The sequence below is a fragment of the Nodosilinea sp. LEGE 06152 genome, from assembly GCF_015207525.1.
In the GTDB taxonomy this organism is placed as follows: domain Bacteria; phylum Cyanobacteriota; class Cyanobacteriia; order Phormidesmidales; family Phormidesmidaceae; genus Nodosilinea.
Map to the genome: position 1 here is coordinate 56,120 of NZ_JADEWR010000010.1, position 57,671 is coordinate 113,790.

A 57,671-nucleotide genomic window follows, 5' to 3' on the forward strand; every position below is an offset into this window, starting at 1 on the left:
TAGCGACAAATTCACCCAGGCCCCCCGCGTGTCGGGGTCGAGGTAGGGGCTGCGCTCGCCCGCCAGGTGGGGCAAAAACAGCACGCCTCGCGCCCCCGGTTCAGACTGTTCTGCCAGCGCCATCAGATCGGCAAAGTCGATACTGGGGGCAAAGGTGTCGCGGTACCAGCGCAGGGCACCCCCCGCCGCCAGGGTCACCCCCAGCAGGTGGTAGCCGCCGTCGGCATGGCAAAACAGGTGCACGCGCCCTTCGGGGTCGGGGGTGGGGCGATCGCAGGGGGCAAAAATCACCCCTGATGTGCCAATGCTGAGGCTGCCCCGACCCAGGTTGCGGTCTGAAATCCCTAAACCGATGGCCGCAGCGGCGTTGTCACCGCCCCCCGCCACCACGGGCAGTCCGGCGGGCAATCCAGTGCGCTCAGCCAGCTCAGGTTTCAACCGTCCAGCAACGGCGGTTGATTTGACCACCTCAGGGAATAGGTCAGGACTGATATCTAGAGCACTCAGAATCTCGCTATCCCACTGTCGACTAGCTAGGTTCAAACAGCCAATGCCTGAGGCATCGGAGGGTTCGCTCACCGCTGCCCCGGTCAGCACGTAGCCGAGGTAGTCTTTGGGCAGCAAGATCTGCCGCACCTGTTCGTAGGCCTGGGGTTCCTCATTGCGCAGCCACACCAGCTTCGGCAGCTGAAACCCCGTAATCGCCGGGTTGCCCGTCCGCTGAATCAGCTCTGCGCGAGGCACCGCCGCCTCAATTTCTACCACGGCGGCCCCCGTGCGCTGGTCGTTCCAAAGAATTGCCGGGCGAATCACCTGACCATCGCCATCCAGCGGCACCATGCCGTGCATTTGGCCCGACAGCCCCAGAGCGATGGCCTGCTGCCCCTCAATCTGCCCAGCCACCTCGCTCAGGGCCGTCAAGCTGGCCTTCACCCAGTCGGCGGGCTGCTGCTCCGTCCAGCCGGGGCGGGGGGTGAGCAGGGGGTAACTTTGGGTAGTTTGGGCCACTACCTGACCCTGCAGATTGACGGCGATCGCCCGCACTCCGCCAGTTCCCAAGTCTAAACCAATCACTACATCTGCCAACTCAGCCTCTCCAAATCTACGATTCTGCAACCAGTGGTGCCTCTCGCTCGGTCGAGCTACGCAGTGGATCAGAATCCGCTACGCCCTGATGGGGCTGCTCCCTAACCACCGGCTCATCCAGGCGGCTTTCTTCCCAGGTAATCAGTCGCGTGCCGCCCTTGCGGGTGAAATAGCTCCACAGCCACTGAATCATCACCAGCAGCTTGTTGTCGAACTCAATGAGAAAATAGATGTGAACGAAAATCCAGATCAGCCAGGCCGGGAGACCCGACAGCTTGAGCCGCCCCATATTCACCACCGCCTCGTGGTGGCCGATCACCGCCAGACTGCCTGCATCGTTGTAGTGAAAAGCGGGCAAATCGCTGCCCTGAAGCCGCTGCTGAATCAGCTTGGCCACATAGGCCCCCTGCTGCATGGCCACGGGCGCAACCCCCGGCAGGGGCTGCTTTTCCTCCGGGGAGGCTGCGCCATCGCTCTGGTGGGCAAAGTGGGCCMGATCGCCCACCACAAAAATGTTGGGCTGCCCCGGCWGACTCAGGTCTGGGTTCACCATCACCCGACCCACCCGGTCAAGTTGGGCACCGGCTCGGGCGGCCAGCACCTTGCCCATCGCCGAGGCCCGCACCCCAGCGGCCCAGAGAATGGTTTTGGCCCGAATCTGCTCGGTGCGATCGCCCTGGCGCACCGTCACCACGTCGTCGTTGATGTCGGTCACCAGCGATTGGGTGTGCACCGTTACGCCCAGGTCTTTTAGGGCCACGGCGGCTTTGGCCGACAATTTGGCGGGATAGGGCGGCAGCACGCGATCGAGCCCTTCTAGCAGCAGAATGCGGGTTTCGGTGGTGTCGATGTGGTGAAATTCGTCTTTGAGCGTGTGAGAGGCCAGCTCGGCTAAGGCCCCGGCCAGCTCCACCCCCGTTGGCCCGCCGCCCACCACCACAAAGGTCAGCCAGGCCCGACGCTGTTCTGGGTCCGACTCTTTTTCAGCCGCTTCAAAGGCTCCAAAAATTCGTTTCCGCATTTCTAGGGCATCTTCAAGGGTTTTTAGCCCCGGTGCGTCCTCGGCCCACTGGTCATGGCCGAAGTAGTGGTGGCTAACGCCCGTGGCCACAATCAGCGTATCGTAGGGCAGGGTGGTATGGTTTAGCGTTACCTGCTGCTGCTGGGGGTCGATATCGATCACGGTGTCCATTAAGACTCTGACGCGACGATAGCGGCTCAGAATCGCTCGCAGGGGCGACGAAATATCGCCGGGTGACAGCTTGCCAGTCGCAACTTGATAGAGCAGCGGCTGAAACAAGTGAAAGTTTCGCTTATCAATCAGGGTGACTTCAATTTGCTTCGATTTGCCTAAGGCCTTAGCGGCATAAAGCCCGCCAAAGCCGCCCCCAATAATGACAACCTGGTGAGGTTTGGTCTCAGTAGCGATGTCTTCCATGGACTTGCTCCATCTCAAAAAGTCTCTGCTGAAGCCCGTTGGAGAAGTACCACAGTTCAACGATGGCTCCATTACATGGCTTTATTGCAGAGTGCGATCGCTTTGTTGGACAGCTTTTTTTAGCTAATTTATGAATAAATATGGCTGACCCCATCGACCAAAAAACATAGCTAATCGCGGCTGGGTCAGAAAAGCGATGGCCTGAATTAAAGCTAACTAGCTTCAGTGTAAGTATTCAGACTTGGCTTGTGGGTTATCTAGACTTTTTGTGACGGTTTTGTGGGCGAAAACCGCTCTAGGCAATCTGGCGTGAACTTTGACCATTCGTAGGGTAGGTGACTCACCTAACGGTCAAGATGCCGATGGCACCGCTAGAGCTTAGGTCTCGGCCAGCACCGATTGATAGACCTGGTAAGCCTCATCCCCAAAGCAGATAAACCTCACCTGTTCGATCGCCTGGGCATTTTTTAGCGCGGTACTGACCTCGGCGATCGCAATGCGAGTCGCTCGCTCTAGCGGAAAGCCATAGACCCCGGTACTGATGGCCGGAAACGCCAGCGTGCGAATGCCATACTCCAGAGCCAGGGCCAGGCTGTGGCGGTAGCAGCTCGCCAGCAGGTCATCTTCGTTGTGCTGCCCGCCGCGCCACACCGGCCCCACGGTGTGAATCACCCACCGGGCGGGCAGGTTGTAGCCTGGGGTAATTTTGGCTTGCCCGGTGGGGCAGCCGCCCAGCTGTCGACAGGCCGCCAGTAGCTCTGGCCCAGCAGCGCGGTGAATGGCCCCATCGACACCGCCGCCGCCCAGCAGCGACTCATTGGCGGCATTGGCGATCGCATCGACGTTCTGACGAGTAATATCGTCTCGAAGTACGACTATGCGCTTTAGTGCCTCGGGTTTGGCCATGGGGTCAGCCTCTACAGGTGGGCAGTTTTATCATGCACCACCGTCCGGGGCACTGTGTCTCTAGCTGTCGGCTGACTCCTATTCGGTGGCTCCTAATTAAATAACCCCTAATGCACGGGGCACCAGGGGCGATTTCGATATATGGCGTTCGTTATAGGCGGGCGGGAGTGGCCAACGCCACCCTTCGCATGCCTAAGACCTGCTCTGGCGAGTTTAGTTCCCCGACCCGGCCTTGGGAAAGTGGAGGAGCAAATCATGCCTGCTACTCTTTGTAAAAAGGAACTTCAAAGGTGTATTCATCGCCATGCTCTAAAACCTGAATTTGAGTTTTTAACCGAGCTGCTTCTGCGGCCCTGACAAAATCACTCAGCGGTGATTTCATGATGGTGTAGTCGTTGAAGTGAATGGGAATTGCAACCCGTGGCGCAATTAGCTGAATGGCCTGAATTCCCTGTTCAGCATCCATAGTGAGCAAAACACCCAAAATTTTGGTGCCGCCAAGGTGAATCAACGCCAGATCAATATCAGGATATCGCTTGGGAATCTCTTCTAGGGGTTGATGCATCAGGGTGTCGCCACTGATGTAAAGGCGAAAAGGGGGGCGATCGTCCGGTAGCTGAAACTCCAATAAACTGCCGTTTACGCAGGGCAGTAACGAGGCTAGGAACGGTGGCCCGTGTCGCCCCGGCATGGCGGTCAACTGTAGATGAGCACTGCCTTTGACAAGGGTTCGCTTTTCCCAATGTTGTAGTCCATAGGCGGCCCTGAACCCTTTTTGAGCGAGTTTTCGGGCCGCCTCGTGGGTCGTTATAATGGGCAGTTCTTTGTCTAATTTTTGCTCTACTACCCGGTCAAAGTGGTCTTCATGCATGTGAGATAGCGCCACAAAATCAATCGGCGGCAGGTCTTCTAGCTCCACAGCCGGATTGGTTCTACGGGCCGATCGCAGACCATAGCCCAAGTGCACGTGCTCTCCCTGATGCAAAAAATTGGGATCGGTCAGAATAGTAAAGCCGCCGTAGCGAATGATCGTTGTGGCATTGCCGACAAAAAAGATCGACCCGGTTTGAAAATTTGGGGTTTGTCCACAGTCGGGCAAGACGAGTTGAATGGCAGCTCCATCGGTGGCAGGCTGGGAATGTATCATAAGTTCTGGTAAGCAGCGCTGTTCTCGACAATTTTGACTTAATCTAGAGCGTGCTTTGTTTTTTATTCTTGAAAACAAAAACAGTCAAATTCGCCCTGAAGATTCTTGTCATGGTGAGTCTACTATCTACTTTTCTTGCTCTGCCTATGGACGAATCTGTTAAAAAGATACGCCCTTCGGTAGAAATTGCAGTGGAACATTACAGCCGTTTTTCCGGAATTGGATGTAGCAGCGCTGATGGATGAGAATTTTGGCCAGAATTGCTGATACACCTATGTACAGCACCTAAATGACAGCCCCCACCCCGGTGCCCTAGCTAAACTTAGTCAGCAGCTTCAAAAGTGACTGCGTGCGCGGCGTGAGCAGGGTGCGTCGGTAGGCGTCGGCGGCTTTTTTAATTGCCTCCGCCTGGGTGGGGTAGGGGTGAATGACGCTGCTGATGGCACTTAGCCCCTGTCCGGTAGCGATCGCCAGGGTGATCTCGCTAATCATTTCCCCGGCGTGGCGGGCGACGAGGGTGGCCCCCAAAATTTTGTCGGAGCCTTTGGGGTGCAAAATTTTCAAAAAGCCCTCGCTCTCTCCATCGGCCAGCGCGCGATCGACCGACGAAAACGGAATTTCGATCGTGTCAACTTCAAGGCCCTGCTGCTTGGCCTCGCGGGCATACAGCCCCACATGGGCAATTTCGGGATCGGTGTAGGTAACCCAGGGCATGACCAGGCTGCTGAGCTTGCTGCGGCCCAGGCCAAAGGGGGCAAACAGGGCATTTTTGATTACAATCCGGGCGGCGGCATCGGCGGCGTGGGTAAATTTCCAGTCCATACAGATGTCGCCAGCGGCAAAAATACGGGGGTTGGTGGTTTGTAAGTGGTCGTTGACCACAACGCCCCGGCGGCGATCGTACTCGACTCCGACGGCCTCTAGGTTGAGGCCATCGACGTTGGGCACTCGACCAGCGCCGACCAAAATGTCGTCTACCTCTACGGTCTGAGCTGCTTGGACGGCATCGGTTTGACTGTAGTGAAGCACTTTGCCCGTGGCGGTCGTTTCTACGCGCTCCAGCCTGGCCTCTAGCAGCAGATTGAGCCCTTCTTTGCGCAGCCGCTGCTGCACGATCGCGGCGGCATCGGTATCTTCGCGGTTGAGCAGGTGACTGTGGTTGTGCAGCATCGTGACCTCGCTACCCAGACGCTGAAAGGCCTGGGCCAGCTCGCAACCGATTGGGCCACCGCCAATTACCGCCAGACGACGGGGACGCTGGGTGAGCGAGAATACCGTTTCGTTAGTGAGAAACCCGGCCTCAGCTAAACCCGGCACGTCGGGACGGTGGGCGCGGGCTCCGGTAGCAATCACGGCTTTTTTAAAGGGCAGGCGGCAATCGCCTACCTGCACCGTTTTGCGATCGACAAAGCGAGCTTCACCCAAAAACACGTCGATGCCCAGACTGCTAAAGCGCTCTACCGAGTCGTGGTGGCTAATATCGGCCCGAATTTGGCGCATGCGGTCCATGACGGCAGCAAAGTTGACCTCGATCTGCTCGGGCGGCCGAATACCGAAGGGGGCTGCCTCGCGCATGTCGGCCACCACCCGCGACGAGCGGATCATGCATTTGGAGGGTACGCAGCCTACGTTCAGACAGTCGCCCCCCATTAGGCTTTTTTCGATCAGGGCCACTTTGAGCCCCAGGCCCAGGCCCGCCGCTCCAGCGGCCACCACCAGCCCAGCGGTACCGGCCCCAATTACAACCAGGTCGTAGCGCTGGGCCGGGGTGGGGTTAACCCAGTCGGGCGGATGCACGTAGGATTGCAGGGTTTGGTTGTGGCGGTTGAGCGGCTTGAGGGCGGGTTCGAGGTCGGAGAAATCGGCAATCATGGGTGGGAGAAGAAGTGGCTGGCAGTGCGGTTTCTGGCAGTGTCGCACACCTTAACCCTAAGACTCCCACCTGAGAATGCCCTGAGTCTCGACCGATACCTTCTGGCTAAACTCTAGCCCCTGGCGCGATCGCCGCAATCGGCTCAATCGCTGCCCCTCAGCCCGCAGCAATGGCAGACAAATCTGCAGAATCTAGAAGCCGACTACCAGGACGGCAGCCTGGTCAGCGCCCGCAAAAAAGCTTTTTCTCAATCGTTTAATATGCCGCGCACGGGCAAATCTACCCTCCGCCGCTCTATGGATACCCAATAGAAGTAACGGGTTCCCCTACCAGGTCTCTCTAGTTTTGCCGGGTTCCATCTGCTCAAGTAGTTCTGGTAGCGGTACACCCTGATCCTGGGCCAGCTCTTGGGGCGGCTTCTGGCGAAACTCATCCCGCAGGTAGCTGCCCTGGTGCACTTCAGGAATGCGATTCATCTTGTGCTGAACCGTGTAGAAACGATTGCTCTGCTGCTGCATGCCCCGGTCCTGCAAAGACTCTTGGGCAATCTTTTTGCGCAGCTTGATAATGCCGTCGATAATCGCCTCGGGCCGGGGGGGACAACCGGGAATGTAGACATCAATGGGCATAATTTTGTCGGCACCCCGCACCGCTGTGGGTGAATCGGCGCTAAACATGCCGCCTGAAATCATGCAGGCCCCCATCGCAATCACGTATTTAGGTTCGGGCATTTGGTCGTACAGCCGTCGAGTCGCCGCCGACATTTTCATATTTAGGGTGCCAGCTAAAATAATTAAATCGGCCTGGCGAGGACTGGCTCGGGGCAAGAGCCCGTAGCGATCGAAATCAAATCGCGAACCAATCAGGGCTGCAAACTCGATAAAGCAGCAGGCCGTGCCGTACAGCAAGGGGAAAAGGCTCGATAGCCGCACCCAGTTGTACAGATCATCTACGGTGGTTAAAATGACATTTTCGGAAAGCTCTTGGGTAACTGTGGGGCGATCGCTGGGGAAAGCCACCCGCTCACTATCCTTCAAATAACTGAGCTGATTCGGGTTGCTGGTAGAATCCATTATCCTGTCCTTTATACTGGCTTTGATCGCAAAATAGTCCACTCCCGAGGACTTTGCGGCGGCTCTCAATCGGGCCGATTCATAATTTTAGTTATGTGACCTACTGTCAAAAATCTTGCTGCCGTATCTATGCAGGGTCTGCGTGAACTGCCGGGCGAATTGCTTAATGAATTGCCAAGGGAATTGATTGAAAACCAAACGTGAAGCTTTACCTGGAGCAAAACAACAGGTCCCGATCCAAATTTGGCTTCGCCAGAGAATAATCGCTAATTGTCTAAAAGTCTAAGCGCTGCAAAAACGAACCTCGTCTTTCTAAGGGCATAGATAAAGTCCATCTATCGCTCATTGCCCAAAGAACCACTGGCCTACGACCTATCGCTCATTGCCCAAAGAACCACTGGCCTACGACAGCAAAGGGATTTTGCTCCCGAATAAAGACGCGGGCACAGTTGCGGCCCGGCAGGCCCGAAATTGAACCACCGGGATGAGTTCCTGCCCCCGTCAAAAAGAGGTTTTGAATCGGCGTTTGGTAGTCAGAAATCTCCGGTAGCGGTCGAAAGGGCAGCATCATGTCCATCGTCATGTCGAAGTGGTAGTAGTTGCCTTTTTCTACCCCCAGCCGTTCGCTAATTTCGGCTGGGCTTTCTACTCGCCGGGCAATAATGGCCGATTTGAGATTGGGCGCGTAGGTCGCCAGTTTGTCTAGCACGCGATCGGCGACCTGGTTTTTACGCTCCTCCGTCCAGCCGGTGCCCTGGAGGCCTGTACCTTCTGCTCCGGCGATCGCGTAGGGGGAAAAGAACTCAATCCAAAGGGTGTGCTGACCCGGTGGGGCCAGGGAAGGGTCGAGCAAGGAGGGGATGACCGCATACATCGATGGGTTTTCGTCGGGAATGCGACCAATGTGCGGATCGCTGTGGGCTAGCTCGACGTGATCTACCGAGTCGGCAATTAAAACGGCCCCCGTCCAGTACTCATCGCGGTGCTCATGGTGCTCAAATCGGGGCAGTTCAGAGAGGGCACAGTCAATTTTTAGAATGGCATCGTTGTGGCTGGTGACCCGCCGCCCGATGCGATGGCGCAGCTGCGGGTCGGCCCCATCGACATCGCCAGCGTCGAGCAGTTGAAGAAATACCCGCTTGGCATCGAGGCTAGAAATCACCCCCTTGCTAGCGCGATACTCCTGGCCACCCGCTACCCGCACGCCCTCAGCCCGATTGTGATCAACCAAAATTTTAGTGACGGCCTGGTCAGTTAAAATTTTGCCCCCGAGGCTTGTGACTAAACGGACCAGAGCAGCGGTCAAAGCTCCGGTTCCGCCCCTGGGGCGGGCTACTCCAGGGTGGTGGCGCATGGCCATCATCATGCCCCCAATGGCGCTGGTTTTTTGAGAGGGGGGCACGCTCAGCTCGGAGGCCATTCGGGCCAAGGGTGCTTTCAGAAATTCGGCGTCAAACCACTCTTCGAGAATGTCTTCGGCGCTGGTAAACAGCGTACGAATTAAGTCTAGCGTGGCTCGATCTGACCCCATCAGCGAGAACAGATCTTTTACATTCGACGGATTGTAGCTCGTTAGAATGTCAATGACTGACTTGGGCGGGGCATTGAAGACGGGGGTAATAGCCGATATTAAGCGCTGCCAAGAGTCAAGGTATTCTCCATATTTTTGGGCATCGGTGGGGCTAAACCGGGCAATTTCTTGACAGGTTTTCTCCACCGATTTGTGGGCAAAAAAGTACTTGCCGTCAGGGTGAGGGCAAAAAACCAGCGGATCGCAAAACAGGTACTCTAACCCATGCTTGTGGAGTTCTAGTTCCTGCACAACCGGCCCCAGGTGAATAAAGGCATGGTCGATGGCGCAAAGGTTAAAGTGGAAACCGGGGGCGCGATCGGGCATGATTTCTTCGGTGGTCGCTGCGCCCCCTGGAATCGAGTTTTTCTCCAGCAGCAAAACCGAGTAACCAGCCTTGAGCAAGTAGGCGGCGCAGATGAGAGCATTGTGACCTGCGCCAATCAAAATAATGTCGTGGGTTTGCATAGAAGTGCTGCCTTAAAAGTAATGCCTTAAACAAACACCTTGGCTTCGTATTCGGGCAGATCGATGGTTAAAACCCCGTCGTTAACCTCAACGTCGTAGTTGTTTACCCATTCGTGCCAGGAGCCGCTGCGGGGAAAGCTGGGAATGTTGTAGTCGGCTAGATACTGGTCTGAAAAATTGACGACGACGACAACCGCAGAGCCTTCATCGTTCCAGCGAACGTAGGCCAGTACCTTAGAATCTGGGTCTTCAAAGAAAAACTCGACGTTTTCGGTGCGTAGGGCGTAGTTCTCCTTCCGCAGATTGATCAACCCTTTGTAGTGCTCAAACAGGTCGCGGTTGCGATCATTCTCCAGCAGATTCCAGTCAATTTTGTTTGATTCTAGGGACTTGGGTTTATAGGAACCAAATTCTTCACCCATCCAAATTAAGGGCACGCCCATCGACGTTATGACTAAAGTTGCACCCAGCTTGGCTCGTTTAAAGGCCGCGTCATCAAAAATCTCGTGGTTGCCTAACTGCACCATCAAGTGGTCATGGTCGTGGTTGCTGAGGTAGGTAATGGCGTTGACTGCACCCAAATAACCCGATCGCTTAGCATCAACCAGCTCTTTGACGGTCTCTATATCGGTTTCTTCTCCGCACAGCATAGGTACAAGGTTGTGCAGAAAGCCATCACGCCAGCAGCCGTCGAGGGGGCCGTCGAGATTGGTGGCGTCGGGAGATTCTGGAATGAGTTCGCCAATGTTGTAAAACGGCTTGGGCTGAGCGTCTTGAGCGTTCTGACCGGCTATTTCCTTGAGAAAATCAAAGTGACCCATTTGGCTGACGGCGTCGAATCGGTAGCCATCGATGTGGTACTCCGAAATCCAGAAGCGGACAAGTTCTTTGACAAACTCCTGGGCTGGGCAAAGATTGAGATGCTCGTCATAGTGGTCGTAGTCAAACTCTGGTCCCCAGTTGTACTCGGCATCTTTGGGCTCGCGACGATACCAGTAGGTGTAATCAATTTTGGTTAGCGGAGCCTCGGAACCAGAGTGGTTTAGGATAATATCTAAAATGACCCGAATACCTCTAGCATGACACTCATCGACGAGATGCTTAAAGTCTTTGGAGGTGCCGTAGCTGGACTCAACAGAAAAATAGTGATGGGTGTTGTAGCCCCAACCCTGATCGCCTGGAAACTCTTGAATAGGCATTAGCTCAATGGCGTTGACACCCAATTCGCAGAGGTAGTCTAGCTTCTCGGTAATGTGCTGAAACTTTCCTCGAGGATAGGGGTCGTCTTCGCCGCCCGAAAAGTCGCTAACTAAAATTTCGTAAATAACCAGCTCTTCGTTTTGAGGCAAATTCTTGTCGTCATGATTCCACACGTAATCATCGACAATAGGCTCGCCATCTTTAATATAAATAATTGAGTTTTGGTGACTTCCTTCTACATGTTTAGCTTTAGGATCAATAATCTCAACCCACTCGTCGGGTTCTAGAAAAAAGCTTTTGGACTGCACCTTAAATTTGTACTCGTAGCGCCCATCCTTTAGCTCTACAGAGGTACGAAAGTGGCCATCCTCTCCCTTTTCCATAGCAATATCTTGCCAGTCAGAAAAAGAGCCAAATAAAATAGCGCCTTCGTTGTAGGGCGCAAATAGCTTGAACTCGACTGAGCTGGCCATAGATCGTACCTTTTCATTTTTACTCAATTTTTCTTAATATGATGTTGAAGAAAAATTTTCTCACCTACCTTTAGGCAGAAAAAAAGGTCCAAGACTCCTTGTGATGGCTGATTGACTGACAAACTTAAGGAAAAAATCCCCCCTCCCCCCATCGTTGAGAGGCAATTGACCCAAACCTGTAGCAAAGAGAGATGCAGAGTTCTGGTCTATGGCAAACGCTTGCTAGATGAGGACAGATTCAACGTAGGGGCATTGCACTGCAATGCCCCTACCAGAGGATTCCGCCTGTCAAGACGTCCTAACTAAATCAATTGCCTAGCGAGCTGCGGTAGATTGGCCGGTTAGCGTTTGCCAGTTAGCGTTTGGAGGGCCGTGGTTATTTCTGGCATAGCGATCGCAAGGGACGCAAATGACGCCAGCGTGGCCACCTGGCAGTACTCACAAAAAGCTTTATTCTCGGCCCACTCTTCTCGCGCTAGTTCGGTGGTCAAAAAGGCGTCAAACAGCAGCTTGGCCCCCATCGCTAGCGGCACCAGGGGTTGGTCGTGGGCTCGGTTTTCGCCTCCCATTGAGGCTAACATGGCGGTAATGCCGTAGTTTACCGTCATCAGTGGCCCATCGGGGCCGTTGAACTTGTAGGCATAGTTGGAGGCGTCGACTTTGTTGGCGTCAAAGAACGAACCGGGCAGGCTGGGCAACTCGTCAATGACGCCGGTTTGGTAGAGGGTAATCAGCTCGCCAATAGCGGCACCTAACATTGACAAACCAATGATTTGGCGGCGTTTGTTCAGATCGGGAGTATTGCCTTTGCGGAGTTCGTAGCTGAGCTGTTGAGGATCCATAAGTTGAGTTAGAGAATTTGGGTTTGCAAGTTGAGCGGGAGGAGGGTGAGTGTTTGGCACAGCCCCCCTCACCCTGGCCAAATGGGCGAGTGACTTAGCTCATCCACCGGCTAAACACCTCTAGCCCCCTGGCGGCGAGGACGCCTGCGAGCGCAGCGGCCCCGACTGACGTTAGCGCTGTGCCGAACAGCCACCAGGCGGCGGTGGCGACGGTTTTGCGAACTTCTTTAGCCTGCTCCTTGGCCTCGTGCTTGAGCGCTTTAATCCGCTTTTCGGTTTCGTCCTGCAGCCGCTGGGCCTGGCTTAAGACGCTGTCACGGGCCGACTCGATCTGGTCGATAATCTGGTTGACCTGTTCCTCAGAAATATCGGTGCGGGTGCTGAGAATGGCGGTTAGCGTCTCGCGATCGAACTGGCCCAGGCGATCGCTGAGAGCAGCAAAGCCCGCTTCGGGGTCATCGAACAGGGTGCGCATGTCGCGCTTAATGGCGTCGTAGTTCAGCTCGGGCCGATCTATAGCGTTGAAGTAGTTGCGCAGGCGGCCAGAGACATCTCCCAGGGCAGACTGCATTGTGTCCTGCACCTGATCTTTGGCCTGCTGGGCCTGGCGCACAATGTCGTAGCGCACGGCCTCAACCTGGTCGATGATCTGGTTAGCGTCTTGCTCGGAGACATCTTCCCGTTGGGAGAGCAGCGAGACCAGCGTGCCGCGATCGATTTGGGCAAGGCGCTCTTGCCACTGGGCCACACCTTCACTGGGCCGGCTAAACAGCAGCCGCAGATCGCGCTGAATGGCCTCGGGGTTGAGCTCTTCGCGATCGGTGTTTTGGAGATACTCAGTCAAAGTACTCTGCACATCCTGCACCTGGTCACGGGCGCGGGTGGCGAGCCGCTGGGGCGCTTTGACCGCGCTGCGGGTGCTGTCGAGCACCAGATCGATCGCCTGGTTGACCTGGTACTCGCTCAGACCCTGCTGGCTGAGCAGGCGGGCCAGGGTATCGCGATCGACCTGGGCCAGCCGTCGCCGCAGAGCCGCACTGCCCGCCTGCGGCGATCGCAGCAGCGTTTGCAGGTCATGGCGAATGCCGTCGGGGTCGAGTTCCTCCATGTTGGTGTTGCGTAGGTACTCAGCAATTTGACCAACTAGCTGGTTGAACTGCTCCTGGGCCTGACCCGCCAGCTCCTGGGGCGCATGAACCAGGCTGTTGCGAGCCGACTCAACGCGATCGATCAGCTCATGCACCTGGTCGGGGTTGAGGTCTTGTCGCTGGGCCAGCATTTGCTCTAGGCTGTCGCGATCGATTTGGCCCAGACCAGCGCGGGCCACCAGCAGCCCGGACTCGGGCAGGTTGATCAGCCGCTCCAGGTTTTGCTGAATCTGTTCGGTAGACAGATCGCCGAGGCTGGTTTCTCGCAGGTAGCTTTCTACCCGGCCGCGAAACTCGCCCGCCTGGTTCTGCATCTGCTGCCACTGCTCCTGAGACTGGTTCAAAAAGCGATCGCGCGACTGCTCTAGGGCATCAAGCATGGGCTCAATGTCGTTCTCCAGCAGGTCTTGCCGCCCGCTCAGCAGCATCTGCCGCAGGGTGTCGCGATCGAACTGAATCAGCCGATTGCCCATGGCTTCGTAGCTGGCCTCAGGATCGGCCAGCAGGGCCGGAAAATCTTCGCCGATGCGCTCAGCGCTCAGGGATTCTTTAGGGACTGTGCTCAGGTAGGTTTCGACTCGCTGCCGCAGGTCTTGCCGGTTGTGCTCCTCCTCAGCGGCGCGCACCTGATCCAGCACCTCCCGCCGAATCACCTCTAGCTGGTCGGCCAGGTCGTTGATGCGGGTTTCGTCTAGCCCCTCGCGGCGCTGCAGCACCCCAACAAAATAGCGTCGGTTCAGCGGCTCAATCTGCTGCCGCATCAGGCCAGCATCGGCCTCGGGGTCGCGCAGTACGTTGCGAAAGCCGCTGTCGAGGTTTTCAGAGCGCAAATACCAGGAGGGCGAATTGAGCAGGTAGTTCTCAATGTCGGCCCGCAGCAGCGAGAACGTCCCCGGCGCATTCAGCCGATCGGTGACCTGGCTGGCCTGGCCCGCCGCCTGCTGCCCTAGTGAGCTGAGCTGCTGGCCAATCTGCTCCACATCTATATCAGAGAGATCGACTCGCTGGGCCACGGTAGAGACCAGGGCGGTAACCGCCTGCCCCAGCATTTCTTGGGGCAGCCCCTTGCCCCCAGACTGAGACTGCAGCGTCCGGTTAAGCTGCTCGACTACATCTTGCAGCTTGCCTGCTTTTAGTTCTTCGGGTGCTGCCGCCTGGGCAAGGCTGACTAAACCTGAGGTTAAACCGCCCGGTGCCGCCGCTTGAGCCGCAACTTTAGCCACATTGCCCAATCCTAATCCGCCCAAACCCGAGCTTTTGCCCTGGCCCGACGACTGGCCAACCTGCGCCAGCAAATCTGAAATTTGGTTGGTCAGGTTGCTGGCATCGGGGCTGGGCAACCGCAGTTTTTGCACGTAGTCGGCCACGCTCTCTCGCAAGCGATCGGGGGCTAGCCCAGAAGAAAGCTCTGACCGTAGCTCTTTGGTAACGGCCTCAACGGAGGCTTCTACGGTGTTCACAAGCTGGGCGTTGACGGCACTGCCGCTGAGAGCGGTGGCGACCGTACCCAAAACGCCCTGTGCGCCGCTGGCTGCTGTGCTGCCCACGGCGCTAAAGACTGAGCCTACCGTGCGCGATCCGCCCCACAGCAGCAGCAAAAAATACGTCGACCAAATCACCACGCCGACAATGGCCCCCAGCGCCACGCTCTGAATCAGCGTGAGCTTAACCGCCAAAAAGCAGGCGACAAATATAGCTGTATTGACCGTAAACAACGTCCAAAGGCCGACCTTGTACTCCACGTCACGAGCTTTACGACCCCAGCTTTTGGAGTCATCCTCATCCACCTCATCGGCAAAGGGGTCAGCACCGCTAGAGATGCCGGTGGCCAGAGTCAGGTTAGTGAGCAGAAACTGAAACGCAAAGGCCATTACTACCCCGGCAATCAGGGCAATAAAGAACTGTGGCCCCAACAAAAAATCTAGATTAGAAACAGCCGGTGTTGTAATGGCTTGGGCCAGGCTTAAAGGACTAGCTGCCAAAGCCAATGTGGTAGGCGAAATCATGGTTTTTCACTCTGGTTTCTATGGTTATTTGTCGGTTTTAGTCATGGATGAGAGTAGTTGGCTCGAAGCACAGCAGGTTGTGCTCCAAAACATTGCTAACCACTAGTAGCGATCGCGCCCTCCCACCGGGGTTCTTTCGTGCTCTTGGGCCACCGAGGAACGACCCTTGGCCATAAAGCCAAAATAGGCGGCAATTAAGGCAGTCAGAGCATGGAGCCAAATGTCGTGGCCAAAGATGGGAATGAGACCAAAGGTGGTTTGCAGAACTGGGAAGAATCCCATGATGGTTAGCAGGCCGTAAAAGATAGCCAAGCCCTTGCTGTAGTTCCGCGAACCCGAATAGCTGCGGTAAGACAGCACCCCCCAGAAACCAACGGCCAAATGCACAATATTGTGCAGAACATTGATGGGAAAGATGCCCAAAAGGTAGCCGTAGCCAGCCTCTACAGCCAGATCGGGAGCGGTAGTTGGCAAGGCAACCAAACCTGGAATAAAGCCAAGAATGCCAACTAGTAAATAGACAACGCCGCTGATTAACGCGAAAAGACGAACGCTCACAATTGTCCTTCTGATATGTTTGCAACTTGCCAGCTAGAATGCTCAGGCTAAAAATTAGTCGTCGTCTGCCTCTTCTTCACCTATCCCTTCTTCTTCGCCCAGGCCCTCTTCGCCCAAACCTCCACCTTCTTCTTGATAACGTTTTTGGTCTTCACCTAAACCTTCTTCTTGACCTACACCACAGGCCGGTAGCACCAGCGCACCGATGGCGAGAAGTACAGCACCAATACTTTTAGGGGAGGTCAAGCGATCGACGAGATCAGAATTGCGAATCATGGAAGAGTGCTCCTTAACGAGCTGCTTGGTAGTTGAGACAGAAAAAACTTATCTGACCGCTTGCTTTAACCTCGCTAGTTGAGTGCGGTCCTGGCTCAAAGTAGCGTGGTCGCGAGCGGTAAGAAACTACTGGTGCTGAAGCCAGTAATCGTACCGGGGGTGGGCTGTCGCAGGGGCCGCACTCCTCAGCACCAAACAGCGCCCGAAATATTGCCCCAATCAGACCGGGCAACACCAGAACATCTGTAGTCGGAAGATGATTAGGCATCAGCTTGGTTGCGGGTCAGCAAATATCCAGCGCCAATTAGCCCAAAGCCAATCAGAAAAAAGGCTATGTCGTAGACCAAAAAATTGGGTACCTGTCGAATGTGATGCAGCCCCAGCAGCCCGTGAAAAACGATGCTGTCGAAGAGATGAAATCCACCCCAGCCAATCAAAATCCAGCCGATAAATGCTGGTGTTGTAAGCGGAACAACTGGGGTTCGCTGCATGGCACGCCACAACACGCCCAAGCCAGTCACCGTAACTAGCCACATGCCGGCGCTAAAGACCCCATCGCCCACCACATTCTTCTGCAAACCCACAAAAGTATCCATCGACACTCGGCCTGAGATCATGTGGTGCCACTGCAGCAGCATGTGTAGAACAATGGCATCGATGAATCCACCCAGGCCGAAGCCGAGCAAAAAACCTGCCAGCTTGAATGCTTTTGTGGGTAAAGGGAAGGGTTTGGGGCTTTCCATAGGTCAGATTACTCAATGGTGAAGGCCAAGGCTGGCCGAGAGAAATTTCCTCGCTAAGCCCTTGGCAGCTATTTTTTCTGATCAATTCCCTGGGGAATCTGTACTCTGATCGATGGATTAAATTCGATGGACTAGATTCTGTCCTTGAGCTATCAACTAGCCGTCAATTTTTGGGTTGACAGAGGAGAAAGCGTGGGGACGCTGGCGATCGCTTCCCTCCAAGTTAAAGATGAGATTAAAAACGGATTAATCGAGATTAGTCGTTGTAATAAACTCCTACTCGATCTTGTCCTTAAAGCGTTGCCTTTAGACTAGAAATGAAGCCTTTAGTGCAGCCTCTCTAGAAAGGAATAGATCCACGCTTGGCCCCACTAAATGGAACCAAGCAAAGCGCGATGGCAGCCGCTGCAGCCGTCAATCCTTCTGTTGCTTAAGATTGAGGCATGGGATAGATATTCCAGGCTTGAATATCGTGATCGGTTAAAGCGGTTTCAACCTGGTTTATTTCGGCCTGGGAGCCCTCGATAATCACCATGAAGTCTTGGTTAATTAAGCGATCGCTGAAGCCTCCCACTTTCTCATCAGGTATACCCAGCGACTTCAACCCCTCCTTTAGATTTTGGGTCGCTAAGGCCCCGGCCCCCTGCCCGGCCACAACACCAGCAAACGCCGCACCCACAGAACCTACCGCCAGTACAGCCCCCAAACCGCCAGGAATGGCAAACGCGCTGAGCCCTCCCAGTAAACCGCCCCAAAGGGCTCCAGTATTGGCCTGTTCGGGCAGTCGCCTAGAGGCATTGATGTCTTGTCCCTGGACCTGGTGCCCCGTTGTAGCGCCGCCTGCTACGGTATCTTTCTCTAGCTGCTTGGCTATAATCGACACCTGCTCCATTGGAAAACCAGAGGACTCCAACGCCCGAATCGCTTTTTCGGCCTGCTCTTCCTCAGGGAAAAACCCGATGCCTCTGTGGGTGTACTGCTCTGTCATTGGAACTTCCTCACGGTTAAATTATTGTTAAGTCTGGCTGGGCTCAGTACTGTTACGTCGATAGTTTTTGAACGATAAGCTAGCGTTCTTCTTCCATCCTTTTTGTTTTTAGGGCAATCCTCATCGCTCAACGGGTATAACCTTTTTTACTGGCTCAAAACTTGATCCCCTGGGGCCTTAGCTGTGGGGTCTTGATGCGATCGCCGCCGCGCCAATTATTTACTATTTCTAACCAAAGGCTGAGTTGCCGCTGGCGCTCATTTGCCTCGCTTGCCAGAGGGTGATCACGGTTCAGGTTCCTAGGCTGATGACATCAGTTCCCAAAAGACCTTAAAGAAGGGAATTGTCTACAGGTTTGATTCCTGACATCCGATGCCTCCTGTCTTTTCCTAAAAGTCAATGCTCCGACGGATTTTGGCCTATGAGGATGTCAAGGAACTGATTGCACTACTGCCCGCTTGGAGATCGCCATGACCTCGTCTCAACCCGCCGCCAACCGCCCCTCGAACCAAAGCCCCTCAGACCAGGACCAGCACCGTAAAATTCGCTACGCCATTGTGGGCTTGGGCTGGTTTGCCCAGGTGGCAGCCCTGCCCTCTTTCCCAACGGCTGAAAACTCTGAGGTTGTGGCGCTGGTGTCTGACGACCCCACCAAGCAAAAGGAGCTGAGCCAGAAATACGGCATTCAGCACACCTACAGCTACGACCAGTACGAAGACTGCCTGACCAGCGGCGAAGTCGATGCGGTCTACATTGCCCTACCCAACCATTTGCACTGCGAGTACACGGTGCGAGCCGCCAACCAGGGCATTCATGTGCTGTGTGAAAAGCCAATGGCAACCACCATTGCCGAAGGCGAGCAGATGATTGAGGCCTGCCGCCGCAACGGCGTCAAGCTAATGATTGCCTACCGTCTGCACCTCGACCCGGCCAACATGCACGCGGTCGAGGTGGCGCAGTCGGGGCAAATTGGTGAGCCCCGCTTCTTCAACTCGGTTTTTGCTCAGCAGGTGACGGGTGACAACAGCCGCCTGCAGCGAGAGACCGGCGGCGGCACCCTCGAAGACATCGGCATCTACTGCATCAATGCGGCCCGGTACCTGTTTCAGGCTGAGCCAACCGAGGTATTCGCCGTGGCCGCCAACAACGGCGAAGAGCGCTTCCGCGAAGTCGACGAAATGACCAGCGTTATTCTGCGCTTTCCGCAGCAGCGGCTGGCCAACTTTATCGTCAGCTTTGGGGCCAGCAAGGTTTCGACTTATCACATTGTCGGTACCCAGGGCGATTTGCGGCTCGACCCGGCCTACCCCTGGCAGGGCGAACTCACCCATTATTTGACGGTTGATGGCGAAACCCAGACCCAAACCTTTGAACCCCACAGTCAGCTAGCGGCTGAGTTTACCTATTTCTCAAACTGCATTCTGCAGGACGAAGACCTAGAACCCTCGGGAGCAGAAGGGCTAAACGATATTCGCATTATCGAGGCGCTGCACCAGTCGATTCAGGCGGGCAAACCTGTCGCCCTCGACCACATGGATCATGCCCGGCACCCCAACCCTGAGCTGATCACGGTTCGACCACCTAACCCAGAAACGCCGGAGCCCGTTCATGCCGCCAGTCCCGGTGACAGCTAGCGGGCCTCTATGGCAGAGCCGAACTTTAGAGCAGAACCATGACCAAACCTACCTTCCACGACGAGCAAAGCCTGGCCGATGCCGCCGAAGACCTCGGTAACCAGGCGCTACAGCAGGGCATCATCCACAGTTTTGTGGTGCGCCACTTTGCCGACAGCCGCCAGTTCTACATTCCCGACGAACACAGCGAACCTCTTACCCCAGAGGAGGCCTACATGCAGTTCAAAGCCTGGGTAGAACAGGCCGATTAAACCTCAGCGGGGTGTAATACCAATTGTCCAGGCTGTAAGCGCGGCACCCCAACGATAAAGACCCATAGCCGGTCCCTGAGCGGAGTCGATGGGCCTGAGCGGAGTCGATGGGCCTCAGCAAAGCGAGTGCTGGACACTCAGCCGCCTCAAAGTGGCTAGGGCCTGTTCTATAAAGAGCAAGCCCAAGTTCAAAAACCCAGACCTAAATAGGCATCCCGTAGGGACAAACGGTCGTTTGCCCTCAACCGGTTGAGGGCAGGCAATCAGGGTTTGGTATGATGCGCAATCCGATCTAGTGAACCCCGATTTTTAAGCGGAAACCCGGTAGGGGCGTAGCATGCTACGCCCCTACGCCCCTACGAAATAGAAAAGCGCAGTTAGTCCCTACCTAACTGCGCTGTTTCTCACGAATAAGTTTTACGATTCATGGCAACTGACGTGAGAAGGCTTTAAATCTGCTGGCTCATGGTCAGCCAAAGCGCCCTGCTGTCGTGGCAATCAGGAAGGCGGCGAAGGTGAGAATATAGCCAACGGTGAAGTGGGCCACACCGACCAACCAACCCTGAACGATGGACATGGCAACGGGCTTGTCCTTCCAGCGCACCAGGTTGGCTAAAGGTGTGCGCTCGTGCGCCCAGACCAGAGTTTCAATTAGCTCCTGCCAGTAGCCTCGCCAGGCGATCAGGAACATAAACCCGGTGGCCCACACCAGGTGACCAAACAGGAACATCCAGCCCCAGACGGCTAAGTCGTTCATGCCATAAGGGTTATAGCCGTTGATAACCTGGGCAGAGTTAAGCCAGAGATAGTCTCGGAACCAGCCCATCAGGTAGGTCGAGTTTTCGTTGAACTGGGCTATATTCCCTGACCAGAGGGCTAGATGTTTCCAGTGCCAGTAGAAGGTCACCCAGCCCAGCGTATTCAACATCCAGAACAGCGCTAAGAAGAACGACTGTTGCCAGGAAGAGGTTTGGCAGGTACCGCCGCGTCCGGGGCCGTCGCAGGGGAAGGTATAGCCAAAGTCTTTCTTGTCGGGCATTAGCTTGGTGCCACGGGCATCTAGCGCACCTTTCACACAGATTAAGGTGGTGGTGTGCAGACCCAGGGCGATCGCATGGTGCACCAAAAAGTCACCGGGGCCAATGGTCAAGAACAGCGAATTGCTGGTGTTGTTGATGGCGTCTAGCCAGCCCGGCAGCCAAACGTTGCCGTGGTTGGGCCAGGCCGTCGTAGCCAAACTGTCGGGGTTAGACAGCAGCGTGTTCATGCCGTACAGCAGCTTGCCGTGGGAGGCTTGAATCCACTGGGCAAAGACTGGCTCTACTAGAATCTGCTTTTCGGGGGTGCCAAAGGCGGTCACCACATCGTTGTGCACGTACAACCCCAGGGTGTGAAAGCCCAAGAACAGTGATACCCAGCTCAGGTGAGAGATAATCGCTTCTTTGTGGGCCAAAACCCTGGCCAGCACGTTGTTTGCGTTGGCCGCTGGGTCGTAGTCTCGCACCCAGAAAATGCCGGCATGGGCGAAGGCCCCCACCATCAAAAAGCCTGCGATGTACTGGTGGTGGGTGTAAAGGGCCGCCTGAGTGGTGTAGTCCTGGGCCATGAAGGCATAGGGCGGCATCGAGTACATGTGCTGGGCCACCAGCGATGTCACCGTACCCAGAGCACCTAGCGCCAGAGAGAGCTGAAAGTGCAGGGAATTGTTGATGGTGTCATACAAACCCCTGTGCCCTTCACCCAGGCCACCGCCCGGGGGTTTGTGGGCATGCAAAATCTCTTTGATGCTGTGGCCAATGCCAAAGTTGGTGCGGTACATGTGCCCGGCGATGATGAAAATCACCGCGATCGCCAGGTGGTGGTGGGCCATATCCGTCAGCCAGAGCGAATCTGTTTGAGGGTGAAACCCGCCCAAAAAGGTCAAAATCGCTGTACCCGAACCCTGGGCCGTACCAAACATATGGTTCGCCGTGTCGGGGTTTTGAGCATAGGCCGCCCAATTGCCGCTAAAAAACGGCCCTAACCCAGCCGGGTGCGGCGGCGTGGTGAGAAAATTATTCCACCCTACGTGCTGCCCTCGCGACTCGGGAATAGCAACGTGAATCAGGTGCCCAGCCCAAGCCAAAGAACTGACCCCAAATAACCCAGCCAGGTGATGGTTTAGGCGAGACTCAGCATTTTTGAACCAGGACAGGCTGGGGCGAAACCTGGGTTGTAGGTGCAGCCAGCCAGCAAATAGAAATAGGGCAGACAGCAGCAGTAAAAACACCGCTCCCATGTAGAGATCGTTGTTTGTTCGCATGCCGATGGTGTACCACCAGTGATACACCCCTGAATAGGCAATGTTGACGGGGTTGGTGGCCCCCCCTCGGGTGAACGCATCAACCGCAGGTTGACCAAAGTGGGGGTCCCAAATGGCGTGGGCAATCGGGCTAGTATTGAGCGGATCTTTGATCCACTGTTCAAAGTTGCCTTGCCAGGCGACGTGGAACAGGTTGCCTGATGTCCACAGAAAAATGATTGCCACATGGCCGAAGTGGGAGGCGAAGATCTTTTGATGCAGCGCCTCTTCGGTCATGCCATCGTGGCTTTCAAAATCGTGGGCCGTGGCAATCCCATACCAGAGCCGACGCGTAGTCGGATCGGCCGCCAGGTCTTGGCTAAATTTTGGGAATTTAGTGGCCATGGTCTTTCCTAATCATTGGGTTAGGCTTATCCGCTTAGAAGACTCAATGAGAGCAACAGCGGTTGAGTGGACCGTCACCGCGTCTTAGCAGAAGCTTGATTTAAGAACATTAACTTTTCCTAAAGCTTGCCACCAAGCCAGCCTTTTTCATTCAATGCCCTGTTAGCAAATGACCTATATTGCCAGGGACATTGTCCATTCGGCCCGGTACAGTAGTGGGCTTGGGTTTCTGATACAAACGCGGTCTCAATAGGTGAAAACGGAAAACCTATTAAGCGATCACAATATGGGGCCAATTACGCCACTCCATCTACCGAAAGTTAGAGAGCAGGAAAAGCCTTAAGGGTAAGCAGGAAAAGATTGTGAACAGACCTGAAAAAAGAGGCTTTTTCGCATTGCCTGTAAAGGCAATATTTTCTCCCTATAGAATAATTTGGTCTTAAGTTTTGTAATAAACTCTCTGTGCAGAATGACTGTGTGGAAAGACCCCATCAAAGTTCAGGTCGCGAGCCGAACTTCGACGGGGTTTGTGTGTGGTTCAGGCAATGGCAAAACTGTTCGGTTAAACCTCCCCCAAAGCCCGATAAAACTGCTATGCATTTGCTTGGGAAATAATCAGCGATCGCAGCCAACCGACGACCTGTCGTCCAGGTTCCGAAAACTGCCAAAATCAGAGATTTTGAAGTCTGAAAACCTATCTACAGCATCCTGCTTTGCAAAAACAAAGCCAAAGCGCCAAGATTAAGGAGCAGCGCCAGACGCAAACGGCCAGTACCTTCAGCCCTCTCAGCATGACTTCATCCCCCGGCATCATTGTGATTGGCAGCGGCATTGGCGGCCTGTGCTGTGGGGCGCTGCTGGCCCGCTACGGCTACCGCGTCACCGTCTGCGAAAGCCACACCATTGCAGGCGGAGCCGCCCACGGCTTTGAGCGCGGCGGCTACACCTTTGACTCCGGCCCATCCCTTTACTCGGGCATGTCTTACCGAGATTCTACCAACCCGCTGCGTCACGTGTTGGATGCCGTGGGGGAAGGTGACAGCATCACCTGGGCCAACTACGACACTTGGGGCGTGCGCATTCCCGAGGGCGATTTTGATACCACCGTGGGCAATGACCAGTTTGCCGAGGTGCTGCAAACCCTGCGAGGCGATGCCGCCGTGCAGGACTGGCGGCGGCTGCAAAGGGCCATGGAGCCCCTGGGCAAAGCCGCCACCGCCCTACCCCCCGCCGCTCTGCGGCTGGATTTAGGTGCCCTGCAAACCGTCGCCCCCTACGGCTGGAACCTGCTGCGCAACGCCCCTGCCCTCACCCAGTCGAGCAATCCCTTCAGCACCGTGCTCGACCGCACTACCCGCGACCCCTTCATTCGCCACTGGATGAATCTGCTCTGCTTCTTGCTGTCGGGCCTGCCCGCCGAGGGCACCAGCACCGCCGAAATGGCCTTTATGTTTGCCGAGTGGTACCGCCCCGGCGTCACCCTCGACTACCCCATCGGCGGCAGCGCGGCCCTGATTGCGGCCCTGGTGCGCGGCCTGGAAAAATTTGGCGGCACCCTGCGGCTGGGGGCGCACGTAGAGCAAATTTTGGTAGAGGGTGGGCGGGTTACTGGGGTGGCGCTGCGATCGGGCGACATTCTCCAGGCCGACACGGTCATCTCCAACGCCTCCATTTGGGATACGCTGAAGCTGGTGCCCGATGGCGCATTGCCCAAAGCATTCGTAGAAGAACGTCAGGCCACCCCCGAGTGCCCCAGCTTTTTGCACCTGCACCTGGGCATCGACGGCACAGGACTGCCCGAAGATTTGGCCTGTCACTATATCACTGTCGAGGATTGGGCGCTGGGCATTGACGCGCCGCAAAACCTGATTGTGATGTCGATTCCTTCGGTGCTCGACCCGTCGCTGGCTCCGTCGGGCAAGCATGCCATCCACGTCTATACCCCCGCCACCGAACCCTACGAGCTGTGGCAGGGGTTAGATCGCCGCAGCCCCGAGTACGCGGCGCTAAAGCAAACGCGGGCAGAACCACTCTGGCGCGCCCTAGAGCGCATCATTCCCGACGTGCGCCAGCGGGTTGAGGTGGAGCTAGTCGGTACGCCCCTCACCCACGAGCGCTTTTTGCGCTGCCACCGGGGTAGCTACGGCCCGGCCATTTCGGCTCAGGACGGCCTGTTCCCTGGCCCTAAAACACCGCTGGAGGGGCTGCTCTGCGTGGGCGGCTCGACTTTCCCCGGCATTGGCCTGCCCGCCGTCGCCGCCTGCGGACTGATTACCGCCAACACGCTGGCCTCAGTCAGCCAGCACCGCCAAATGCTGCGAGAGGTACTGGGGTAGGCGATCGCTACATTGGATCGCGCCAGAAGGTGAGTTCGTCGCTGATGGGCTGCAGCGTGGTGCCGGGGTAGTAAAACTGCAGAATGCGCTGGTAGTTCCAGCCCAGATTGCCCAGCCGGTACGACCCCGTCTGGCTCATGCCGACCCCGTGGCCCCAGCCGCCACCCACAAAGCGGTAGCCCACAATTTGGGAGCTGGCGGCTGGGGGCGACCCCTCGGTCACCGGGGGAGCCGTGCCAATGGCGGCTGGAGTTTGGTACATCGGCTCGACGTAGAACAGCAGGCTGCGGGGAGCGGTCAGCACCCGCACGATTTCGTCTTTCTTGAGCTGCACCACCCCAACGTCGGTTTCGATATCGATCGCCTGCACCCGGCCCGAGTCTGCCCGTTCCGAAACCCGCACCGAGTTGACCTGGGTAAGCCCTGCCATCGGGTGCTGTCGCCGCCCCAAATAGCCCTTAAGATCCTGGGTGATTTCGGCCAGGGTGCTTTCGTTGCGCCAGCGAAACAGCTGCCAGGTGTCTTCGTTAAAACCTTTGTCGATCGCCATGAACCGCCGAATGCTTTCCTCGGTGTTGAGCGGGTACTGGCTGATATTCCACAGGCCGTAGACTGAGTCGACCACGGGGCGCAGGTAGGGGCGATCGGGGCCATCCCACACGTCGCTAAAGGCGGCGGTAACCCCACCCGTGGTGGAGGAGTAGAGGGCATCGACCAGCTCGTTTTCGTAGGTGAGCACCTGGCCCTGGGTGGCTTGAATGGCCTGGTCGGCCACGGGTGCTGTGCCGGTGAGGCCCCGATACACCTGGCACTGGGTGTCGGCACAGAGTTCGTAGTCGTCGATCGCAAACCGACGTAAATTTCTCAGGGCATAGGTGCGAGCCAGCACCGTCTGGGCTTGAATGGCGGGCACCGGGGCGCTGGGGCCAATTTCGTGGGGCACCACGCCGCGCAGGTAGGTTTCAATCGGCACGCTGTTGACCAGGGTGTAGGTGCCGTAGGTGTTGGGCTGTACCCGCAGGGTGCCGCCGTAGACGCGGGTTACGGGTGGGTCACCGGGCTGGGTAACGCGCACCTGGCCACCGCTGGCGCGAATAGCGAGGGCATCGCGCTGGTAGCGGTAGCCGTTGGCCTCAAAGTAGGCCTTGGGAATTTGGCCCAGCACCTGACTGTCGAGAAAGACTTCGGTAAAGCCCTGGGCCTGGAGGTTTTGCACCAGCAGACGGCGCACCAGGGGGCTGTTGTAGGTCTCGCGGTTGGCCCACACTTCCCAGCTGCCGGGCTGGGCGATTTCGGGCTCAATGCCGCGCTGTCGCCACTGCTCGGCGCTGTACTCGGCGGTTTCAAAGCTGCGGTGGTTGCTGAGCACCACGCGTTCGCCCAGGGTGGCCTCGGGCAGCGGCTCCGGGGCCAGACCGATCACAACCCGGCTGGTGGTAACGGTTTGGGGCTGGCCGTTGGTTTCAAAGCTGAGGGTGAGCTGCTCGCCGGGCAGAGCTTCGAGGGTGATGCGGTCTTGCAGGTTTTCGCCAAAGCGCTGCACAATGCCGACCTGAATTACCGGGTTTTGGGCGGCAGGGGCGGGGGCGGCTATGGCCGTGGTAAGGGCGATCGCAACTCCCCCCACGGCTCCTAACAACCGCTGCGATCGCCGATTGCCCAGGGGCCGAAACTGAAATCGGGGCAGGGAAAGCGTAGCCATAGTGCTCTAACGACGTAGGGTGCTGCCCGCCGGTTGTGCAGTCGGGCCAAAGAAATTCTAGCGGCTTCAGACCATTAGGGTGGGAATCTTTTTGGGGTCTATTCTCAATGGGCAATTTCTATGCAATACCGTCATGCTAAAACGGCTGGTGCCACTTATTCCTTGACTGTCGTTACGTGCAATTGTCAGCACCTCACCTATTCAAGACGCAGTGAGGTGGGAATAAAATCGCGCTGAGATTGTTGGGTTTCCTTCGTCAAGCCAACCTGCAGGAGATCTGCGATCGCTCTCTTGTCCGTTGCAGCGAGGTGTTAGCCTACTATAAACTTGGGTATACATAAGCCACCTGACTATATTATGAGCTATCGCGACATCATCACAATTGAACCCGATAAGCGCGGTGGCAAGCCCTGCATCCGTCGAATGCGGATTACGGTCTACGATGTTTTGGGCTGGCTAGCGGCTGGCATGTCTACGGATGAAATTATTGACGACTTTCCAGAATTAACAGAAACCGACATTAGGGCTTGTTTGGAGTTCGCAGCTGATCGTGAGCATCAGTGAGTGCTGCGTGAAGCTGCTGTTCGACCAAAACCTTAGCCGTAAGTTGGTTAATCGGTTGGCTGATATTTTTCCTGAGTCTAGCCACGTTCAATTCTATAATCTAGCCAAGAAAACAGATACTGAGATTTGGGAATTTGCTAAGCTCAATGACTTTTGCATAGTAACGCAAGATGCGGATTTTCCTGAAAGAAGTCGGCTTTATGGCTCTCCACCCAAAGTAATTTGGCTGCGGTGTGGCAATGCACCAACTAGAGAAGTTGAAAATTTGATTCGATCTGGTACTGAGGCAATTGAAGAACTTTTGTCAAATACTAACCTGCACTGCTTAGAATTGCACTAATTCAAACCAAGCCATTAACCCTATTTGTTGGGATAGAGTAGGGGTTATCGATCGCAGGTGACAACGGTAAAGAAGTAGGTAACCCCTGGGGTTTGGGCACGGCGATCGCATATGGGTGGATGAAGAAATTTGTGCGCTTAGGGTAGGTTATTGGGTAAGAAAACTATCAGGAGAGTTGTGTTGTGTTGGCACTTCATTCAACCTACAGTAGCTGGAGTTGTTTGGTTTCTTTCGTCAACCCAACCTATAAGAGAACTGCGATCGCACCTACAAGAGATTTGCGATCGCTCTTAATAATCAGAGTCATTTATATAAGCAATTTGGCTTGTTGGAGAATAAAACAATATGACGTAGTCGTTATCCTTCCAGTAGCATTGTCCCCCGACTAAGTCTAACGGTTTCCACCAATCTGCTGGAGGGAACCAACTGTCTTCAGATAACTGATGTCTACGTTCAGCTAATCGCTGGATACAATGGTTATTCGTAGTAGAGACTAGTTCCATTCGCTGAACAAACTGCTCAACATTCGATGAGTTCGCATTAAAGCGGCAGGAGTAGGAATGACTCGAAACTACTCCATTAGTGCGGCAGCGGAGATCATGTACAGCTCCGATAAGATGCGGATATGGATAATTAATGTGAAACCCAACATAGGTTGGAATCGTACGACCTGAATTTAGCAGATATGGAACAGCGAAGTAGAAGAGAAGCAGAAAATCAACGAAGCAGAAAACAGGTAAAGTAACCACAAAAGCAATGAGTAATCCACGTCGAATGAAACCTGGATGTCTCAGTAATCGTGCCATTGCAACTTCCTCTTTAGAATTTAGAGAACTGGCATTTGGTTGTAAAAGTTAGTAGGTTGGGTTGAGCTAGCGTTCGCGCAGCGTCTCCCTTAGGAGAAAACCCAATAGCCACCGTTAATTTAGCATTATGCAACACCACGGTGAATTGAGATGAGTTCTTTTGGGGTTTTTGGGTTTCCTTCGTCAACTCAACCTGTAGGGGATCTGCGATCGCTTCACAACTTTCTGCCAACAGCGTCGAAATCACTTCGTTATAATAAGAGCTATCCCCCTAAAAACCATGAGCTAGTAGGTCGATTTTGATTGCGTCCCTGAATATTTGCACAAATACAGAGTTGGTCACAAAACATTTTCGGTGGGGTCAGTCCTAGCGATCGAACTTTGACTATTACCTAGAATGCCTATGTTTCTACTTTCAGCACATCTCTTTTTTGTGATCAAAGTGTGTAGGTTTGGTCATGTAGCGTTTTGAGCTAACTGCTTTAATATTTTTTCAACTTCTCGCGGATTTCGAACTCCCAAAAATCCTATCTCTTCAGTTCTTGGATCTCCATCGTTATCTCTCCAATGCCGAATCACAATAACTACATCACCTGTTCCATCTGCTCTTTCCTTTCGGTATACATTTGTTAATTGCTCAGGCGGATAACTTCTAATAGTCGTAGACCAGCCACCCTGAATAGAGATAGCCCGCTGATCTGTAACCAAGTAAACTGTTTTTCGTACCGCTTTCCATGTCCATATAGGACCAGATATTATTCCAAAACCGATTAGTACGAAAGGTATACCGAAAAGAGCAAACAGATACTCCGGTTGTAAACCTGCTTGTAAATTAGGGAGTTTAAACCCCAATGCTCCCCAAATCCAAAATATGGCAAAGCTAGTCCAGGGAATACCAAACAAAGCACTTACAATGAAGGATGCTGTGATCAACTGCGGCACAGGCTGGTCAACCCATCTTATAACTTCTCCAGGTTGAAGCTCGTTATCTATTTGTTTGCGGACTTCTTTTGGTATACGCGAGTTGCTTAGCATAACGGGTTCTTGGCTTGATAGAAACCTTTACGAGAAAGGACATAGATAGCCTTTGAAACTAACGTTCCCCTTTACCCGATGCTAGTAACCTATTGAACTTAACTCACTGTCTCGATACAGCCTGTGTGCAATGGACTTGCGATGTAGAGATTTCGTACCTTGCTACCCCATCTATAGCCCCAAGGCCACTTAACCTTTACCCCAGCAGACAGATTTGACACATTATTCCAACCAAAAACCTAAGTAGCCCAACGTTCCCAATTACCTGCGTAGATCACCTTGAACTCTTGCCGATAACCTCTCGGCGGTCGGTGTGCACTGAGGTTGTTAGCTTGCTGTTAATGATGGTAACTAGCTAGCATTGATTTGACGCAGCATGGTTTCAAACGCCTTTAAATTGTGAACCTGCTTAAATCCCATTTCCTTGGTTTGCACATCTTCGTCATAGTCTTTCGACTGATGGGTATAAACAATGATGTCACTGTTTCCATCCTTATTCTCACGCCGCAAGATAACTCTAAGTTAGTAGGTTGGGTTGAGCTAGCTCAACCCAATCTACAGGAAATCTGCGATCGCTCTCCCTCCATGCATTTCTTGCACCCTACAGTTGACGGCGATCGCTTGCACCACTATCATCATCCATTAAGCCGTTCAGCAGAGCGGTGGTTACGCAGAACTCGAAAATCTTGGCGCTGTCTGAAGGTGGTGGCACACCAACAGACAGCTAACCCCGCAAATCTTGCACGCAGATTGCGAGGCTAAAGTCCATCGTACCCTAGCCCCCTCAGTTTGCAATTCAAGCGTGGGTGGCTGGGGTTTTCGCGTTCTGTCTTCCTAAACCACAACTGGAGACAGAACCGATGTTTGAATATCTCGAACCCGATGCCAGCGACGATCAAGGGACTGAGTCCTTACCGCTGCCGCCATCTGGAGCCATTAATAAAAGCACCCGATCCCCAAACCCCGAAAAAGTGCGCCATATGCTCTACGGCAGCTTGGCCGCCATCGTTCGCGAAGCGTCTCCGGAACGGAGAACCGCACCATCAAAATCCTCCACGCCCTTGGCTACACCGACCCCAACGACTGGAGCGACCCCATTCCTGTGCGGCCTGGCACAGCGGTGGATGACACAACCCGGTCGCTTCGACTCCGCTCAGCGACCGGAGCCGAAGCGACCGGAGTCGAGATGCCAGCAGTGAGCGGAGCCGAACTGTGGATGGCGATCGCCACCAAAACCGTGCTGATTGAGTAAAGCCCTCGCCCCCGATGGCCTACCCATTGCTGTCGGGGGCTGCGATCGCCATTCTTAAGCACACTGCGATCGATTCCTCTGCACTGGTATGTCGTTCCTTTGCACTAGCCTGCCGTTACTCTGTAATGGCTCCCCGTTTTTTTGTAGTAGCCTACCGTTTCTGGGTAGCGGCCTCTCGTTACTCTGCACCGGCCTGCCGTTACCCCATAACCGCCTGTCGTTACTCTGTACCAGCCCCTTGTTCCTTTGCACCAACCTGCCGTTTCTTTATGTCGGCCTGCCGTTACTTCTTACCACTACGCCCAAATTCCCCTCAAGCCCGTGTGCGCGATTGCCCAGGGGTAACACCTTGCTATACAGATGTAGAGAACTACACGCTCTGGTTGCCCTTTCGGTTGTGGAGTCGGGTGAGAGAAATTCGCGCCGACTCGGCTACCTGAAACTGGGAGTCTTTTTCGAGGTAGCGTAGGGCTGGTTCGGTTTTGGGCGTGGGCAAATGGCCCAGAGCCTCAGCCAATCGCTGGCGCACCAGCCAGTCTTCCGACTGAGCAAACTTGAGGATCTCATCGACCGCATCTAGGTCGCCAATTTCGCCAACAGCCGCGATCGCCGCCTGCTGCATCACCGTCTCTTCACTCTGCAAAGCCTGCATCAGCACATCGTGGGCACGCGGGTCTTTCAAGTTACCCAACGAAACCGCTGCGCTAAATCTCACCAGCCAGTCAGTATCTTCGTAAAACGCCCGCACCAAAGGCCCAAACGCGCGCTGATCTTCTAAATAGCCCAGCGCCCCCGCTGCGTCGGCCCGAATGCCGTAGTCGGGGTCGGTTGTGAGCAGGTTAACCAAAATATCGAAGGACTCTTCATCGGGCTTGATTCCCAGGGCAAACACCGCCATTGAGCGAATTTGCAGATTTTTGTCGTCTAGAGCCTGCCGAATCAAAGGTGCCGCCTGGGCCGCAGGCACATCTCGCAGCGAAGCCAGGGCCAGCATGCGGTCTTTGGAGTCTTCACTCTTGAGCTGAGCGGAAATCTGCTCTAAATCCATGGGAAAGGTGCACTATGAACGGTCTTCTTCAGTATAGAGAGGTTGAGCTAGTGCAGTGCCAAGACTAAAAATTGGGGTTCCCGCAGGTTGGGCGAAACGCAGTGGAACCCAACAGCAGTGAGCCTTGTTAGGTTCTGCTGGCACGCCACCCAACCTACAAATGTAGGATTGCCAGACCACTAGTGGGGTGATGTGGATGAGCGGATGAGGTCATCTACCCATCCACCCATCTACCCCCTACCGCTTCCGCAGTCGCCCAAAATGCTCTTCCCCCTGCCGTGAGGGAATGGAGTTCGTTACCGGCTCTAGGGTGATGATTTCAAAGTGGGGTTCAAACAGCTGGCGCACTTCGGCGGCGGTGGTGCCAAAGGGGGGGCCACCGGAGCGCTGGTGGGTAAAGAATACGGCCAGCAGTTCGCCAGCGGGCACTAGCAGATTGGCTACCAGCTCCACGTAGGCGGGGCGCAGGCTGGGGTCGATCGCGCAGAAGCAGGTGTGCTCGATGGCGTAGTCAAACTGCCCGGCGTACTCCGGCAGCAGGTCAAAAATGTCCCGCTGGAGCGGTTGTAGAGCCAGGGTTTGGGCCTGTTCTTGTAGCGCTTGAATGGCTGATGGGGCAAAGTCTACGGCGGTGACTGCAAAGCCGTGTCGGGCAAACCAGACGGCATCATGGCCGCGTCCGGCTCCGAGCACAATGGCCGAGCCTGGCTTGGGCGCGTCAGCAGATTCTAGCAGGGTTCTAAAGGCTGGAGCCGGGTGGCCCAAGTCCCAGCGGGGGGTGCCTGTCTGGTAGCGCTCTTCCCAGGCGGTAGAACTTAGGGGTGATGGGGGTTGTGCGGTCACGGGTAGCTCCGGTGTATGCTCGGCAGTGGTGTACAGATCTTTCAAGGTAGCGCGTATGCGGCGGCGACAGCTATTGGGCGGACTGGGGGTAGCAACGGCGGGAATGACGCTAGGACAGCGGGCAGTTCAGGCCCAGAGACGGCCTACCCTGCTGCCGCCGCGCCTGCGAGAGGGCGACGAGGTGGGCATCGTTAGCCCGGCGGGGGCCACGTTTGAGCGCGATCGCCTCGATTTGGTAATCGACGCCGTTAAGGCGCTGGGCTTTGTGCCCCGCGTAGGCCCCCACGCCCTAGCTCGCTATGGCTACCTGGCCGGCACCGATGCCGAACGCGTCACCGATGTTAACGACATGTTTGCCGATCCGGCCATTAAAGCGCTGCTGCCGGTGCGCGGCGACTGGGGCAGCGCCCGCATTCTGCCCTACCTCAACTACGACACCATTCGCGCTAACCCCAAGGTGCTGATTGGCTTTAGCGATATCTCGGCCCTGCTGCTGGGCGTTTATGCCCAAACTGGATTAGTCACCTTTCATGGCCCCCACGGCCTTACTGCGTGGCGGGCCGACCAGGTGGAGCCACTGCGCCAAATTCTCATGGAGGGCGCAGCGCTGACCTACACCAATCCGCTGCTGGGGGCCGACCAAGACCGCTTAATGCGCGACCAGGGACGGATTCAGACCATTACCGCTGGCCGGGTTACTGGGCCGCTGATGGGTGGCAACCTGTCGGTGGTTTCTAGCATTGTCGGGTCGCCCTACCTGCCCGATCCTAGCGGGGCCATTTTGTTTTTAGAAGACGTAGGCGAACCGCCCTACCGAATCGATCGCATGCTGACGCAGCTCAAGCTGGCCGGGGTGCTCGACAAGCTGGCCGGGTTTGTGTTTGGCCAGTGCACTGCCTGCGGCCCTGGCTCGGGCTACGGATCGCTCACCCTGGAAGACATTCTGAACGACCACGTTCGGCACCTGGGCATACCGGCCTACGCGGGCGCGTGGATTGGCCATGTAGAGCCAATGTGGACGCTGCCCATCGGCGGCCTGGTGACAATGGATGCGACCACTGGCACCCTGCAAATGCAGAGCCCGGCTGTCGCCTAGGCCAGGTCGAAGAGGGGCGAAGCTAAGAGGTCGGGGGCGGCGTGAGCTGCACCAGGTCGGAGGGGGCAAACTGGCCCGTTTCGATCGCGGCCGTTTGCCAACCGGGGGGCACGGTGTTGAGCAGCGCTGGTGAGGGCTTAAGCAGAAACAGGGTGGTTTGAGGCTGAGCCTCAAGCACGGTTTGAAGGCTATCTGGCGCAGGCATGGTTGTTTGGGGCAGCAGCCACAGCGCCGTATCGGGCTGGAGGTAGTGGCTGAGCGACAGGGCTTCTCCCATGGCAATGCCGCTGGCCCCCAGCAGCACGGTCGGTTTTGGCACCTGGTTAAGGTAGTTGGCGACGTGAATATTGGAGTAGCCCACGGTCTTGTTCCACCAGGTCAGGGCGCGGTTGTTGGCCACGCCAGAGGCTGTTCCCACGGTCAACAGCAGGGCCAGCAGCGTTGCGCCCAGGGCTTTAAAGCTTTTCTGAGGTGCGGTTAGCCAGTGGACTAGCAGGGGTGCGATCGCCAATGGCAGCAGCACCAGCGACGGAAAAAAGTACCGCGTAGTGCCTGAGAACTGGCTACCCCGCACCACATCGCCGCCAATCAGCACCAGGGGTGGCACCAGCAAACCACAGCTCAAAAACAGCGCCAGCGATCGCGGCTGGGTGTGCCAAATGTGCCTCAGCCCCAGCCCTACTACTAGCAGCACCAGGGCAGGGCCGAACAGGGTAAACGGGTGGCTCAACGGAGCATTAAAATCGACCACCATAGAACTGTAGTGCAGTCCCCAAAACTGGGCCAAATACGCTAGGGGCCTGGGTTCGTTGGCCCAGGCCGTGACGGCTCGCAGCCGCCCCCACTGCTGCACGATCACCCACAGCCAGGGGGCAAACAGCCCCAGACCCAGCCCATTGGCGAGCATGAACCCCATCCAGGCTTTTGGTGCAGGCCACTTTTGATCGGGCTTGAGCCAGGCCCTAGAGCCGACCTGGCTGAGGACAACATAGGCTCCATGACTCAAGCCCAGCAGCACCGTCATTAGCGAGCCGTACCAGGCTAGCCCCAGGGCCAGTCCGTAGGCGATCCAGGCTGAGGTTGTGCCCCGCTCCATCGCTCGTATCAGACTGCCGTGGGCCAGCAGCAGCCCCACCGCCCACAGGGTATATTCCCGTGCTTCCTGGCTATAGATTAGCTGTAGGGGGGCCACCGCCAGCAGGGCTACGGCTACCCAGGCGATCGCAGGCGAAGCCGGAAACAGCAGTCGCCCCAGCCAAAACATTACCGCGATCGCGATCGCCCCAAATATTGCCGCGATCGCTCTGTACCCGGCCACCGATGCGCCAAACAGTCGGCCCCAGCCGTGGGCCAGCAGATAGTAAAGCGGCGGGTGCTCGGGGTTGTTGGCTAGAGCAATCCAGCTGTTCGCCAGCGATGGCTCGGGCGGCATTTGTTGGTAGCGCAGTAGCTCGGCCGCCGTTAGATCGGGGCGATCGGTCGCGGCTTTTTCTACGGCGGGGCCGACATAGCCCGCCACCCGCAGACTGGTGTAGGCTTCGTCGTGCCAGTAAACCTTGCGATCTAAATGGGCAAAGCGCAGCACCAGGCCCAATGCTATAGCTGCGATCGCAACCCGTCTAACCCAAATTAAGCCCTGCGCCAACCCAGTTCTCCCTTGTGATCAGACACCGCCACATCAGTCACCATGCCGCAGGCCAGCCGCCGGTAACCGTAGCCCCTGCCACCAGGCAGCCCAACCAGACCGGGCAGCATCTCGAACAATAGTAGGCGGATAGAAGCCTAAAACTGGTAGCCTACGTCGCCAAAGTTGGTAATTAGAGCTACATTGGCGTGCTCCAGGCTAGTGACTAGCCAGGGCACCTCTTTACAGGTACGGCGCTCGTGGAGGTTGAACAGCACCGAAAAGCAGCGCTCTAGCCAGGGCTTGGCCGCCGAGCAAAACAGCACCAGCCGCAGCAGCAGCGCCATGGTTAGGGTGTGGCCCACATCGTTGACCAGGTGGCGAAAGTTGCGAAACACCGGGCGGTGGGGGCTGTCGACCACCAAAAAGTTAAGCAAACGGCGACAGGTCTCCACCAAAATAAAGCTGTTCAGGGGCTGAGCGTCAAACTCGGCCAGGGTTTCGCGCAGGTACTGGCGCAGGTTGCGGGTGAAGTGGTTGCCGCTGTACTTCGGCTCCGCCGCCGCAATGGGGCCAATTAGGTAATCGACAAATTCGTCTTTAAAGTCGCGGAACGATCGCACGGTTTTGCTGTAAGTGGCAAACCAGCGAGCCTGGTCACGGTGGGTGCGGCCATCAATTTTGCCGGTGTAAAAGTTGAGCGCCTGCTCCAGCCCGGCGGCATCGAGCAGCGTGGGGTTGGCCACCTGCCCAACCCGCCCCGACCCCTGCTGCTGAGCGTGGTAGCGCGCTAGGCGAATGCCCAGGTCGGTTTCGGCGCGGCGGCGCAGGTCGTTGATGTTTTGCTTTTGCTCTTGGCCGCTGTCTTTGGTGAGCAAGCTGTTGTCGTACAGAAAAGGGTAGTGGCGAATGCGGTAGGCCAGCGGCTGTTCCTCAATTACCCTTGCCTGGGGAACATCGGCCTCCCGTGGAGCCATAATCTGCTGCAGCCGCACCAGCGAAGCGTACTGCTCGGTCTGGGGAAACTCCTTGACCAGGTTGTAAACCTTTTGCGCCCTGGGGTTAGCGCCATTGGCCGGGGGCAGCTCCTCAAACAGCCGTACCAGTTCAGGAATTGCCCAGTGGTCGCGGGGCTGGGTGTACCAGAGGTTGATCAGGGTGTAGCAGCAGCGGTTAAGCACGTACTTGAACTCGCGATCGGCGGTGTCTTGCTCAGACAAATTGAGCAGGGCGTTGGCCACCGAGCTATCTGGATAGTTGGCGACATCGAGAAACAAGCGGCGAAACCGATCGATCAGCTCGTGGGGAGCCTCCTGCTTGCGCCAGTACTGCCAGTGCTGGTAGAGCAAGTCCTCTAGACTAGCCGGGGGGCGGCTAGAGTAGTTTGACCACGAATCTAAGGAATCCCAGGGACTCATGCTGCTGACCTGATTGTGAGGGCGGTAGACGTAGCGGCAATCCAGCGGGAGCAACCCCGGCGGGAGCAACTATGGCCGTAGATTTTACATCTATATAGAGGCGGGCGAACAACCTACGATTTAGCTTCCTTCCGACATGCCTAACCATACCGGGTAGTAAATTTTACTGGTGTTCATCCCAAACTACGGCCATAGTTTCGTCAATAATACCCAGGACAGGGACAGGTTTCTCCGCTAAGTAGGATGCATTTCTTAAAGATTTCTTGAGGATTTACCTATTCTCTTTTCGCTTTGACCCTGGGCTTGTCCATCAATTCCGGCTAAAGTCCTGATGCCATCGGCATTGGCACGCCCGACCCACAAAATAGGCTAGAGGCTGTAGCCCTCGGTTCTTGAACCATCGGCTGCTAGTTGAGAACAGCTCCTAGAAAGCCTCAATCTGCCTCACCACGGTTTGGGCTGAGTAGCTCACCCCGGCTGTTCCTTCCCCTGGGTGGGTGCAGTCGCCCACCAGCCACAGCCCGTCTACCGGCGTGCGATTGGCAAAGCCGAAGGGGCCAAAGGTGCTCACCCGCATACCTAAGCCCCCAACCGTGCCCTGGTCGCGGGCGGTAAAGCGGGCAAAGGTGCGGGGGGTAGCGGCCTCGACGTGGATGATGTGGTCGCCCTGCAGGTCAAAAAAGCTAGACAGCCGCTTGATGGCCCCGTCGGTGTAGGCCTGCTTCATAGCCTCGTAATCGCTGTGCCACCAGGGGGCAATCTCAGTAAACGACGACGCGATGATGGTGGCCCGACCCTCGGGGGCGCGACCGTCACCGGGGCGACTGACGGAGACAAATAGCGTGTTGTTTTCGGCGATCGGGCCGTCGTAGTTGTAGAAAAACTGCAGGTGGGGCGGGCAGCTGGCCGGAATGGCGGCGGCATCTACCCCCAGGTACAGCACAAAGGCACCGCTGCCCGCAGGCAGCGACTCAACCCGCCGCTGGTAGCCCTGCAGGACTTTGTCGCCCAGCATCTGCACCAGATTCTGCACCGTAACATTGGCCACCACGTGGTCGGCGGGTTCTACCCAGGTGCGCCCGGTTTTTTGGTCTGTCACCCCAACACCTGTCACCCGGCCCTGGTCGGTCTGCACCTGCTGCACTCGGTGGTTGAGCTGCACCAGGCCGCCGTCGCGCACCAGCGCTTTTTCAAGGCTGTCGCTGAGCACCTGCATACTGCCGTGGAGGTGCCACAAGCCCTGGGGGGCCTGAGACATGCTCAGGGCGGTGGCGGCGTAGAGCACGGCGGTTTCGTCAGCGCTGACCTGGGAGTAGAGCTTGAGCTGAAGGTCGAGAAAGGTCTTGAGGCGGCGATTGCCCTCGAGCCCCAGCTGCCGCAGCACCTGGCCCACAGTGGCAAACGTGTAGGGCACCGTCACCAGAGTGTCGGGGCGCAGCGCCTGGGTTAACTGCCACAGATCCCACGGGCTGCGCGGGGGCAGCACCGGCTGTCGCGCCTGAAACCGCCAGCTGGGCTGAAACAGCCGCTGCATGAGCTGCCAGAATGGCTCACTACCCGGAAACTGCCGCTGCCGCTCGGCCCGCCAGGCCTCTGGGTCGCGCCACACCCGAATCGGTTCGCTCTCCCCCGGCAGAAATACTGCGCAGGCCGGATCACAGGGCGTTGCCTCGGGCAGGGGCAAGTCAAGCTCGTCAAAGATCTGGTGGTGAATGCCCCCCGGCTCTAGCCCCGCTACCTGGGTTGCCCCGACATCAAAGGTGAAGCCTCGCCGCCTAAAGGTTGAGGCGCATCCCCCGGCTACCTGGGCCTGCTCAAACACCCGCACGGCATAGCCCCGGTGGGCTAGCAGCGCCGCCGCCGTTAGCCCACCAATGCCAGCCCCCACGACCACCACCCGACGGCCAGACGCTCCAGAGGCACCCATAGCGTTACATTTCTTTACGACATTCTCAGTTTAGCCCAGGCTGAGGATGGCGATCGCCCTTAGGCCCGTCCACACCGGGCTAGTCGTACTCTCGGTGGCCCGCTGCAAACTGCAGCACCATGGGCAGACCGCCATCCTGGTGATACTTGTCGGCCCAGGCGCGCAGCATTTCGTCGAGTTCTTCTAGGGCTGCCTGGCGCTGCTGGGGGGCCACGTCAAAGACCTCTACCCCGCGCAGCACCCCGGGCTCCTCGCGCACCCAGGCCTGCAGCAGACCAAAGTAGCGGGCAACGTCGTCGATCATGGCGAACACCCGCTCCTGCTCTCCCTTCGGGGAGTACGATTCGCTGGCCAGGGCATAGAGCGGAATATCCACCAGGGGCGAATCAATCTGGATGACGGTGCCCGAGTGCAGCAGCCGAAACTTGATATGCGACAGCAGGGCATCGCTGAAGGCCATGCGCTGTCCCTTGGGCAGTTCCTCCTGCGACATTTGATGGAGCAGCTCCATCAGTTCGGTAAACTCAACTTGGTCGAGAATGCGGGCCTGGGGGGCGCTGGCGGGCAGGCTTTCCTCAATGCTTTTGCGCTCGCCGGGGGTTAATCCTTGAATGCGCACCCGCGCCTCGGTGCCGCTGCAGGGAAAGTGCTCCTGCCACAGAAACGGGAGGGCAATTAGGTAATAGGGCTCTTTTGAATTGAGCACCTTCAGGCTTTGGCCCTCCGCTAGGGCAGCCTGAATCTCTTGCACAATGGCTTTGACCCGTTTGGGTTCAACGTGGTACAAAAAGCCGGTTTTACGAATATTGTTGCCCTGCTCGATAAAGGTGCTGTAGATGGCGAGCTTGGCGGCGGTGGTGGCGGCGTCTAAAAAAGCCCCATAGCGATGCCCTCCCATTTTCATGGTGCTGAGGGCCAGGTTGAGCAAAATCCAGTCCGCGGGGCTGTTGTCTACGGCTCGCAGCAGATCTTGTTTTAAATCGGGCGGAACTTGGGACTGATAGGTCACAGGATGGCAATTACTCAGACTAGGTAAATTACAGAATTTTTAGCCTCAGTAATTTACAGGTAAAGAACAGGGAGAGGCCGCGATCGCAGCCTAAGCAGAAAGGAGCAGCTTTAAGCTGTCTAAAACCATCGGGTTGCACGGCCTAGATGGCCCATTCAAGCGCTAGCTAAGAACGCTAGCAGCAGCAGCTTAGATCTAGAGCCCAACCGATGTCAGACCACCAGATCTGTCCTCAGATAGCAGCCTCCAGCCAGGGCAAACTATGTTCTTAACATAGCCTATGCTCAGACCCGCAGCGGTTTTCTATATAGAGAGGATACTTCAGCTTCAAAGTATAGATTTAGTTGCCGAAAATGCTTCACATTTTGGCCTCAAAAGGGGTTAGATGGCACTCTGCGTCCTCAGGTTCCCCCGCCCCCTTGCTCCTATTTTGCTCAGAAGAAAGGAAGATCTCAACCGAATTCAAATCCGGATGTTGAGTTTTGCTGATGAGAAAACTCCACGTTCGGACTTGGATATGGCGGTCTAAACCCCTCCCGCCAACCGTTCACTGTGGTTCTAAGGAGTGGTGCTAGCAAAAGGCTGGGCGAGGGTGCTTTTCTCAAGTGGACTACAGCTGGGATCAACGGGTAGGTGGCCTCGTCAGCGATCGCCCGACAACCACTGCCTCCGCCGAACCCCGCTGGTCTAAAACCCTAGCTCTAGCCAGCGACTCAACGGCTAAGCCACTCTCAGAAGGGCCAGCCCGCCGTTGAGGCTACGACCCAGGAGCGGCGGGGGGCGCAGGCTCAACGGGCTCTCCTGGAGGGGTGGCCGGATCGGCCGGAGTTCCCGGAGCAGCAGATCCCTCTGGATTGGATGGGGCCACAGGCTCAACCGGCTGGGCCGCCCCGCAGTAGCCATTGACCTCGTTAATCAGCTGCGATTCGGTCTGGGAGAGCGTTTCGATTGAGGCTACCGCGGTCATGGTCTGCTGCTGAGATTCTTCGATTTTGGCCGGTAGCTCGGCCTCTGACTCAACCTGCACCACTAAGTCCATCGCCTCGCGGGCATCGGTCAGGGCGGTGCTAAACCCCTGTACAACGCCAACATACTCGTCTCTAAACTGGCTGAGGTCTTCGTCGCGGAGGGTGGTGGATTGCAGATCGCCCACCAGACCGTCGAGGTTGGTGACCACTTTATCGACAGCGGTGGTGTATTGGCTGGCGGCTAGCTTAATGTCGTCTAGGTTTTTGACCTGGGCAGCGCTCTCGCTAAAGGTTTGAATTTCGGCCTCAAACTCCTGCATAAAGCCCTGGGTCTGGTTGACCACCTCGGCCAGTTGGTTGCACTGGGCCACCTTAGAGGAGCCGCAGCCGAGCAGCAGCAGCGGCAGCAAAAGCCCTACCCCGCGCACGCCTTGTCGCCTTATGCTTCTACCTGTGCTTGCTACCTGTGTCATCGTTGCCGCCATCGTTTATTGCTACGGCTTCAAGTTTTACCCTGTCTTGGTTAGGTTTACAACCTAATTTATTGAGTTTTGATAGTGTCGGGGCAGCGGTCGATCACAGGCCAAAATAGCGGTCTCTAGGCCCGTAATTGAGCCTGCAATTGGGATGAGAACGATCGCCCCTGCTATGGCTCAGTAGCGCCACTGTCCCGCCCCAGTACTGGGGGCAGTACCGCAAAGACGGGAAAACTGCTGATAGGATCATGAAGGCAACGGGTATTGCTGAATACCAGGGCAGGCGTTGACATTGGTGATTTCAAATGAGCCATCTCCGCTCAGGGCTCTGGTCGCAGGAACGGTGCTGCACCGCCCGAGAGCTTTTCCGCATTGGGGAAGGGCTTCTGCGATATCTTGGATGAGCCGCTTTATTTGCTGCCTTAACTACTACCGGATGCGATCGCGAAATGCTCAGCCCAGATGATTTTTTAGTGGCCACCCAGTGGGCTGGCCTTGGTACCCTGGCCCTGGCCCTACTGGCGGGTCTGGCTTTTGTCTTTAAGTGGGGCATTCGGTTCCGCCTGGTGGGGGCAGCCGGGTTTGCCGGTGTGCTCACGGTGGGCCTGCTGGGCCTGAGCTTTGAGCCATTTACCCGCACTGCCGTACCGGGGGCGATGCCCTACACCACTGTTTACGACTCGGGGGCCAGCCAAATTGTAATTGCGGTGCCCAATACCATGGGCCCCGAAGCGCTGGACGCCACCCTGCGTCAGGCCGCCAGCAACCTGTTTAAGCCCTACCGCCTGGGTCTACCGGGGCAGGTTGCCACCGTTCGTGCCCGCGCGATCGCCCATGAGCCCGGCGGCATCTCTAAACTGATCTACCTGGGTCAAATTCAGCCCAACCCCAAAGGCTCCGAGGAGGTGTTTCAAGTGCAGATCGACCGCTCCAACTGGCCCACTTCGGGTTAACTCACCAAACTTCTCCTCACTCCGTCATCCCACGCCTTCAGCTCTCCCACTCACCTCACTACCATTTCCATCGCCTATGCCCACCCTCTCTCCCCTCCCTGTTCTCGCCATCGCTCCGGCCCAGGTGGTTCGTGGCGACGGCATTTTAGCCGATCAGGGGGCGGCGATTGCCCGTTTGGGCCAGCGCCCCCTGATCGTGGGCGGCAGCCACAGCCTGAAGCTGGCCGCACCGTTAATTGGCGCTCTAGAGCAGGAGAGCTTGACCCCGCAAATGGCCTCCTACGGCTCTGACTGTAGCGAAAGCTCGCTGGAGCGGCTGCGGGCGATCGCCGCCGAACACCAGGCCGATGTGGTAATCGGCATTGGCGGCGGCAAGGCGCTCGACACGGCCAAGCTGCTGGCTCACCAGATACACCAGCCGGTGGTAACGGTGCCCACCTCTGCTGCCACCTGCGCCGCCTGGACGGCCCTGTCCAATGTCTACTCCGACCAGGGGGCCTTTCGCTACGACGTGGCTTTGCCCACCTGCCCCAGCCTGCTCGTGCTCGACTACGCCCTGGTTCGCACCGCCCCTCGTCGCACCCTGGTGGCGGGCATTGGCGACGGCCTGGCCAAGTGGTATGAGGCGGCGGTCAGCAGCGGGGCCAGCCAGCAAACCCTGATTGTGGCGGCGGTGCAGCAGGCTCGGGTGCTGCGCGACATTCTGCTGCAAAAGACCCCTGCGGCCCTGCGCCAGTGGGGTGGCCCCGAGTGGCAGGAGGTGGTTGATGCCACCGTGCTGCTGGCCGGGGTCGTAGGCGGCGTCGGCGGGGCGCAGTGCCGCACGGTGGCGGCCCACGCAGTACACAACGGCCTCACCCAGCTGCCCGCCAGCCACGGCATTCTCCACGGCGAGAAGGTGGCCTACGGCATTTTGGTGCAGCTACGGCTTGAAGAAATGGGCGGCAATACCTCCCTGGCCCGCGCTGCCCGCCAGCAGCTCCTGTCCTTTTACCGGGCCGCCGGGCTGCCCCAAACCCTGACCGACCTGGGCCTGGGCGACATCACCCTGAACCAGCTACAGCAGGCGGCGGAGTTTGCCTGCCGGGAAGGATCTGACATTCACCACCTGCCCTTTACGGTGACTCCAGAGGCGGTGATGGCGGCCATGGTGTCGCCCCTGTGCCCTGAACTGCGCGAAAAATCGCGCTCGACGGCCCCCCTTCGTCCTTCTAGCGTTGCCCCGGAGGTGCAGCCATGACCCTCGACTGGATGCCTACGGCCCACCGCCTCAGCGCCCTGCCGCCCTACGTCTTTGCCCGTCTCGATGAGCTGAAGGCCCGCGCCCGTGAGCAGGGACTAGACCTGATCGACCTGGGCATGGGCAACCCCGATGGCCCTACCCCCACCCCGGTGGTCGAGGCCGCCCGCGCCGCCATTGGCGACGTTGCCACCCACGGCTATCCTCCTTTTGAGGGCACCGCCAGTTTTCGCACCGCCATCACCGACTGGTACGGGCGGCGCTACGGCGTAGCCCTTGACCCCACCGCCGAGGCTCTGCCCCTGCTGGGGTCGAAGGAGGGCATTACCCACCTGGCGATGGCCTTTATCAACCCCGGCGATCTGGTGCTGGTGCCCACTCCGGCCTACCCGGCCCATTTTCGGGGGCCTGCGATCGCCGGAGCCGAGATCTACAACCTGCACCTCACCGCCGCCAACAACTGGCTGATCGACTTCGACGCCATTCCGGTGGAGGTGGCCCAGCGAGCCAAGGCGCTGTTCTTTAACTACCCCAACAACCCCACCGCCGCCACCGCCCCGCGCGAGTTTTTTGAGGCGGCGGTCGCCTTTGCCCACCGCTACCAAATTCTGCTGGTGCACGACCTCTGCTACGCCGAACTGGCCTTTGACGGCTACCAGCCCACCAGCCTGCTGGAAATTCCCGGCGGCAAGGAGGTCGGGGTAGAGTTTCACACCCTGTCGAAAACCTACAACATGGCGGGCTGGCGCGTGGGCTTTGTAGTGGGCAACTCCCACATTATTCAGGGCCTGCGCACCCTGAAAACCAACCTCGACTACGGCATTTTTGCGGCCCTGCAGCGGGCGGCAGAAACCGCCCTGTCGCTACCCGATCGCTACCTTGAAGAGGTGCAGCAGCGCTACTCTAGCCGCCGCGACTTTTTGATCGACGAGTTTGCCTCCCTGGGCTGGACAGTAGCAAAACCCCAGGCCACCATGTACCTGTGGGTGCCCTGCCCCCCCGACAGCACTTCCACCGACTTTGCCCTGACGGTCCTGCAGGAAACGGGCGTGGTTGTCACCCCCGGCAACGCCTTTGGCCCCGGCGGCGAGGGCTATATTCGAGTCAGCCTGATTGCAGACTGCGATCGCCTGGCGGTCGCGATGGATCGCATTCGGCAGGCCGGTTTTCGCTTTGCTCCGGCAACGGCAGTGGTGTAGGCGATCGCCCTGACTCTGGCCCAGTTTGGAGTCTAGCCCCAGGCTGTATAGTGAAACAAACCTCCAACCCTCGCTACCACCATGTTTAACCTCGGCTGGACTGAAGTTGTGCTCGTTATTGGGGTGGCCGTACTGATCTTCGGCCCCAAGAAAATTCCTGAGCTGGGCAGCGCCCTGGGTAAAACCCTGCGCGGCTTTAAAGAAGAAATGAACCAAACCCCTGACGATACGGCCCTCGACACCTATGAGGATGCCGAAGACGCCGACGTATATCGTTAGACTGGCAATACAATTCCCTACTGTTAACCAACCCCCATGCGGCAATTTCTGAAGTACACCCTGGCTAGTTTGACCGGGTCGGTTTTGTTTTTCCTGCTGCTGGGCTTCCTGCTCGCCCTGGGGGCGTTGGGGCTAGTGGGGGTGCTGATGGCTGGCTTCAACCAGGAGAGCGATGCCCCCAGCGTCGAAAAGGATACCGTGCTGGTCTACGACCTCTCGACGGTCATACCTGATTCGCTTGCGGCCATCGACCCCAGCGCCATTGTGCTGGGCGGGGCAGCGCCTGGTGAACTCACCCTGCGCCAGGCGGTGCTGGCCCTGGAGGCTGCCGCCACCGACGATCGCATTAAGGCGCTCTACCTGAAGGGCAGCACCAGCATGGGGGCAGGTCTGGCTACCCAGGCCGAGATCTATCCCATCATTGAGGCCTTTAAGGCGGCGGGCAAGCCCATTCTGGCCTACGACATCTCCTGGAATGAGCAGGAGTACGCCCTGGCGGCCCTGGCCGACACGGTGTATCTCAACCCCTTTGGCGACATTGAGATGAACGGCCTTTACGCCGAAACCATGTACCAGGCCGAGGCCTTGGAGAAGCTGGGGGTTGGGGTTCAAGTTACCCGCGTGGGTCGCTATAAATCGGCGGTAGAGCCCTTGATTCGCAACACCATGAGCCCTGAGGAACGGGAGCAAACCCAGCGCTTGCTGTGGGATGTGTGGCAGAACCTGCTGAATACCGCCGCCCCCTCCCGCGAGCTGACGCCCCAGCAGTTTCAGGCCGTAGCTAACCGCCAGGGGTTTTTGTTTGGAGCCGAGGCCGAAACCCAAAACTTTGCCGATGCGATCGCCTACGAAGACGAGGTGATTGTCGCCCTGCGTGAGCTAACCGGCGAAGGTCCTCTGTCTAACCAAGGGGCCGACAGCGAGGACAACCTCGATTTTCGCCAGATTAATCTGGCCGACTACGCCAAAACTGTGGATGATCCCCTGACCAGCCGCCGCTCAGATAACCAAGTGGCTCTGGTCTACGCCGAAGGCACCATTGTGGACGGCGGCGAGGACGGCGACCTGAATCAAAGCGGGGTGATTGCGGGCAATGCCATGGCCCGACAGCTGCGGCAGCTGCGCCAGGACGATGAGGTTAAAGCCGTCGTGCTGCGGGTCAACAGCCCCGGCGGTAGCGCCACGGCCTCGGAGATCATTTTGCGGGAGGTGCGGCTTCTGCAGGAGGCGGGCAAACCCGTGGTGGTTTCGATGGGCAACGTGGCCGCCTCCGGTGGCTACTGGATAGCCTCCCAGGCTGACGCGATTTTGGCCCAGCCTACGACTATTACCGGCTCGATTGGGGTGTTTGGCATTTTTCTCAACCTGGAAGACCTGGGCACCAAAGTAGGCGTGAACTGGGACGGAGTTAAAACCGCTGAGCTGGCCGATATTTTCACCAGCACGCGACCCAAGACCGAGGCCGAACTGGCCATTCTGCAGCGTACCGTAGATGCCATCTACGACAGCTTTTTAGACCGGGTGGCCGAGGGCCGAGATCTCGATCGCCCAGCGGTAGCCGAGCTGGCCCAGGGGCGGGTGTGGTCGGGCAAAGCCGCGCTAGATCTGGGCCTGGTGGATGAACTGGGCGGGGTAAATGATGCGATCGCCACCGCCGCCGAACTTGCTGAACTCGACGACAACTGGCGCTTAAAAGAATATCCCGAGCCCGACGACTGGCAACAGTTTTTACGGCTTTTCCTCAGCGCCGAAACGGCTCGCACCACCGCCTACGACCCCCTCACCACCCAGGTGCTAGAGTTCGTTGACGAAGCCCAGCTGATCCGCGCCCTCAACGACCCGCGCGGCATCTACTCGATCATGCCCTATCGGCTGGTGGTGAAGTAATGCGGGAAGTGAGGATGTAGACGCGGAGCGGCTTCCCGCAGGGTGGGAGTGAGGGGATGAATTCAAAGTGCAAAATTCAAAGTTTTGAATTCTCAATTTTGAATTTTGCACTCTGCACTCCCCTCTACCTCAATTTTTTCCTCTTCCTCGCCCCAGCAACCCCGTGTACCCGCATCAGATCGGCCAGGGTCGAGCAGTAGGGCTCCATGCCAAAGCTGGCCGGGCTGACGGCCCCTGCGTAGATGAAGTGACGGTAGTGCAGGCAGAAGTAGTCCCAGGGAGCCATCTGTACCCGAAAGACTTTGATCAGCACGTCAGCCAGCCACATCGACAGCGGCAGGCGAAACCAGATGCGCTGGCCAAAGTAGTCGCAAATTTGCTCTACCGCTTGGTTAACGCTGAGGGGCGGGTTGCCTAGCACGTACTCGCGGTAGCCCTCCCTGGAGGGGTGCTGAACCAGGTAGTTGACCACCGTGGCAATATCCTGGGCATGGGCAAAGTGAAAGCCTGCGTCGGCCCGAAAGAAACGAATTAGCCCCACCCAGCGGGTGACATCCTTAAGCCCTGCCGAAATAAAGGAGTAGGGCTTTTCTTTGTCGCCACCAAACACCAGGGTGGGAAAGACTGTCGTAATTTTGTCGTACACCGCTAGCTCCGCTAGGCGGTGGTGGCACTCGTACTTGCTGCGAATGTATTCGGTGCCAATGTCACCCGCCTCTGGCAGCGGAGCGCTCTGTTGATTTAGAATGCTGGCCGTAGAAAAGTAAATCACCTGCTGACAGCGCTGGGGGTCGAGGTGGGCCATCACCTTCAGGTTGGCATCGACATTGATGGCATCGACGTAGCCAGGGTCGCCGCCCCAAGCCGCCGCCGTTAGAATGGCGATGTCCATGGTGGGCAACAGATCAAGAAACGGATCGACGTTTTCGAGTCCGCCGCGCAGAATGTGCACCCTGGGGTTGTCTTGCACTGGCAGCCGCAGCTTTTCAGGGGAGCGCAGCAGCAAAAATAGCTCGTAGCGATCGCTCCCCAGCAGCAGATCCAGAATGTAGTGGCCAATGCAGCCGCTAGCCCCCGTCACAAACACGCGCAGGGTATCGGGGGTGGAGGTAAGGGGCAGGGTATCCAAATCGCTCAGTTCAATGGGTATAGTCTGACAGTTTAGACCGTTTTGGTGGAGCTAGACGCCCGCCGAGGTCAGGAGTCCGGTGAGAAAGCGTAGCACTAGCCAACGTACTGAGGGTAGAACCGACTGACCAATCGCTAAACCGAGCCGACTTGCTGGCTCGCAACCACCTCAAAATCGTGTGTCCTACCGTTCCAGCGGTATGGCCCTTGCCCTGCTGCCTAGCCGGACAAAAGCGACTCAAACATCTTTAAAGCTCAGGTAAAGCTGACAAATTTTGCCCGATCGTCTCCGAGAAATTGCGTAGAGGTGTAGGCCACTTTTACGGTTCCTGTCATGCCTGCCCGTTCCTGCCGTCACTTTGCCCAGCCCTACAGCTCCTGTACTATAGCGATAGCCATCGCGCTTAGGATATCGGCCTCTTCCAGCGGCAAAAACTGGGACAGCGCCAAGGCGTATAGCCACCGCTCTAGAGGATACAAGTCATGTCCTAACCGTTCTGGCGATGGCTATACCAGCCAGCAGGGCTTCACTCTGATTGAGATGCTGGTCGTGGTTGTGATTTTAGGGGTTTTGGCGAGCATCGCATTACCCAGCTTTTTGAGCCAGGCTGCCCGGTCTAAGCAGGCCAAAGCCCTGATGTATATAGGTCTGGTGAACCGCGCCCAGCAGGGTTTTTTTGTCGAAAACAATCGCTTTGCCACCTCAACCGCCGAACTAGGCGTTGTCGATAACCACGCTCCCCCCGACTACGACGTCTCAGTCACCGCTCAGGCGGAGGGCACAGCGGTAGCTGATACCCTCACCGCTCAACCCAACGGCCTAGCGATCACGGAGACTCGGGCAACGCCGATTAATCCGGCGCTGCGAGGCTATGCCGGTCTGGTATTTACCACCCTAGACCCAGATGGCGCGGCCCGCTTGGGCACCGTTATCTGCCAGGGCAACGCGGCGACTACCCCGTCACCAACTCCAGTGGCAGTGGCAGGGCAGGTGCAGATCGACAACTGCAACACGCTGTAAGGTTCAGGCCGGTTGAGGGGCCGGTTGAGGGCAAACTTTCAGCCCCGAGGCCAATTGCTGACGGAGCGCGATCGCCTTTGTAACAAACACTACGAAATACCGTAGCTGAGACCCAGGTGCAGCGCTACAGTAAAGGTTGGCCTGTTTTGCTGTATCCGCCGTGGCACCTGTCCAGCCGTCTTCTCCCACCGCCACTGATATTCAAAGTCTCTTCGATCGCATTGCCCCGGTCTACGACAGCCTGAACGAGAGGCTCAGCTTTGGGCTGCACCGGGTTTGGAAGCGCATGGCTGTGCGCTGGAGCGAGGCCAGCCCCGGTCACACCGTTCTCGATGTCTGCTGCGGCAGCGGCGACCTAGCCCTGATGCTGGCCCAAGCGGTCGGGACGGCGGGCAGCGTTTACGGCCTAGACTTTTCGGCAGAGCTGCTAGCGGTGGCTAGGGAGCGCGCCCGCCGTACCCGCTCCTCCACACCGCTGCATTGGGTGCAGGGCGACGCTCTGGCCCTGCCCTTTGAAGTCAACACCTTTGATGCCGCCACCATGGGCTACGGGCTGCGCAACCTCACCGACATTCCTCAGGGGCTGGCCGAGCTGCGGCGGGTGCTCAAGCCGGGTGCCAAGGCCGCCATTCTCGACTTTCATCGACCTCAGGGTGGGCTAGCCGAGCAGTTTCAGCGCTGGTACCTCGACACTCTGGTGGTGCCCACCGCCGAGCAGATGGGCCTCACCGACGAATACGCCTACATTGGCCCCAGCGTCGATCGCTTTCCAACCGGGCCTGAGCAGGTGGTATTGGCCCGCCAGGCCGGCTTTGAGCAGGCGGTTCACTACCCCATTGCCGGTGGGCTGATGGGGGTGCTGGTGGTGGGTCGCCATGACCAGCTCTGAGCTGTGGCTACTGCTGGCCCCGCCCCTTGTAGGCGGTGTGATTGGTTATTTCACCAATGACATCGCCATTAAGATGCTGTTTCGCCCCTACCGGCCTCTCTACCTGGGCGGGCGACGGCTGCCGTTTACCCCAGGGCTCATACCCAGCAACCAGGAGCGGCTGGCCAAACGCATCTCGGACACGATTATGGGGTCGTTGCTCACCCCCGAAGAGCTGCAAAACCTGGCCCGGCGGCTGCTGCAGACCGATCGCACCCAGGCGGCCATTAAGTGGCTGCTGCAGCTGGCCCTCGACCAGGTGCAGAGCCGTGCCCAAGAGCGCACCGCCAAAATTGCCGGGGCCATTCTGCAAGACCTGTTTGGCAAATCGCTGCCCCGCCTGATTCGAGTGTGGGCCCGCCGCGAAGACTTTTTAGAGCCCCAGCTCAACCAGCTGTTTGACCAGGTGCTAATCGATTTTAGGCTCACGGCTGAGCAGGCCGATCAAATTGCCACCTGGTTGCTGACGGGCGTGTTTCCTCCCGACAAGCTGCGCCAGCTCGTGATCGACTTTCTCACCGATCGCAATATTCAAGTCATTGACACCATCTTTCGCGAGCGCACCAGCGGCACCTACTGGGTGGTGGCCAACCTGTTTGGCGTGCGCAACGCCCTGGGCCGCCTGCGGGCCTTTTGCCTCGACGAGCGCGAGGTCAGCAATGCCCGCATTGCCGAGCTGGCGGTGGCTCTGCAGATAAAGAAGCGCATGCAAGAATCGCTGCAGCGGGTGTCGCTGCAAAATCTGCCGGTGGCCACAGTGCGCCAGGTGCGCAGTAACCTGCGCGAGTCGCTGCAGGGCTACATTCGCACCCTGGGGCCAGAGTTTGTGCGCGGTCTGGGGGCCTCGGTCAACTGGGAAATGCTGGCGACGCAGCTGCTCAACCGTCTGCAAAATTCCGAGGTGATTACCCAGTCGCTCGACCCGGTGAGCGAAGAGCTAGCGCTGATTTTAGAGCGCTACCTGGAGCGCGACCTGGAGTCGCTGGTGGCCCAGATTATTCCCATTCTCAACATTGACCAGGTGATTATCGACCGGGTGCGCGGCACCTCGCCCAAGGAACTGGAGATGGCGATTCAGGGCATTGTGCGCAACGAACTGCAGGCGATTGTTAACCTGGGCGGCATTTTAGGCTTTGCGATCGGTCTGGTGCAGGCGGGGTTTTTCTACGTTCAGCGATCGGGTGGGCTTTAGAGCAGCTTTGAACAAAGCCTTTATGTCCATCTCGGTGTGTTAGCGACGAAAATATTATTTCGTCTCAGTGACCTTTCCGGTGCAATCAATTGATATGTTTACGACCGGACGAGGATTGCCGTGAAACGGAGCCCACGCCCATCGGTTCGATTGAACATGGCCATTTTTGAAGCCCAAAAAGTCGCTGACGAAAAAACCGCCATCGCTCTTTAGTAAAACTATTATTATCCCATCCTTATCGATAAATCCTTCCTTAGCTTTGTCCCCATTAACTCCGCTAAAAGCAGCAACTCCATCATGAAAATCTGATATACTTCCGAACTGATAAGGAATCACCAGTTGGCCTTCAGGATCAATAAAACCCCAAGCCCAATTCCTATTAGCTACAGCAGCTTTCCCCTCCATAAACGCTCTTGCTTGGGTAAACGTTTCAGGCAGTATAGCTTCCCCTTCTCGATTTTTGTATCCAAATGTAGTGGGTCGATATTCGTTCTCAATATTCACAGGTAACGCTTGAAATGGCTCAACAACAGGATTAGGGTTGCTATCAGCTTCATTTGCCAGCCGTTCTAGATGAGCAATACACGCACTTAAAGCTCTCTGATGAACTAATGCTTTGATTTGAAGACCAGCCAGCGTGACTGCAAGAGACGTAGCGAGCGCAACTACTAAAGGCTTCCATCCCATTTAAATCAACCTTCGTTTTGACTGATCAACATCTCATTTGCTGGTACTTATCCTGCGGTGTGCAATCTGGAGGTGAGCAGACTCGTCATCCAGCGGCAGGTTGGGGCCGACACTACAACTCATTTTCATCCTTATTGCCGCTGGATTAGGTTTGAGGCAACCAGCATTGCCAAGAACAGTTTTCCCCTTACCCCATAAGGGCTATAGCCGAGTTTTGCAATTGCAGAGTACCCCAGCTGCTCCACAGATCTTGGAATATCTCGAAAAATTTTCCGCCAACCTGTCGATCTACGGTCTCTTGGTTCGACTAATTCACACAGAGAGGGTTGAGGGTTGATGCCTGACCCACTCAAACCCATCCATGAGGATTAAACCCATGACCACGACCTTGACTCAAACCAAAGCAGAAGCTCAAATTCGTCAGCTAATCGACGATCACACCCGCGCTATCTGCGCCAAAAACCTTGACCAAATCATGGCTCATTACGCGCCTGACGTCGTCATTTTCGATATGAAGCCGCCGCTGGCGCTGCGGGGTATAGAAGACTGCCGCCGCATGTGGGAAACTAGCCTGCCCTACATGCCGACCATCTCTGGCATGGAACAACAGGCGGTGAATATCACCCTGAGCGGCGATTTAGCCCTTGTTCACTGGGTTTCCCGTTTCGCGGGGCTCGCGCCAGAGCACCCGGCGGCGCAGATGTGGCTGCGAGTTACTGCTGGCTGTCAGCGATACGGAAATACATGGCAGATTATCCATGAACATGTCTCGGTGCCCTTTGACCCAGGCAACGGCGGTGACTGTTCCCATGCCTGAGGCTGGCCCTGCCGAGGATTGCTAGCCTCGATGGGCTTAGCTGGCCCAATTTCAAACGCAATTTCAGACGCTCACTTCAAAACAATCACTCACTAAGGAGGAGAATTCACCATGAAAGTTATGGTTTTAATCAAAGCTAATGCTGATTCAGAAGCCGGGGTAATGCCCAGCGAAGCGATGTTGACCGAAATGGGACAGTTCAACGAAGAGCTGTTCAAGGCTGGCGTTATGGTGGCTGGCGAGGGGCTGCATCCCAGCTCGAAAGGGGTGCGGGTCAAGTGTTCTGGCCAGGAGCGCACCGTCACCGATGGGCCATTCACAGAAACCAAGGAACTGATTGCGGGTTTCTGGATTTGGCAGGTGCCGTCGATGGAAGACGCTGTTAATTGGGTAAAACGCAGCCCCTTTCAAGACGGCGAAATCGAAATTCGACCGATCTTTGAAGCGGATGACTTTGGCGAAGCGATGACCCCAGAGCTGCGTGAACAGGAAGACCGCATGCGGGCCGAATTAGAAGAAGGGAAATGATACCGAATTTGACTTACGGAACCCCAACTTGAAGCCGATACCTGATGGGGGCATTGCAGTGCAATGCCCCTACCGATTGGGGGTATACAGACAGGATTTGAGCAGGGGCATTCCACCCTACCCAGCGACATCACTAGCCTGAGTAGCCCTGGATATTTTCGGGGCGAAACTGGCGCAAGATGGGCGTTGCCTGGCGCACCACGGCTTCAGAACCGCGCACCACCACCAAAAATTTGCCGTCATTGAGGCGATTGCGGTATGACAACGCATCACCGCCGCCGACCGCCACGCCCACCCCGCCGCCAATAAAAAATGCGCCCATCGCCGCCGAGCCCGCCCCCAGCAGCCCGCCGATGATCTGGTTGCCGAGCCGCCCCGCAAACTCGAAGGTGTCTAGCCCGGTAATGTTGTTGAACACAAACCCAGCCGCAAAGCCAAAGGGCACCAGCCACAGCATCATCAGGCGAATTTGCTTCCAGGCCTGGTCGGCGGGGTCGATCAGGCCGTACTCGTCGGCGCTTTTGAAGCCTTTGCCTAAAATATCAAAGTTTTCTTGGGGTAGGCTGGCCTGCTCCAGGGCGGCGTAGGCTTCTTCGGCTTTGATACGGTTATCTAAAACAGCGACCAGGTAATTCATTGCAGATGACGGAGGGGGCAAACGACGAAGGGGCAAAACAGCGGGTGTAGACCCACTTGATATTATGCCTTGCGGGCGTTCGTCCCTAAGATAGGTCTTTGACCATTGCCCCAAGATCCATCCCTAGGCCGCCACCTTCTGCCCTGGGGCAAACAGCTGCTGGTCGAGCTGAGTTTGGGCGACGACTTGCCCCGCTTTGATCACTGTGCGCTGAACTGGGGCCGCCCCCACCGCCGCCGAAACTGAGCTGGCCTTGAGCAAAACCAGATCGGCCCGGTGGCCCACCTGCAGGCCGTGGTCGACGATGCCGATCGCGCGGGCGGCCTGGGTGGTGGCCATCGCCAGACAGCGCTGGTGGGCATCAGCAGTACCCAATTGCAGCACCTGGGCCAGCAGGGTGCAGATTTTGAGTAGGTCGCCGTCGCCGAAGGGAGTAAATAGGTTGAGAATGTTGTTGGTGGCGACGCCCACATTCACCCCCCGCTCGGCCAGTCGGTGGAGGGGGGCAACGCCTCGCCGCTGGTTGTGGGTATCTTGACGGGCCATCATGTAGAGGTCGGAGGCGGGCAGGGCCAAAACCGAAATTTGGGTGTCTCGCAGGGCGGTAGCCAGGTTGGCTAACTCCTCGGGGGGCAGCCCGGCTAGCTTAGTCATGTGCCCCAGGCAGACTCGCCCCTGCCAGCCCCGCCGCTGGGTTTCGGCGATTACAAAGGGCAGCAGCAGTGGCTCGTCATCGTCTAAAAAGTCGAGGTGAAAGTCGACATCGCAGTCGTACTCCTGGGCAAGGTCGAAGATGTGGCGCACGTTAGCTTTAGGGTCGGCGTCGACGTAGGGGGCCGAACCGATCGCATCGCCGCCCATTTCCATCGCCTGGCGCAGCAGCGGTAGGGTGTCGGGCTGCTGGGTAATGCCCTCCTGGGCAAACACGGCTAGCTGTAGGGTGATTCCCCAGGCGTACTCCTGGCGCAGGGGCAGCAGGGCTTCTAGCGATCGCAGCCCAGCGGTGGGGTCAACCTCCACGTGGCTGCGCATAGCGGTAATGCCAAACCCAATCGCGCTCTCAAGCACCTGGCGGGCGCGCGCTTGAATATCCGCTACCGTGAAGCCCTGCTTGAGCTTGAGGGTTGCGGCCATAGCTTCGGCGAAGGTACCTGTCTGGGCCGGGTGGCGATCGAGCAGCAGGGCTTTGTCGAGATGAATGTGGCTATCGACCAGGCTGGGGATGAGGAGGCAGGCGTTGGCATCCAGGATCTTAACTGCCGATTCCTGGGGGGTGATCGCTAACGGATTCGCCGATGGAGCAGGGGCTGGGGCGATCGCCGCAATTTTTCCCTGGCTCAGAGCCACAGTCCACAGCCCGTCGCGATCGGGTAGGCGAGCGTTGACAATCTGCAAGTCGGGCGGCATGGCGATGGCGGGGGTTCGCTTTTCAGCAGAATAACCCGAGATCGGGGCTGAAGGCTCTCGATCTGAAGCTTTTCAGCGCTCCGCTAGGTTTGCCCACCGGGGCACACCGTAGACCACTGATCTAAATTCGCTCTGGCCTGAATAAAGCCAGTGAGTTCGCCCCGATAGGCGATCAGGCGGGCGCGATCGGCGGAGGTAGGCGGAATGAGCACCACCAGGCGATCGACTGAGGCGACGGCACAGGCCCAGTCGCTCGCCGCTACCGCCTCGGCCAGGGTTGCCTGACGCTGCTCGATTTCGGCTAGCTTGGCGGCCTCGGCCCGCTCTTGGGCGATGTAGGTCTCCATGTTGCGAATGGCGGCGGTGGCGTAGCGATCGCCCGGTCGAAACCCCAGGGCGCGGCGAAAGTTGATCAATGCCGTGTGGTAGTCTTTGCGCTCGGCGGCGGAATAGCCCGCCAGCATGGCGTAGCGGTAAGACTGCGATCGCGATTGCTGGCGCGATTGTTTCAGGCGACCATCTGGGGATGCTGTTGCAGCGACAGACTCTGCTCCAGCAGGCATTGGCACCTTCGCCAAAGCCTGCCCCAAACCACCGCTCGTCAGAGCCAACCCCAGGGTTAAGCCCACCGCCATCTTGCCCACAGTCCCCATTGCCGCCATCCTTTTTGCTGCCCACGCTACACGACTGTTTAGGGTAGCGAATTTTTGGGCTGCCGCAGCACCAATCTAGACAAGGGCTAAGTCGAACGGGGCAGGACCTTACGAACCAGCGCCCCCGCCACCATTCCCACCACAAATAGCACCCGCTTAACCGACCCCAAATCCAGCATGGCAGCTTCTTCACTGGAGCCACCCTTTACAATGGAAAGAAGCGCAAATTTTACGAGTACCCTCGGTTCATGACTGACGCCGCCATTTCTACCGCCGCCACCACCGCTTCGATCGCTGATGCGGTAGAGCAACGGCGCAATTTTGCCATCATCTCTCACCCCGACGCCGGTAAAACGACACTGACCGAAAAGCTGCTGCTTTACGGAGGCGCGATTCAGGAGGCTGGGGCGGTGAAGGCGAAGCGTGCCCAGCGCAGCGCCACCTCCGACTGGATGGAGCTGGAGCAGCAGCGGGGAATTTCAATTACCTCCACGGTGCTGCAGTTTGCCTACAGTGGCTACACCATCAACCTGCTCGACACCCCTGGACACCAAGACTTCAGCGAAGACACCTACCGCACCCTGGCCGCCGCCGACAACGCGGTGATGCTTGAAGACGCGGCCAAGGGTCTGGAGCCTCAAACCCTGAAGCTGTTTGAGGTGTGCAGAATGCGATCGCTGCCCATCTTCACCTTCTTCAACAAAATGGATCGCCCGGCCCGCGAACCCCTGGAGCTGCTGGATGAGATCGAGCAGCGGCTGGGGCTGCAAACCTACGCGGTGAACTGGCCCATCGGCATGGGCGATCGCTTCAAGGGCGTGTTCGACCGCCGCCACCGCCAGATTCACCTGTTTGAGCGCAGCATCCACGGCAAGCGCGCCGCCAAAAAAACCGTGATTGACCTGGGCGACCCGGCGATCGAAGACCTGCTCGATCAAGACCTCTACTACCAGTTCAAAGAAGAGCTGGAGGTGATCGAAGAGTTGGGGCCAGAGCTAGATCTAGACGCTGTCCACGCCGGGCAGCAAACCCCAGTCTTTTTCGGCAGCGCCATGACCAACTTCGGCGTGCAGCTCTTTTTAGATGCCTTTCTCGACTACGCCCTCAAGCCCTCGGCCCGCAGCAGCACCCTAGGCGAGATTGCGCCTACCAGCGAAGATTTTTCGGGGTTCGTGTTCAAGCTGCAGGCAAATATGGACCCCAAACACCGGGACCGCATCGCCTTTGTGCGGGTGTGCTCCGGCAAGTTTGAGAAGGATATGGTGGTCAGCCACGCCCGCAGCGGCAAATCGGTGCGCCTGTCGCACCCCCAAAAGCTGTTTGGCCAGGGCCGCGAATCGCTGGAGGAAGCCTACCCCGGCGATGTGATTGGCCTGAATAACCCCGGCGTGTTTGCGATCGGCGACACCATTTACCAGGGCAAGCGGCTGGAGTATGACGGCATTCCCTGCTTTTCACCTGAGATCTTCGCCTACCTGAAAAACCCCAACCCCTCAAAGTACAAACAGTTCCAGAAAGGTGTTTCCGAACTGCGCGAGGAAGGCGCGGTGCAGATCATGTTCTCCGCCGACGAGTCAAAGCGCGACCCAATTTTGGCCGCCGTAGGCCAGCTGCAGCTCGAGGTCGTGCAGTACCGGCTGCAAAACGAGTACAACGTCGAAACCCGCATTGAGCACTTGCCCTACACCGTGGCCCGCTGGGTCGAGGGCGGCTGGGAAGCCCTGGAGCAGGCCGGACGTCTGTTTAACACCGCCACTGTAAAAGATAGCTGGGACCGCCCAGTGCTGTTGTTTAAAAACGAGTGGAACTGCCAGCAGGTGATGGCCGACCACCCGAAGCTAAAGCTCAATACGATCGCCCCAGTGGTCGCGGGCAAAGAGCCGGAAAGCCTCTAAACCTTGGAAATTTGAAGGTTGGGAGACAACCTCCCAACCCGTTCCCTTCGACTCCGCTCAGGGAACGGCTTTCTACAGCAGGGCTGTGACGTCTTCGCCGCAGTCGTCGGCCAGGTACGACAGGGCACGAAACCGCAGCCCCACCAGCTGGTCGTACAGCGGGTTAATTTTGCACATGGGCGGAATGTGCACCAGCTTTTTGTTGAACAGCACCACGTCGCGCTCAAAGGGGCACTGCGATGGAATTAGCTTGCACACAAACCGAGCCAGCCGTGGGTCGTGTACCTCTAGCTGGTCGAGCCATTCGCGAGCGGGCTTGAGGGGGTCGAGCTTGCCGTTGGTCGGCGGACGCAACCCGGCGGCGATCGCGGCATTTTCGGGCTTGAGGCTGTAGAGGGTCGATCGCACTG

At 57.2% G+C, this 57,671-nt stretch carries 49 protein-coding genes (2 of these 49 running past the window's edge); 19 read left to right on the forward strand and 30 right to left on the reverse strand.

Features of this window, described 5'->3' with window-relative positions; genetic code table 11:
- The 14 genes from xylB to IQ265_RS14840 form a co-directional block, all read right to left on the reverse strand.
- Positions 1 to 1,086, reverse strand: partial view of a xylulokinase gene (gene xylB / locus IQ265_RS14775; protein ID WP_194054904.1) — the 5' portion only. Its footprint begins 381 nt before the window's first position; only the first 1,086 of its 1,467 coding nucleotides appear in the window; its start codon is at positions 1,084 to 1,086; its stop codon lies off the left edge, out of view.
- A gap of 16 nt (positions 1,087 to 1,102) precedes the next feature.
- Entirely contained in the window at positions 1,103 to 2,524 is a 1,422-nt protein-coding gene (locus IQ265_RS14780) for an NAD(P)/FAD-dependent oxidoreductase (protein ID WP_194054906.1), read from the reverse strand.
- Between the two features lie 378 nt (positions 2,525 to 2,902).
- A complete protein-coding gene (locus IQ265_RS14785; RefSeq protein ID WP_194054908.1) occupies positions 2,903 to 3,430 on the reverse strand; it encodes an O-acetyl-ADP-ribose deacetylase in 528 nt (175 codons plus the stop codon).
- Positions 3,431 to 3,692: 262 nt separating this feature from the next.
- Positions 3,693 to 4,577, reverse strand: coding sequence for an MBL fold metallo-hydrolase (locus IQ265_RS14790; protein ID WP_194054910.1), 885 nt, complete (start codon positions 4,575 to 4,577; stop codon positions 3,693 to 3,695).
- Positions 4,578 to 4,889: 312 nt separating this feature from the next.
- Positions 4,890 to 6,449: a mercuric reductase gene (locus IQ265_RS14795; RefSeq protein WP_194054912.1), complete on the reverse strand. Its 1,560-nt coding sequence runs from the start codon at positions 6,447 to 6,449 to the stop codon at positions 4,890 to 4,892.
- A 327-nt stretch (positions 6,450 to 6,776) separates the two neighbouring features.
- The gene (gene nuoB / locus IQ265_RS14800; RefSeq protein ID WP_194054914.1) at positions 6,777 to 7,523 is read right to left on the reverse strand and encodes an NADH-quinone oxidoreductase subunit NuoB; all 747 of its coding nucleotides are present in this window, start codon (positions 7,521 to 7,523) and stop codon (positions 6,777 to 6,779) included.
- Between the two features lie 379 nt (positions 7,524 to 7,902).
- On the reverse strand, positions 7,903 to 9,561 hold the full coding sequence (crtO, locus tag IQ265_RS14805) for a beta-carotene ketolase CrtO (protein ID WP_194054915.1): 1,659 nt from the start codon (positions 9,559 to 9,561) through the stop codon (positions 7,903 to 7,905).
- Positions 9,562 to 9,587: 26 nt separating this feature from the next.
- Entirely contained in the window at positions 9,588 to 11,234 is a 1,647-nt protein-coding gene (locus IQ265_RS14810) for an alpha-amylase family glycosyl hydrolase (RefSeq protein WP_194054916.1), read from the reverse strand.
- 341 nt (positions 11,235 to 11,575) lie between these two features.
- Positions 11,576 to 12,076, reverse strand: a complete 501-nt coding sequence (locus tag IQ265_RS14815; protein ID WP_194054917.1) for a vitamin K epoxide reductase family protein — start codon at positions 12,074 to 12,076, stop codon at positions 11,576 to 11,578.
- A gap of 94 nt (positions 12,077 to 12,170) precedes the next feature.
- Positions 12,171 to 15,230 (reverse strand): MFS transporter, encoded by a 3,060-nt coding sequence (locus IQ265_RS14820; protein ID WP_194054918.1) that lies wholly within the window; start codon positions 15,228 to 15,230, stop codon positions 12,171 to 12,173.
- A 102-nt stretch (positions 15,231 to 15,332) separates the two neighbouring features.
- On the reverse strand, positions 15,333 to 15,788 hold the full coding sequence (locus tag IQ265_RS14825) for a DUF4383 domain-containing protein (RefSeq protein WP_194054919.1): 456 nt from the start codon (positions 15,786 to 15,788) through the stop codon (positions 15,333 to 15,335).
- A gap of 54 nt (positions 15,789 to 15,842) precedes the next feature.
- The gene (locus tag IQ265_RS14830; RefSeq protein ID WP_194054920.1) at positions 15,843 to 16,064 is read right to left on the reverse strand and encodes a hypothetical protein; all 222 of its coding nucleotides are present in this window, start codon (positions 16,062 to 16,064) and stop codon (positions 15,843 to 15,845) included.
- A gap of 260 nt (positions 16,065 to 16,324) precedes the next feature.
- Positions 16,325 to 16,807: a DUF2243 domain-containing protein gene (locus tag IQ265_RS14835; protein ID WP_194054921.1), complete on the reverse strand. Its 483-nt coding sequence runs from the start codon at positions 16,805 to 16,807 to the stop codon at positions 16,325 to 16,327.
- A 430-nt stretch (positions 16,808 to 17,237) separates the two neighbouring features.
- Positions 17,238 to 17,795 (reverse strand): hypothetical protein, encoded by a 558-nt coding sequence (locus IQ265_RS14840; protein WP_194054922.1) that lies wholly within the window; start codon positions 17,793 to 17,795, stop codon positions 17,238 to 17,240.
- Positions 17,796 to 18,265: 470 nt separating this feature from the next.
- On the opposite strand from IQ265_RS14840, the gene IQ265_RS14845 reads away from it, so the two are divergent.
- A complete protein-coding gene (locus IQ265_RS14845; protein ID WP_194054924.1) occupies positions 18,266 to 19,429 on the forward strand; it encodes a Gfo/Idh/MocA family oxidoreductase in 1,164 nt (387 codons plus the stop codon).
- 38 nt (positions 19,430 to 19,467) lie between these two features.
- The gene (locus IQ265_RS14850; RefSeq protein WP_194054926.1) at positions 19,468 to 19,680 is read left to right on the forward strand and encodes a hypothetical protein; all 213 of its coding nucleotides are present in this window, start codon (positions 19,468 to 19,470) and stop codon (positions 19,678 to 19,680) included.
- A gap of 469 nt (positions 19,681 to 20,149) precedes the next feature.
- On the opposite strand, the gene psaB is transcribed toward IQ265_RS14850, so the two are convergent.
- Positions 20,150 to 22,366 carry a photosystem I core protein PsaB gene (gene psaB / locus IQ265_RS14855; protein WP_194054928.1) on the reverse strand — a complete coding sequence of 739 codons (2,217 nt, stop codon included), beginning with the start codon at positions 22,364 to 22,366 and terminating at the stop codon, positions 20,150 to 20,152.
- A 791-nt stretch (positions 22,367 to 23,157) separates the two neighbouring features.
- On the opposite strand from psaB, the gene IQ265_RS14860 reads away from it, so the two are divergent.
- A complete protein-coding gene (locus IQ265_RS14860) occupies positions 23,158 to 24,702 on the forward strand; it encodes an NAD(P)/FAD-dependent oxidoreductase (protein ID WP_194054930.1) in 1,545 nt (514 codons plus the stop codon).
- A 7-nt stretch (positions 24,703 to 24,709) separates the two neighbouring features.
- Here the strand turns inward: IQ265_RS14860 and IQ265_RS14865 are convergent, their stop codons facing one another.
- The gene (locus IQ265_RS14865) at positions 24,710 to 26,404 is read right to left on the reverse strand and encodes a SpoIID/LytB domain-containing protein (RefSeq protein WP_194054932.1); all 1,695 of its coding nucleotides are present in this window, start codon (positions 26,402 to 26,404) and stop codon (positions 24,710 to 24,712) included.
- A gap of 357 nt (positions 26,405 to 26,761) precedes the next feature.
- Here IQ265_RS14865 and IQ265_RS14870 point away from each other — a divergent pair, with 357 nt between their 5' ends.
- Positions 26,762 to 26,968, forward strand: coding sequence for a DUF433 domain-containing protein (locus IQ265_RS14870; RefSeq protein ID WP_194054934.1), 207 nt, complete (start codon positions 26,762 to 26,764; stop codon positions 26,966 to 26,968).
- 7 nt (positions 26,969 to 26,975) lie between these two features.
- Complete coding sequence (locus IQ265_RS14875) at positions 26,976 to 27,308, forward strand: DUF5615 family PIN-like protein (RefSeq protein WP_194055150.1); 333 nt, start codon at positions 26,976 to 26,978, stop codon at positions 27,306 to 27,308.
- Positions 27,309 to 28,570: 1,262 nt separating this feature from the next.
- Here IQ265_RS14875 and IQ265_RS14880 read toward each other — a convergent pair.
- Complete coding sequence (locus IQ265_RS14880) at positions 28,571 to 29,149, reverse strand: hypothetical protein (RefSeq protein ID WP_194054936.1); 579 nt, start codon at positions 29,147 to 29,149, stop codon at positions 28,571 to 28,573.
- A gap of 1,120 nt (positions 29,150 to 30,269) precedes the next feature.
- Here IQ265_RS14880 and IQ265_RS29495 point away from each other — a divergent pair.
- Positions 30,270 to 30,401, forward strand: a complete 132-nt coding sequence (locus IQ265_RS29495) for a hypothetical protein (RefSeq protein ID WP_255523558.1) — start codon at positions 30,270 to 30,272, stop codon at positions 30,399 to 30,401.
- Positions 30,402 to 30,771: 370 nt separating this feature from the next.
- Here IQ265_RS29495 and IQ265_RS14890 read toward each other — a convergent pair whose 3' ends face one another.
- Entirely contained in the window at positions 30,772 to 31,449 is a 678-nt protein-coding gene (locus IQ265_RS14890; protein ID WP_194054939.1) for a HEAT repeat domain-containing protein, read from the reverse strand.
- A 237-nt stretch (positions 31,450 to 31,686) separates the two neighbouring features.
- Positions 31,687 to 32,292, reverse strand: a complete 606-nt coding sequence (locus IQ265_RS14895; RefSeq protein WP_194054940.1) for a methyltransferase domain-containing protein — start codon at positions 32,290 to 32,292, stop codon at positions 31,687 to 31,689.
- A 55-nt stretch (positions 32,293 to 32,347) separates the two neighbouring features.
- Between IQ265_RS14895 and IQ265_RS14900 the strand changes: the two genes are divergently transcribed.
- Positions 32,348 to 33,388 (forward strand): LD-carboxypeptidase, encoded by a 1,041-nt coding sequence (locus IQ265_RS14900; protein ID WP_194054942.1) that lies wholly within the window; start codon positions 32,348 to 32,350, stop codon positions 33,386 to 33,388.
- A gap of 22 nt (positions 33,389 to 33,410) precedes the next feature.
- Here IQ265_RS14900 and IQ265_RS14905 read toward each other — a convergent pair whose 3' ends face one another.
- The 4 genes from IQ265_RS14905 to hetR form a co-directional block, all read right to left on the reverse strand.
- Entirely contained in the window at positions 33,411 to 35,033 is a 1,623-nt protein-coding gene (locus IQ265_RS14905) for a glycosyltransferase family 39 protein (RefSeq protein ID WP_194054944.1), read from the reverse strand.
- 137 nt (positions 35,034 to 35,170) lie between these two features.
- Positions 35,171 to 36,430, reverse strand: a complete 1,260-nt coding sequence (locus IQ265_RS14910; RefSeq protein ID WP_228037924.1) for a hypothetical protein — start codon at positions 36,428 to 36,430, stop codon at positions 35,171 to 35,173.
- Positions 36,431 to 36,854: 424 nt separating this feature from the next.
- Complete coding sequence (gene crtD, locus IQ265_RS14915; protein WP_194054946.1) at positions 36,855 to 38,357, reverse strand: C-3',4' desaturase CrtD; 1,503 nt, start codon at positions 38,355 to 38,357, stop codon at positions 36,855 to 36,857.
- A 79-nt stretch (positions 38,358 to 38,436) separates the two neighbouring features.
- A complete protein-coding gene (hetR, locus tag IQ265_RS14920) occupies positions 38,437 to 39,366 on the reverse strand; it encodes a heterocyst differentiation control protein (protein WP_194054948.1) in 930 nt (309 codons plus the stop codon).
- A 605-nt stretch (positions 39,367 to 39,971) separates the two neighbouring features.
- On the opposite strand from hetR, the gene IQ265_RS14925 reads away from it, so the two are divergent.
- The gene (locus IQ265_RS14925; protein ID WP_194054950.1) at positions 39,972 to 40,121 is read left to right on the forward strand and encodes a hypothetical protein; all 150 of its coding nucleotides are present in this window, start codon (positions 39,972 to 39,974) and stop codon (positions 40,119 to 40,121) included.
- Positions 40,122 to 40,123: 2 nt separating this feature from the next.
- Here the strand turns inward: IQ265_RS14925 and IQ265_RS14930 are convergent, their stop codons facing one another.
- Positions 40,124 to 40,762: a hypothetical protein gene (locus IQ265_RS14930; RefSeq protein ID WP_347404967.1), complete on the reverse strand. Its 639-nt coding sequence runs from the start codon at positions 40,760 to 40,762 to the stop codon at positions 40,124 to 40,126.
- Between the two features lie 497 nt (positions 40,763 to 41,259).
- On the opposite strand from IQ265_RS14930, the gene IQ265_RS14935 reads away from it, so the two are divergent.
- The 5 genes from IQ265_RS14935 to sppA all read left to right on the forward strand — a co-directional run bounded on the left by IQ265_RS14935 (position 41,260) and on the right by sppA (position 46,368).
- The gene (locus IQ265_RS14935) at positions 41,260 to 41,763 is read left to right on the forward strand and encodes a Ycf51 family protein (RefSeq protein ID WP_194054952.1); all 504 of its coding nucleotides are present in this window, start codon (positions 41,260 to 41,262) and stop codon (positions 41,761 to 41,763) included.
- A 76-nt stretch (positions 41,764 to 41,839) separates the two neighbouring features.
- A complete protein-coding gene (locus tag IQ265_RS14940) occupies positions 41,840 to 43,003 on the forward strand; it encodes an iron-containing alcohol dehydrogenase family protein (RefSeq protein ID WP_194054954.1) in 1,164 nt (387 codons plus the stop codon).
- Positions 43,000 to 44,202, forward strand: a complete 1,203-nt coding sequence (locus tag IQ265_RS14945) for an aspartate aminotransferase (protein ID WP_194054956.1) — start codon at positions 43,000 to 43,002, stop codon at positions 44,200 to 44,202. Before IQ265_RS14940 ends, IQ265_RS14945 begins: the two co-directional genes overlap by 4 nt.
- 81 nt (positions 44,203 to 44,283) lie before the next feature.
- Positions 44,284 to 44,481, forward strand: a complete 198-nt coding sequence (locus tag IQ265_RS14950; protein WP_194054958.1) for a twin-arginine translocase TatA/TatE family subunit — start codon at positions 44,284 to 44,286, stop codon at positions 44,479 to 44,481.
- A 36-nt stretch (positions 44,482 to 44,517) separates the two neighbouring features.
- Positions 44,518 to 46,368, forward strand: a complete 1,851-nt coding sequence (sppA, locus tag IQ265_RS14955) for a signal peptide peptidase SppA (RefSeq protein WP_194054960.1) — start codon at positions 44,518 to 44,520, stop codon at positions 46,366 to 46,368.
- A 124-nt stretch (positions 46,369 to 46,492) separates the two neighbouring features.
- Here sppA and IQ265_RS14960 read toward each other — a convergent pair whose 3' ends face one another.
- Positions 46,493 to 47,497: an NAD(P)-dependent oxidoreductase gene (locus IQ265_RS14960; RefSeq protein WP_228037926.1), complete on the reverse strand. Its 1,005-nt coding sequence runs from the start codon at positions 47,495 to 47,497 to the stop codon at positions 46,493 to 46,495.
- 333 nt (positions 47,498 to 47,830) lie between these two features.
- Here IQ265_RS14960 and IQ265_RS14965 point away from each other — a divergent pair, with 333 nt between their 5' ends.
- The 3 genes from IQ265_RS14965 to IQ265_RS14975 all read left to right on the forward strand — a co-directional run bounded on the left by IQ265_RS14965 (position 47,831) and on the right by IQ265_RS14975 (position 50,637).
- Complete coding sequence (locus IQ265_RS14965) at positions 47,831 to 48,517, forward strand: type IV pilin-like G/H family protein (RefSeq protein ID WP_194054962.1); 687 nt, start codon at positions 47,831 to 47,833, stop codon at positions 48,515 to 48,517.
- A gap of 160 nt (positions 48,518 to 48,677) precedes the next feature.
- The gene (gene ubiE, locus IQ265_RS14970; protein WP_347404968.1) at positions 48,678 to 49,406 is read left to right on the forward strand and encodes a bifunctional demethylmenaquinone methyltransferase/2-methoxy-6-polyprenyl-1,4-benzoquinol methylase UbiE; all 729 of its coding nucleotides are present in this window, start codon (positions 48,678 to 48,680) and stop codon (positions 49,404 to 49,406) included.
- On the forward strand, positions 49,393 to 50,637 hold the full coding sequence (locus tag IQ265_RS14975) for a DUF445 family protein (protein WP_194054966.1): 1,245 nt from the start codon (positions 49,393 to 49,395) through the stop codon (positions 50,635 to 50,637). The genes ubiE and IQ265_RS14975 overlap by 14 nt, the downstream gene beginning before the upstream one ends.
- A gap of 54 nt (positions 50,638 to 50,691) precedes the next feature.
- Here the strand turns inward: IQ265_RS14975 and IQ265_RS14980 are convergent, their stop codons facing one another.
- Positions 50,692 to 51,324 (reverse strand): WG repeat-containing protein, encoded by a 633-nt coding sequence (locus tag IQ265_RS14980; RefSeq protein ID WP_194054968.1) that lies wholly within the window; start codon positions 51,322 to 51,324, stop codon positions 50,692 to 50,694.
- Positions 51,325 to 51,700: 376 nt separating this feature from the next.
- On the opposite strand from IQ265_RS14980, the gene IQ265_RS14985 reads away from it, so the two are divergent.
- The gene (locus IQ265_RS14985; RefSeq protein ID WP_194054970.1) at positions 51,701 to 52,141 is read left to right on the forward strand and encodes a nuclear transport factor 2 family protein; all 441 of its coding nucleotides are present in this window, start codon (positions 51,701 to 51,703) and stop codon (positions 52,139 to 52,141) included.
- Positions 52,142 to 52,252: 111 nt separating this feature from the next.
- Entirely contained in the window at positions 52,253 to 52,669 is a 417-nt protein-coding gene (locus IQ265_RS14990; RefSeq protein ID WP_194054972.1) for a YciI family protein, read from the forward strand.
- Between the two features lie 133 nt (positions 52,670 to 52,802).
- On the opposite strand, the gene IQ265_RS14995 is transcribed toward IQ265_RS14990, so the two are convergent.
- The 3 genes from IQ265_RS14995 to IQ265_RS15005 form a co-directional block, all read right to left on the reverse strand.
- On the reverse strand, positions 52,803 to 53,306 hold the full coding sequence (locus IQ265_RS14995) for a hypothetical protein (protein ID WP_194054974.1): 504 nt from the start codon (positions 53,304 to 53,306) through the stop codon (positions 52,803 to 52,805).
- Between the two features lie 123 nt (positions 53,307 to 53,429).
- Entirely contained in the window at positions 53,430 to 54,713 is a 1,284-nt protein-coding gene (locus tag IQ265_RS15000) for an amidohydrolase family protein (RefSeq protein ID WP_194054976.1), read from the reverse strand.
- 83 nt (positions 54,714 to 54,796) lie between these two features.
- Positions 54,797 to 55,366 carry a hypothetical protein gene (locus IQ265_RS15005; RefSeq protein WP_228037928.1) on the reverse strand — a complete coding sequence of 190 codons (570 nt, stop codon included), beginning with the start codon at positions 55,364 to 55,366 and terminating at the stop codon, positions 54,797 to 54,799.
- Positions 55,367 to 55,614: 248 nt separating this feature from the next.
- Here IQ265_RS15005 and prfC point away from each other — a divergent pair, with 248 nt between their 5' ends.
- On the forward strand, positions 55,615 to 57,261 hold the full coding sequence (gene prfC, locus IQ265_RS15010) for a peptide chain release factor 3 (protein WP_194054980.1): 1,647 nt from the start codon (positions 55,615 to 55,617) through the stop codon (positions 57,259 to 57,261).
- Positions 57,262 to 57,333: 72 nt separating this feature from the next.
- Here the strand turns inward: prfC and IQ265_RS15015 are convergent, their stop codons facing one another.
- Positions 57,334 to 57,671, reverse strand: the 3' portion of a protein-coding gene (locus tag IQ265_RS15015; protein WP_194054982.1) for a Mo-dependent nitrogenase C-terminal domain-containing protein. Its footprint extends 346 nt past the window's final position; the window shows 338 of its 684 coding nt (coding positions 347-684); its start codon lies off the right edge, out of view — the gene reads right to left on this strand; the stop codon is at positions 57,334 to 57,336.

What these genes read in the sequence shown, in the direction of transcription:
- IQ265_RS15005 (WP_228037928.1), bottom strand. Translation starts at nt 55,366, where the DNA reads ATGGGGACTGTGGGCAAGATGGCGGTGGGCTTAACCCTGGGGTTGGCT.
- IQ265_RS14840 (WP_194054922.1), bottom strand. Translation starts at nt 17,795, where the DNA reads ATGACAGAGCAGTACACCCACAGAGGCATCGGGTTTTTCCCTGAGGAA.
- IQ265_RS14900 (WP_194054942.1), top strand. Translation starts at nt 32,348, where the DNA reads ATGCGGCGGCGACAGCTATTGGGCGGACTGGGGGTAGCAACGGCGGGA.
- sppA (WP_194054960.1), top strand. Translation starts at nt 44,518, where the DNA reads ATGCGGCAATTTCTGAAGTACACCCTGGCTAGTTTGACCGGGTCGGTT.
- IQ265_RS14940 (WP_194054954.1), top strand. Translation starts at nt 41,840, where the DNA reads ATGCCCACCCTCTCTCCCCTCCCTGTTCTCGCCATCGCTCCGGCCCAG.
- crtD (WP_194054946.1), bottom strand. Translation starts at nt 38,357, where the DNA reads ATGGGTGCCTCTGGAGCGTCTGGCCGTCGGGTGGTGGTCGTGGGGGCT.
- IQ265_RS14860 (WP_194054930.1), top strand. Translation starts at nt 23,158, where the DNA reads ATGACTTCATCCCCCGGCATCATTGTGATTGGCAGCGGCATTGGCGGC.
- IQ265_RS14835 (WP_194054921.1), bottom strand. Translation starts at nt 16,807, where the DNA reads ATGGAAAGCCCCAAACCCTTCCCTTTACCCACAAAAGCATTCAAGCTG.
- IQ265_RS14795 (WP_194054912.1), bottom strand. Translation starts at nt 6,449, where the DNA reads ATGATTGCCGATTTCTCCGACCTCGAACCCGCCCTCAAGCCGCTCAAC.
- IQ265_RS14870 (WP_194054934.1), top strand. Translation starts at nt 26,762, where the DNA reads ATGAGCTATCGCGACATCATCACAATTGAACCCGATAAGCGCGGTGGC.
- IQ265_RS14990 (WP_194054972.1), top strand. Translation starts at nt 52,253, where the DNA reads ATGAAAGTTATGGTTTTAATCAAAGCTAATGCTGATTCAGAAGCCGGG.
- IQ265_RS14785 (WP_194054908.1), bottom strand. Translation starts at nt 3,430, where the DNA reads ATGGCCAAACCCGAGGCACTAAAGCGCATAGTCGTACTTCGAGACGAT.
- nuoB (WP_194054914.1), bottom strand. Translation starts at nt 7,523, where the DNA reads ATGGATTCTACCAGCAACCCGAATCAGCTCAGTTATTTGAAGGATAGT.
- IQ265_RS14975 (WP_194054966.1), top strand. Translation starts at nt 49,393, where the DNA reads ATGACCAGCTCTGAGCTGTGGCTACTGCTGGCCCCGCCCCTTGTAGGC.
- IQ265_RS14790 (WP_194054910.1), bottom strand. Translation starts at nt 4,577, where the DNA reads ATGATACATTCCCAGCCTGCCACCGATGGAGCTGCCATTCAACTCGTC.
- IQ265_RS15000 (WP_194054976.1), bottom strand. Translation starts at nt 54,713, where the DNA reads ATGCCGCCCGACTTGCAGATTGTCAACGCTCGCCTACCCGATCGCGAC.
- IQ265_RS14985 (WP_194054970.1), top strand. Translation starts at nt 51,701, where the DNA reads ATGACCACGACCTTGACTCAAACCAAAGCAGAAGCTCAAATTCGTCAG.
- IQ265_RS14910 (WP_228037924.1), bottom strand. Translation starts at nt 36,430, where the DNA reads ATGAGTCCCTGGGATTCCTTAGATTCGTGGTCAAACTACTCTAGCCGC.
- IQ265_RS14810 (WP_194054916.1), bottom strand. Translation starts at nt 11,234, where the DNA reads ATGGCCAGCTCAGTCGAGTTCAAGCTATTTGCGCCCTACAACGAAGGC.
- IQ265_RS14890 (WP_194054939.1), bottom strand. Translation starts at nt 31,449, where the DNA reads ATGGATTTAGAGCAGATTTCCGCTCAGCTCAAGAGTGAAGACTCCAAA.
- IQ265_RS14850 (WP_194054926.1), top strand. Translation starts at nt 19,468, where the DNA reads ATGACCAAACCTACCTTCCACGACGAGCAAAGCCTGGCCGATGCCGCC.
- IQ265_RS14815 (WP_194054917.1), bottom strand. Translation starts at nt 12,076, where the DNA reads ATGGATCCTCAACAGCTCAGCTACGAACTCCGCAAAGGCAATACTCCC.
- IQ265_RS14845 (WP_194054924.1), top strand. Translation starts at nt 18,266, where the DNA reads ATGACCTCGTCTCAACCCGCCGCCAACCGCCCCTCGAACCAAAGCCCC.
- IQ265_RS14945 (WP_194054956.1), top strand. Translation starts at nt 43,000, where the DNA reads ATGACCCTCGACTGGATGCCTACGGCCCACCGCCTCAGCGCCCTGCCG.
- IQ265_RS14965 (WP_194054962.1), top strand. Translation starts at nt 47,831, where the DNA reads ATGCCTGCCCGTTCCTGCCGTCACTTTGCCCAGCCCTACAGCTCCTGT.
- IQ265_RS14865 (WP_194054932.1), bottom strand. Translation starts at nt 26,404, where the DNA reads ATGGCTACGCTTTCCCTGCCCCGATTTCAGTTTCGGCCCCTGGGCAAT.
- psaB (WP_194054928.1), bottom strand. Translation starts at nt 22,366, where the DNA reads ATGGCCACTAAATTCCCAAAATTTAGCCAAGACCTGGCGGCCGATCCG.
- IQ265_RS14880 (WP_194054936.1), bottom strand. Translation starts at nt 29,149, where the DNA reads ATGCTAAGCAACTCGCGTATACCAAAAGAAGTCCGCAAACAAATAGAT.
- IQ265_RS14980 (WP_194054968.1), bottom strand. Translation starts at nt 51,324, where the DNA reads ATGGGATGGAAGCCTTTAGTAGTTGCGCTCGCTACGTCTCTTGCAGTC.
- IQ265_RS14820 (WP_194054918.1), bottom strand. Translation starts at nt 15,230, where the DNA reads ATGATTTCGCCTACCACATTGGCTTTGGCAGCTAGTCCTTTAAGCCTG.
- prfC (WP_194054980.1), top strand. Translation starts at nt 55,615, where the DNA reads ATGACTGACGCCGCCATTTCTACCGCCGCCACCACCGCTTCGATCGCT.
- IQ265_RS14995 (WP_194054974.1), bottom strand. Translation starts at nt 53,306, where the DNA reads ATGAATTACCTGGTCGCTGTTTTAGATAACCGTATCAAAGCCGAAGAA.
- IQ265_RS14935 (WP_194054952.1), top strand. Translation starts at nt 41,260, where the DNA reads ATGCTCAGCCCAGATGATTTTTTAGTGGCCACCCAGTGGGCTGGCCTT.
- crtO (WP_194054915.1), bottom strand. Translation starts at nt 9,561, where the DNA reads ATGCAAACCCACGACATTATTTTGATTGGCGCAGGTCACAATGCTCTC.
- IQ265_RS14830 (WP_194054920.1), bottom strand. Translation starts at nt 16,064, where the DNA reads ATGATTCGCAATTCTGATCTCGTCGATCGCTTGACCTCCCCTAAAAGT.
- IQ265_RS14950 (WP_194054958.1), top strand. Translation starts at nt 44,284, where the DNA reads ATGTTTAACCTCGGCTGGACTGAAGTTGTGCTCGTTATTGGGGTGGCC.